We start from the raw sequence: 57,671 nt of genomic DNA on the forward strand, positions 1-57,671 counted from the left end.
GAATCACTGGTTATATTTTTTGATGCTACCTGCGAACATTGCCAGCGTGTAGTGGCGGCGCTTGACAAACGCGCTAAGGACCTTGAAAAAATTAATATCTATCTTGTTTCTCAGGATGAATACCGTTCAATTGATTATTTTACCGGCAACTTTGCTAAACAGCTAACCACCCAAAAGAATGTTAAGGTGCTTCAGGATCGTGACCATGTATTTATCATGGCCTTTCATCCTAAGGAATATCCCGGGATCTATTTATATTCTCCTGAAAAAATATTGAGGTTTTACTCCAGTAATGAAAAGCAAGTAGCTAAGCTCTTGAAAATGATTAACCCATAGTATACACATACAAAAATGGCCAATCTATTTAGACTGGCCATTTTTTATTGTTTGTGCTCCCGACGAGATTCGAACTCATATCGTTGGTACCGGAAACCAAAATTCTATCCATTGAACTACGGAAGCAAAAGTCTGCGAATATAGGAATTTTCGGGTTTAGTTCGTTAAATACAAAAATATTTAATCCATGCCCAAGACTGCCTGTTAATCAAATAGTCTGTTTTATGATCACATGCGTAAGCCTCCTTTTCAAATATGATGTTACGATAGGCCTGATGGTGACTTTTATGCTTAAATAAATTAATAAGATAATTGAGCAAATAGGCCAAATAAAAGGGAATGATAAGTAGTTCTAGTTGCTGCTTAATATGAATGGTTTCATGCCTAATTAAGGTTTCATCAGTACGTCTACTTTTGTCCTTGATGAAGATAAATGGAAAAATAGCCATTCCTTCGGCATTTAAAAAAGGAACAATTACAATGGGATAATTCATCTTAAGTACGTTTCAGATAAATGGCAAGACAATTTACGAAATTTTAAAGTAAAGTCCATAGTAAACCGAGCGTAAGTCAAAGGAAACTTGGGGGTAACCGGAAGGTTTCATCCACTTTTACTTGAAGTTTAAACGCTGTTTGTTCGTCTTACACCGAAGAGACAGCGATCAATTATCGTTCAGACAGCGATTATAGAACGAGGTAAACCTCCGGTTACCTTTCACTTACCTTCAAGTTTATCCCGGCTTATCCTTAGCTTCCTTACATAATCAGAGCCCTGACACATAAAAAAGGCCTGCTCATTTGAGCAGGCCTTCCGTTCACTTTTAAAAAGTGCAATTATTTTTTAGCTACCAGTTTTACGCTGATTTCAAAATTGTCATCAATAGCTTTGTCACCAATGCTGTCAAAGAATGATTTAGAACCATATTTAATGTCATATTTAGTTCTGTCTACAAGGATTTTGCCAGCCAAAGCGGTAGCAGTACCGTCAGCATTTACAGTTACTGTAGCAGGGAAGCTTACAGGTTTAGTAATACCTTTGATGGTTAAATTTCCTGTTACAACTGCACCAGCTACTTTAGTAATTACAAAAGTTGAAGTAGGGTATTTAGTTGAACCGAAAAAGTCATCTGCTTTTAAGTGACCTTCTAATTTCTCGCTGCCATCTGCATCTTTGATAGAAGTCATGTCAATTACAAATGAACCTCCTGTGATGCTTTTGCCATTCACATTTAAAGTTCCTGATTTTAAAGCAATAGTTCCGTTGTGAGAACCTGTAACTTTTTTACCTATCCAGGTAATGCTGGATTTTGCAGCGTCAACTGTATATGTAACAGGTTTAACGCCATTTTTGAAGGCCGATAATGCAATTAGTGCTACTAATGCAAAAACTGAAGTGATTTTTAATTTCATTGTTTAATTTATTAAGTTGATACAAAAGTAGCTGTAGATTTTGACAGTACCATTGATCTATGTTAATAATTTCAATAATATGATTTATTGACCACTAAAAACTATTGCACCATGGTTTTTTTAAAATAAAACAGCACTTTTGCTCCTGATAAACGAGGCATCCCATGTAAAAAGCATTTATGGAAGATTTGATTGTAGAAGAAGTAGTTGAGCTTATAGCAAGGGAAAACGACGAGGAATTAAAGGTTTACCTTGATGACCTGAATATTTCTGATGTAGAACACCTCATCGATGAACTTCCGCAACATGCCGTAAAGTTTATTGATACACTTGCCATCAAAAGGGCGGTTAATGTTTTCAGGATTCTGGATTTTCCTACTCAGGAAAGGATCATTAAAAAACTTTCTGGGGATAAACTGGCCGAACTCATCAATTTACTTCCTCCAGATGACCGGACTGCATTATTTGGCGAATTAAAAGGAGATGCGGTAGCCAAACTGATCATTCTGCTTCCTGCAAAAGAACGTGTGGCTGCACTTGCACTGCTTGGCTACAAAGAGGATAGTGTAGGTAGGTTAATGACACCAGATTACGTTGCCGTTAAAACAGACTGGACGGTGAGCCGCGTACTGGAACACATCAGGCGTTATGGAAAAAATTCAGAAACCATTGATGTGATTTATGTGATCGATAAGGAAGGTGTGCTGCTGGACGATATCCGGATCAGGGAAATACTTTTAGCGGATCCGGATTTAAAAATTGGGAGCCTTACCGATAACAGATCTATTGCATTGAACGTTAATGACCCACAAGAGGAAGCCATTAACGTTTTTAGGATGAACAATAGGGTAGCCCTACCCGTAGTTGATGATGCTGATGTATTGCTGGGAATTGTGACCGTGGATGATATTTTGTGGATTGCCAACGAGGAATATACCGAAGATATGCATAAGATAGGGGGTACCCAGGCACTGGATGAGCCTTACCTTGACATGCCGATCTTTGGACTCTTTAAAAAACGGATTGGCTGGCTGGTGGTTTTGTTTTTAGGAGAAATGCTTACGGCAACTGCTATGGCTCATTTTGAGGCGGATATTGCAAAGGCAGTGATTTTAGCGATGTTTGTGCCCCTAATCATTTCCAGTGGTGGTAACAGCGGCTCTCAGGCCTCTTCGCTAATTATACAAGCTATGGCACTGGGAGAAATAACCATTGGCGATTGGTGGAGAGTAATGCGAAGGGAACTCATCTCAGGATTGATGCTGGGGCTAGTTCTGGGAACTATTGGTTTTTTAAGGATTTTTACCTGGTCACTTTTTTCAGACATCTACGGTCCGCATTGGATGCTGATTGGCTTTACAGTAGGTGTAGCATTAGTTGGCGTAGTATTGTGGGGCTCACTGGCAGGTTCTATGTTGCCTTTATTGCTAAAGAAACTTGGTGCAGACCCGGCTACCTCTTCAGCGCCGTTTGTAGCTACACTGGTAGACGTAACAGGTTTAATTATTTACTTCTCTGTAGCTGTATTGTTCCTTACGGGGGTGCTGCTATAAAAAAAGAGGTTACACTATTCAGAAACTGGATCATTCCACCCTGAATAGTATAACCTCTTTGTCAGGTAGCATACCTGCAAGATGTACTCTGTTTTTATAAATCAGTTCCTACTATACTTACACGTTAAAACGGAAGTGCATGATGTCTCCGTCTTCAACTACATATGTTTTTCCTTCAACACCAAGCTTACCAGCCTCTTTACAAGCATTTTCAGAACCTAGGGTTACAAAGTCATTGTATTTAATCACCTCAGCACGGATAAATCCTTTTTCGAAGTCTGTATGGATTACTCCGGCTGCCTGAGGAGCGGTAAAGCCTTTTGTAATGGTCCATGCTCTTACTTCTTGCACACCTGCAGTAAAGTAAGTATATAAGTCCAGTAATCTGTATGCGGCTACAATCAGTTTATTTACACCAGATTCGGTTAAACCCAAATCAGCTAAAAATTCCTGACGTTCTTCATAACTTTCCAGTTCAGCAATTTCGGATTCAATTTTAGCAGAAATCACCAATACCTCTGCATTATCTTCTTTTACTGCATCTTTTACCAGGTCTACGTAAGCGTTACCGTTGATTACTGAATTTTCATCCACGTTACAAACGTACATTACTGGTTTCTGCGTAAGTAAGCCAAGATCCTGAATAAAATCAAAATCATCTGCTTCTAACGCTGCAGAACGTACCGATTTGCCACTTTCAAGATGTGTTTTTACCTGGCTCAAAATGTCAAAGGTTCTTTTGGCATCTTTATCGGTTTTAGCCATCTTTTCTACCTTTTGGATGCGTTTTAAAACGGTGTCCAAATCTTTAAGCTGCAATTCCGTATCAATGATTTCTTTGTCCCTGATTGGGTCTACAGAACCATCCACGTGAATTACGTTTCCATCATCAAAGCAACGTAAAACATGGATGATGGCATTGGTAGCCCTGATATTTCCAAGAAACTGGTTACCTAAACCTTCTCCTTTGGACGCACCTTTAACCAGTCCGGCAATGTCTACAATTTCAATGGTGTTGGGGACAATACGGTTGGGGTTAACCAACTCCGCTAATTTCGTAATTCTTTCATCAGGTACTGTAATTACACCGATGTTGGGTTCTATCGTGCAGAAAGGAAAGTTTGCTGCTTGCGCCTTTGCGTTAGATAAACAGTTAAATAAGGTAGATTTTCCAACGTTGGGAAGACCAACTATACCACATTGTAATGCCATGGATTGTTTTTTTCTTGATTCGGCCGCAAAGATATTAAATTTTTAATAATCGCTGACTGCGAACATTCTGATCCAGACTCTTATATTTACAGCCAAATTAAGCCTGCGTAAACCGGTACAGCACATATGGAAGAAGAAATAAAAGACTTTCAGGAAAATCCTGAAGAACAATCAGAAACGCTAATCATTACAGAAGACATCCGCAGTTATATCTATGATACTGCAAAATGGACGCGCTTTTTAGCGGTTATTGGATTTGTTTTTAGCGCCTTTACGGCAATGTTTGCGTTTAGTGCACCGGGAATTTTGTCTACACTTGCTACGGTTGAACCTACAAATCCTTTGCTGCAATTGGGGTCAGAAGCATTGATGTTGATCTTTCTGATTTTTGCATTGCTCTATTTTTATCCCAGTTTGCTCTTATTTAATTTTGCTTCAGCAGCCAAAAACGCTGTTTTATATGCAGATCAGGAAGGACTAAGTACAGCCATGAATAAGCTGAAATCTTTCTTCAAGTTTTGGGGCGTACTCATGATGGTCTTAATCCTTTTTTACCTGTTTGCAATTTTATTGAGCATTGTAGGAGGAGCGGCCTTAAAGTAATTGTTAATTTAACAGAGGACTAGGGTGTTCAATGGTGTGTTTAAAATTGATGATCTCTTTTTTGAGCAATTGTTCCAGCAATGGGTTGATGTATTTGGCCAATATTATCCCAACACCACCTATCGGCGGATGGTAAGAAAGCACAATTTTTAGTACTGTCCCTAGTCCATCAGTGGTAGGTTCAAATTCAACTTTTCCTACATGATGAAAAATGCTGCCGTTAGAGCCACGCCATCCAATTAAACGACCAGGTTCGTCTTTTACAATTTCGGCATTCCATTTTAAGGGTAAAATATGGCTCAATACAGCTGATTTCCAGCTTGACTGGTGTTCATCAATCATTTTAACTTCCATCAGGTGCTGAATGCCAAGCGGTAAATTGCTTAAATTTCGCCAGTAGGCATACACTTCGTTAGCCGGTTTATCAATGATAAACTCTCCCCGTACATTTACAGCATGGGGTTTTGTTGCATTGATGCCCAGACGCTCATAAACCAGGCAGTTTCCGGTAATTCCACGGTATGTTAAATAAGCCCCGTATAAGAATCTTTTTTTAAAAGGGTTGGTAATACTTCTGCTAAGGAGTGCTCCGCCAATGAACATAGATGCCAGCCTTTCATTTAGACCAATATTTTGCAAGTCTTGTCTTTCAATAGAAAAATTGCCTGATTTGAGTTTAAAGGGTGCGTGATTTAATTTCATAAGATCGGTGTTTTGATGTTTTAAATAAACACCGTTAAAGGCTTTGTGTTTTACTCATATTTTATTTGTGTTTCCGGATTGTAGTAAGTAATCCGTTTTCCCTTACCCAGGGGTTCCTTAACCCATCCTTTAATTTTATCATCACCGGGCTTGTGCTCATAAATTTTAAAGTTTTTTGTCAGTACCTTTGCTTTTTTCCATTTTAAAAAATCAAAGCTGTAGTTGCGGACTTCTTTAATCAGTTCCTTTAATTTTTCAACAGGAATAGCGCCCACCCTGCTTAATGGATGAATTTTAACACGATATAACACTTCATTTTTAATGATATTGCCTGCCCCGGTAAATATGTTTTGATCCAGGATCACATCTGCAGCCAGTGCTTTTGGTTTCGCTTGAATTTTTTTTAGTGCGGCTTTTGGATCCCATGCCTCAGCCATGATGTCACTTTTCCAATCGTAAACGTCATCAAGGTCCTCATCTATAATTTTTAATGAGGTGGTGTAGAAATTTAGCTCTGCATCCTCGAATTGCAGGCTCAACTGTAATTTTGTTTCTTTACGCTGGTTGATTGCATAAGTTCCGAACATCATCAGGTGCACCCTGAGGGTAAAGTATTCAAAACAGATCAAAAAGTTCTTGCCATAAGTTTTAATAGCAAGAACTTTTTGTCCAATAATCCGGTCATCATCTATGGTGTTTGTACCACTGATGCGCAGTACTTTTTTGCCTACCAGGTGCAGGGCATCTACCTCTTCTTTTAATATTACGATAATAGGTCCTTCGGGCATAACAATGTTTATGAAGTTATGCCAAAAAACCGGCCAGATTTTTATGTGAGTCCTGGAACAGGCAAAATTGCTCTTTGTAAATGTTCGGCCTTTTTCCTATAGGCCCAATAAAACACAATGGGATAAATAAACAGACAAAAGAGGGTATTGGTGATGAGCCCGCCTATCACCACAATGGCCAAGGGTTTAGATGCTTCAGCGCCAATGCCTGTAGATAATGCAGCAGGCATCAGGCCGATAGCAGCCATTAATGCGGTCATAATTACTGGCCTCATTCTACTGTAAACACCTTCTTTTACCGCATCCGCAAAGGTCCAGCCCGGCTTGTGTTTCAACTCAGCAATGTTGCTCTTAAACCTTGTGATTAAGATGACACCATTTTGAACGCAGATCCCAAAAAGTGCAATAAATCCAATTCCCGCAGAAATGTTAAAGTTAATTCCGGTAACCAAAATAGCCAGTACGCCGCCCACCATCGCAAAAGGTACATTGTTGAGCACCAGTAGGGAATCTTTGATATTGCCAAATAATACAAACAGGATAAAGAAGATCAGTAATAAACTAATGGGTACTGCAGTAGACAATTGGCTGGTTGCACGCTGCTGATTTTCGAAATCACCTGCCCATTCCAGCTTATATGCCTCTGGCAACTTAATTTCCTTTGCCACTTTAGCCTGGGCCTCCGCAATTACACTGCCCATATCACGCCCTCTAATGGAGAACTTAATAGCACCATAACGCTGGTGTTTGTCGCGGTAAATCATGCTGGGGCCTGTAATCTTTTTAATTGTCGCAATTTCACCCAGTGGTACTTTAGCGCCAGATAGGGTAGGGATCCTTAGTTTAGCAATAGAACTTTCATCCTTTCTAAAATCTTCCGGATAACGGATAATCAAATCAAATTTTCTTTCCCCTTCGTAGATTTCTGTCGCCGCCTTTCCGCCAATAGCCATCTCAATAATTGAGTTCGCATCTTCTGTGCGTACGCCGTACAATGCCATTTTGCTTTGACTAAGGTTAATTTGTAACTCAGGTTGCCCCAGGTTTCGCAAGATGCCAAGGTCTTCAATCCCTTCTACCGTTTTTAAAATCTGTTCAATTTTTTCTTCCTGTTCTTCAATAAACTCAAAGTCATCGCCAAACATTTTTACAACTATAGAGCCTTTTACCCCAGAAACCGCTTCTTCAACATTATCTGAAATGGGCTGAGAAAAATTTAGACTGATGCCTGGAAACCCTTTCAGTTTTTCCTGCATGCGTTCAATTAGCTGCTCTTTACTTTGTTTCCTTTTCCATTCTTTTCTTGGATAAATGTCTACATGAAATTCCATGTTGTAAAACCCTGTAGCATCTGTGCCATCATTTGGTCTCCCGGTTTGAGACATCACCTGCTTCACTTCGTCAAAACTCAGGAAGATTTTCCTCATTTCATTAGAAAGCTTTTTAGTTTCATCCAGAGAAATGCTAAGTGGGCCTGTGGCACGCACATAGATGGAACCTTCATCCAGTGTAGGTAAAAACTCTGTGCCCATAAACCGATAGCTAAACAGCCCAAGTATAAGGATGACCATGGAAATTCCAAAAGCAAGCTTTCTGAATTTAAAACAACGTTCATAGAAACGGAGTACGTATTTGCTTAAAAATTCAAGGAAGATGTTGTGTTTTTCCCTTACATCCTTTTTGAGCAAAACACTGGCCATTGCCGGAACAAGGGTAAAGGTGAGGATTAGTGCCCCTAATAGCGCAAAACTTAAGGTCCATGCCAGCGGAGAGAACATTTTTCCTTCTACCTTTTCAAAAGTAAATATCGGCAATAGCCCGGTAATGATGATCAGCTTAGCAAAAAAGATTCCCTTGCCGTTTTCCAGACAGGCTTTTTTAATCAGCCCTAGTTTGCTGAGCTTGTTAAATTGCTCCATTCCTACTTTTTTCGCTTTGTGGTCAAGCGCAACAAAAATGCCTTCTACCATCACAACGGCTCCGTCTATAATAATTCCAAAGTCAATGGCGCCCATTGACAAAAGGTTGGCTGACATGCCCTTTAATTTAAGGCAGATAAAAGCAAAAAGTAAAGCGAGTGGAATGATTAAAGAAACAATCAGCGTAGTACGCCAGTCGGCCATAAACAAAAATACTATAAGGGTTACAAATATAATCCCCTCCATCATATTACCCATTACAGTATGGGTGGCATAGTTTACCAGGTCTTCACGATCGTAAAAAGCATTGATTTTTACATCTCCGGGTAAAATACTGCTGTTAATGACTGCTATTTTTTCTTTTAGCCTGGCAATAACTTCGCTGGGGTTTTGACCTTTGCGCATCACTACTATGCCTTCAACAACATCAGGATCACGGTCGCGACCTACCTGGCCCAGTCTAGGTAAGGCCGCTTCCGTAACCTCTGCAATAGTTTTTACGTATACGGGTGTGCCGTTAACGTTATTAACTATAATGTTTTTAATTTCTTCTTTATTGTTCAGGATCCCAATTCCCCGCACTACATAGGCTTGTCCGCTTTGCACAATAACATCACCGCCAACATTGATGTTGCTCTTGGATACGGCCTCAAATAGTTCTGTAGCACTCACGCCATATTGTATGGCCTTTTGTGGATCAACTGTAATCTGATAGGTTTTAACCTCCCCACCAAAGCTCACCACATCAGCAATACCCGGTACAGCCAGCAGCTCGCGCTGTACCACCCAATCTTGCAGCGTTTTTAGTTCACGCACAGATTTCTGATCACTGCTTAGCGTGTACCTAAAAATCTCTCCGGTGGGGCCATATGGCGGTTGCACTTCAGGCCTCAGGCCTTCGGGCAAATCCGCATCTTCAATGTGGTTGTTCACCTGCACCCTGGCAAACTGGTAATCTACATCGTCCTCAAAAGTTACTTTTACAATCGATAAACCAAATAGGGAAGATGAACGAATACTAGTCCGCTTCTCGGTAGGGTTCATGGCAATCTCCAGCGGACGGCTTACAAATTTTTCCACTTCCTCGGCGCTTCTTCCCGGCCATTGGGTAATGATGGTGATGTTGGTATTGGTTACATCAGGAAAAGCCTCAATTGTAGTGTGTTTAAAACTTAAGTACCCTGCCAGGATCATGATAAATGTGGCAAAGAAAATGAAGTATTTGTTTTTTAGCGAGAAGCCAATAATTGTTTTAATAAAGCTGTTCATTATTTAATGCTTTCGTATAAAAATACTTGTTTAGAAGCCAAAATGCGGTCCCCGGCTTTTAATCCCTTGCTGATGTACGCTTTTTCACCGTTTTTACGACTGATTTCTATTTCCTGAATGCGCACTTTCTTTACAGGATCTAATACCACTACATAATTCCTGTTTTCATCAAAAATGATCCCCCTAGAATTTACGTAGGGCAAATCTGTGCCAGAACTAGCAGATACATTTACCATAGCCATCATTCCGGGTTTTAGCAAATGATCTGCATTGGCAATACGTACTCTTGCTTTCATAACCTTGCTGTCATCATCCAGTATATTGTAAATCTGATCTATTTTGCCCTTAAATGTTCTGTCAGGATAAGAGAGGATAGCGATGTTTACCGCATCGCCCTCCTTGATATTGGAAATGTCAGACTCGTAGATGTTGATTATGGCTGAAACGGAAGAAAGGTCTGCAATGGTAAAAAGGCTGTTATCATGATCAGGACGAAGCTGCATTCCTGTATTTATGCGCTTTTCTATAACAATGCCTGTTAAGGGTGATGTAATGGTATATACGCCATTTTTATTGCCCCCATTTAATTTTAAGGTGGCTTTGGCACGTTTATCTTCTGCTTGTTTAATCCTAAATTCGTTCTGCGCTTCTTTTAATTCCCTTGCAGAGGCAAGCCCGCTATTGAACAAATCTTGTGCTTGCTTTACATTTCTTTCTGCGGTATTTAACTCCGCGGCAGCACTAATTGCATCTTTGTCATATACGGCCATTTCAGCGCTGTTTACCACAGCAAGAACCTGTCCTTTGGTTATTTTATCACCTAATTTAACCGGGACACTAAATACGGTGCCACCTACCATCGGGAAGATTTCTGATTTTCGTTCCTCATCAGCGGCTATTTTTGCCGAAAAATTCAGCTCATTCTTTCCCTTGCCTTGTTGTACAGTGTCAACCAACAATTTGCTAATCAAGGAATCTGTGACCTCAAATTTTGTTTCTTTTGCGGTTTCTTTAGGATTACTGCAGCTCTGGCTGATCAGGGTTAACGCCCCCAAAAATAGTTTGCTGATGTTGTTCTTCAATTGCATGTCTTTATTTAAAAATGGCACTGCCAGTAACGTAATTAATTTCTTCTTTTGCATTCATCCTTTCGTATTTCAGGTTATTGAGCTGCAGCGTATGGGTTTTATAAGAGTCGTAGAAATCCAGAAATTCAATCAAACTGATGTTTCTGTTGCTAAAGTTTTTGCTCACTTCTGTCAGCATTTTGCTAAAGTCAGCATCAAAATTCAGGTCTATGCTTTGGTATAACTCTTCAGTTCTTAAAGCAGATCGATAACTGTTGTAGACTTCATTTTCCAACGCAGCTTCTTTTTGTTGCAGGTTATTGTTTCCGGCAGCTACTGCAATGCGGGCTTTTTTGATCTCTCCCTGATTTCTGTTGAACAACGGTATCGGAACTGATATGCCAAGGCCAGTGTACTTTTCAGGGTAATTGCCTTTTAAATCATAACTTAGCGAGAGTGCTACATCTGGCACTGCCAGGGCCCTTTGCAGCTTAAGTTGTTGCGTTGCAAAACCGAGTTCTGCCTTTGCCAGTTGCAAATCGGCACGGTTGGCTTTGGCCGCTTCCAGCAATTTAAAGTAAGACTGTTGCTTTAAATTAAACCCGCTTGTATCTGTAGTTTCAATTTTCAGCAAAAGCTTATTGCCTGGTTTTACGTTGGTCATTAATTTTAAAGTGGTTTCCAGGTCTTCAGCCTCATTACAAATGGTATTGTATTCAGCTTTAAGGTCATAAACCAATGATTTGATCCGGATAATGTCTTTTGTTGCCAGGTTACCTAGTTTCAATTGCTTTTCTGAAGCGTTTAGCAGTTGCGCTAACGCAGCAATCTGATTTTTATATACCGATGCAGACAATTGGGTATAATAACATTTGTAGAAATTGCTGCGGAGCTCATAACGCAGTGTTCTCATCACGTCAAAATAACCGTATTCAGCTACTTTAATTCCTGCATTGGCCAGTTGGATATTTTTGTTGCGTTTGCCGGCAAGCTTAATGACTTGTGATACCTGCGCATTAAACTGGCCCGTAGCCATAGAGGTTTCGAGGAATTTTCCAGTTTCATGATTGTAAAAAAGGTTCTCGTAACTCAGCTCAGGATTGTCAAATAGTTTCGCTGTAATCTTTTCTGCCTTTGCTTGTTCCGTTTGGTATTGTTGGGCTATGAGCTGGTAATTTCCTTCAAGAAACAACTGTTCAGCCTTGCGCAGGTTTAATCTCAGGGTATCTTGCGAATGTCCACTGCTACATAATGCAGTACTAAATAGTGTAATTAAGATCAGTTGAAGTTTCATCTCCAGCAAACCTATCAAGACGCAATTAAACTGAAATTAAAGGTGAATTAAAAGGAAATTAAAGTTTGCTGAATTGAATAGTAAAGGTAGTTCCTATGCCTTTTTCTGACTTTACACTGATGGTTCCATGGTATAAAGAGATGATTTTATGCGCCATGTACAGCCCCATTCCCGTTCCGGCATGTGCTTCTTTGGATGCGGAAGTATAAAATGGTCTGAAAATGTGTTGCAGTTGTTCCGCCGTCATACCAATTCCCCGATCGGTAATGTCAATATGGATACCAGCAGTTGTTACCTCTAATGTGCAACTCACAGCTTCCTGGTCTGAGAACTTCAAGGCATTAGAAATGATATTGTCTAAGGCTATTTGCAGCAACGTAGGATTACATTGAATGGTGAGGCTTTCTTCCTGCATAGGCAGGTCTTTCAGGTTTACAATGAACTTATTTTTTCCGGCTTTTAAGTTCCATTCCTGTTGAAGCTTCCAAATGAGTTCGTCAATGCGGAGGGCCTCTGTACGGTTTTCTCCATACTCAAGGTCTGCTTGCGCCAATACCAGCAGGCTACTGATGATGTTTTCCAGTTTGTCGGCATCTTCTAATACGCCCTGCAATGATTTCTGGTAATCTTCTTTACTTCTTTCCTGCGCCAAAGCGATTTCTGCGCCAATAATTAACCGGGTAACTGGTGTTCTGAGCTCATGAGAAGCATTGGCAACAAAAGTTTTTTGCAAAATAAATGCATGTTCTAAATGTGCAATCAGGTCATTGAAATTCTGCGCCAGCAGGTAAATTTCATCTTTATGGTTGCCTTCATCAACTCTAAAATCAAGGTTGTTGGATTTGATGCCTTTAACCTGGTCTATAAATACATTAAGCGGACTTAAAATCCTTTCGGCAATCCATCTTCCCGAAAGCAGAAGGCCAATAAAAATAATTAAGAAAACCACCATCATGATTTTCCATAATTTCTCAAGCCTGGTAATGGTGCCGTGGTCTATGGCAGAAGCCAGGATCACAAAGTTCCCTTGGTTATCTGAGTAGTAAATGCCTACAACTTGCCGGTTGCCTTCGGTATATTCAATTTTTTTTTGTTTCCTAACTTCGTTTACAGTTTGTGCGGTCCAGAATTGCTGATCGTCTCCAATAAAGGTAGCCGCATTTTTATCATTGTAAATCCGTGTAACTTCACCATTCAATTTTACAAGGTACTGTTGCCTTACACCGTCAAGCGCTTCAGCAGAGATTTCATCTGCCTCGAGGTATAACTTCGCTGTAACCATGGTGCGGTCAGTAAGTCGTTCAAAAAACTCACTTTGCATAAATTTAACAAAGGTAAAATAGACCATTGTTAATACACCAATGAGCACCAGCGTACTAATTAAGGTAAAATAAAGCGCCAGGCGGTCTTTTATTTTCATGCCTCTTTAAGGATGTAGCCCATGCCAATTTTGGTGTGAATTAAACGCTGATCGAAGTCTTTATCTATCTTTTTCCTTAAAAAATTGATATACACATCAATAACATTTGTTCCGGTATCAAAGCTGATGTCCCAGGCATGTTCTGCTATAAATTGCCGGGATAAAAGGCGGTTTGGGTTTCTGACAAAAAGTTCGAGTAAGGTGTATTCCTTTGCAGTAAGTTCGATGTCATTTCCTGCGCGCTGCACAGTTTTACTATAGGTATCTATGGTAATGTCGGCGAAGCTAAGGATGTTATTTTGTGTAACTTTTTTTCCACTCCTTCTTAGTAAAGCTTCAATCCTGGCCAGCAGTTCTTTAAAGTGAAATGGTTTTTGCAGGTAATCATCTGCACCAGAATTTAAACCAGTAACTTTATCTTCTACTGAACCTAAAGCGGTGAGCATTAAAATGGGGATTTCTTTATGGGTACTGCGGAGCTCCCTGCAGAGGGCTATTCCATTCATCCCGGGCATCATAATGTCCAGAATCACCAGGTCATACGGATCTTCCTGAAACCTGAACAAGGCTTCTTTACCATCAAGAAAGCCGTTAACCAGGTATCCATATTCTTCTAAACCGGTTTTGATTAGTCCGGCTATTTTAACATCATCTTCTGCTAATCCAATCTTGAACATGAGCAAATATAGTAGTATTTTGATCTTAGCAGTTCTTTAATCAATTAAAAGTGTACCTTTGCAAATTGTTGGGTAATTGCCAACATGCTGCTATTAAATATATTATGAAGAAGATTGCTGACTACAGGAAGTTATTGGGTGTACAAAAGGATGCCGAATTAAAAGATTTAAAAACCATATACAGGAATTTCATGAAGGAATTCCACCCTGATAAATTCCAGGAAGAGGAAGCAAGATTAGCTGCTGAAGCAAAAAGTAAGGAGATTATCGAAGCCTATCATTTTTTGGTGAGCATTGCGCCAGAAACTTTGGCGCTATCTCTTGAGGAATACACCAATACAACAGCAACTTGTGGTATTGCAGATTTTACCTGGGAGCGTCAAATTCTAAAGGTTCATTTTTTAGACGGTAGCGGCTATGAGTATTTTGAAGTTCCAAGAGCGGTATATGTGAAATTAGTTAATGCAGATTCTCCGGGTAGGTTTGCCCGCAGACATATTTTTAATGTGTTTCCATACCGCAACATTGTAAAGTTAGAAACAGCTTAAAAAAAATAATAAAGCTTATACAATAAAGTTCTGCTTTTTGCGTCTTTATATGGAGAGCGTTAATTTAGATGACGGGGATATTGCGAAAGTGGTATCCCCGTTTTTTTTATAGGTTTAAAAAATCAATTCTACTCAGAATGTTAGCATACAAGGCTTGTGAAGCTGGGAAAAGCGGAGTTTACATTTTGTAAATGAGCATTTTTAACAGCAAGCATAACGTAGTATGCTGATATTATCAGCAGAATTATAGCGGATATGCTGTATCGCTTTTAGTCTCTGAAAGAACAAAGAAACTTTGCACCGTACTGATGTTAGGCAAGGTTGCCAGTCTGTTTCTTAGAAATAAATGGTAAGTATCCATATCGCTAGTGGCAATGCGTAAAATAAAATCGAAGGCACCAGTCATCTGGTAGCATTCCATCACTTCAGAAAATTTAGCTACCTCACGCTCAAATTCAATCAGCGTTTCTGCAGTATGTTCTTTCAGTAATACCTGCGAAAAGGCAATCAGGCTTTTACCAATTTTTTTTCGGTCCAGTATGGCCACTATCTTTTTAATGTACCCCTGGTTTTTTAGCTTTCTGATTCTTTCATGGATGGTTGCAATAGATTTGTTGAGTTTAAAGGCCAGCTCCTTGTTGGTTAAGGTGGCGTCGTGTTGCATCAGTTTTAAAATTTCAATGTCTGTATAATCTAACTCTGGGTGCATATCGTACTTGTTACAAATGTGAAAAAATATGGTTAGGCTGTTTTTAAATGATTTAAGCCGGAAAAATGTGAAGCTTTGTTTGCAAAAATCTATAAAATTTCTGGAAATAAGGATAAGTGTTGACATTAAGATTTATAATTGCCAATTTTATCAAAAATATACAGTTTTTCCCCTTTCAATTTGCTGTTAAAAGTAAAAACGACTGGGTTAAATGTAGAAAAAGAACAATATCACCATAATTAAATAAACAAAATGAAGAAATTATTATTGTCTGCAATGGCTCTGGTTCCTGCCTTAGGTTTCGCCCAGAGTTCGGATTACACGTTAACAGCTAAAGTAAATGCATTAAAAGTGCCTGCAAAAGCTTATTTGAGCCGGACATTAGATGGTAAAAGAAAAATAGATTCTGCGGAAGTAGTGAATGGTGCTTTCACTTTTAAAGGTCAAATTGCTGAACCTACCCGGGCAGAGCTGATGCTTGACCATACCGGAGCAGGCCTGAAAGGCATGGGGCGTAATGCCGATATGAAAGTAGTGTACCTTGAAAAAGGCACTATTGTACTTAAAGGTAAAGATTCTGTTCAAAAAGCCATAGTAACAGGTTCTAAGTTTAATGCGGCGTACGATAAGTATACAGCAACCTACGCTGCTATAGATGATGCGATGGAAGCTTTGAATGCAGAATATGCTGCAGCGCCTGCAGAAAAGAAAAAAGACCAGGCTTTTATGGCTGGCTTAAGAGCTAGATACAGTGAGCTTGCTGCAAAAAAAGTAGCGGCGCAAACTGCCTATATCAAGCAAAACCCGGATTCTTATTTTAGCGCAACCGCACTAACAGAAATTGCGGGTTCCAGCATGGATGTGAGCAAAATTGAGCCACTTTACAAAGGGCTTTCTGCTGGTGTACGCGGAAACGCGGTTGGTATTGCGCTTGGAAAAGGGATAGAAAGTGCACGCGCAACTTCAATTGGCGCAATGGCTCCAGAATTTACGCAGAATGATGTAAACGATAAGCCAGTTAAGCTTTCGGATTTTAAAGGAAAATACGTGCTGATCGATTTTTGGGCTTCATGGTGCGGCCCATGTCGTGCTGAAAACCCAAGTGTAGTAAGAGCATATAATGAATATAAAGACAAAAATTTTACCGTACTTGGCGTTTCTTTAGATCAGCCAGGTAAAAAAGATGCCTGGTTGGCGGCTATTGAAAAAGATGGTTTAACCTGGACTCAGGTTTCTGATCTCCAGTTCTGGAACAATGCTGTAGCCAAACAATATGGCGTACGTAGTATTCCACAAAACTATTTGGTAGATCCTGCTGGTAAAATTGTGGCTAAGAACCTTCGTGGTGAAGCCCTGGATAAAAAATTAGCAGAATTGTTAGGCGCAAAAAGTAAATAAGCTTCGCGATTTTTGTTAAAGAATGTTAAATAATCCGAGATAGTACCCTCGTATTTCTCAATTCAATAGTTTTGCAAAAGGATTCTCCATTGGGGAATCCTTTATATTTTTGAACTAACTTATGATTAAAAGATTACAGTTATCAGTCGCTTTAGTGGCATTTGGCTTTTGTGGGGCCTTTGCACAGAATTTACCGCTGGATCCAAGTGTGAGAACAGGTAAGTTACCTAATGGGTTTACCTATTACATCAAGCACAACGAAGAACCGAAAGACAGGGTGGTATTATACCTTGCCAATAAAATTGGTTCTATATTGGAAACAGATGAACAACAAGGCTTAGCCCACTTTATGGAGCACATGAGCTTTAATGGTACTACACACTTTCCTAAAAACGCATTGATTGATTACCTGCAAAAAGCAGGTGTACGTTTTGGTGCGGATATTAATGCCTATACCAGTTTTGATGAAACGGTTTATCAATTGCCATTACCAACAGATAATCCTGAGGTGCTGAAAAACGGTATCCAGATTATGCGCGACTGGGCACAGGAAGCGGCTTTGGAAACCAGCGAAATTGACAAAGAGCGGGGTGTAATTTTAGAAGAAAAACGTTTGGGTAAAGGTGCTAAAGAACGCATGCAGACCCAATACTGGCCTGTAATATTAAATGGGTCCCGTTATGCCAATAGGCTGCCTATCGGTACAGATGAAGTTTTAATGAGCTTTAAACCCGAAACCATCCGTAGCTTTTATAAAGATTGGTACCGTCCGGATTTGCAGGCTTTAATTGTTGTTGGAGACATCAATGTAGACGAAATGGAGAAAACCATTAAGGCTAAGTTTTCTGACCTTAAAAATCCTGCTAATGAGAAAGCAAGAACAAAATATGATGTTGCGCTTACCGGCAAAAACCAATTTATCGCTGTAACAGATAAGGAAATGACTTCTACTGTTGCGCAGGTAATTATCAAGAGCCCTGAGGCTGAACTTAAAACAGCGGCAGACTACCGTAAAGCGATTGTAGAATCGTTATTTAACCAAATGTTGGGCGAACGCTACGGCGAGCTTGCGCAAAAGCCAAATCCGGCATATTTACAAGGTAGCGCAAATGCAGGCGAATTTATAGGTGGCCTCAATGCTTATACGGCAACTGTAGTTGCAAGACCAGGTAAAGGAGAACTTGAAAAAGGTTTTAAAGCTGTATGGCGTGAAACCGTACGGGCAAAGAAATTTGGCTTTACCGAAGCTGAGCTTAACCGCGCTAAAACAAGTTACCAAAACAGTATGGAGGCTGGCTACAAAGAACGGGATAAGGCACCTTCTGAAGGTTTTGTAAAAGAATATCTGCAATACTTTCTGAAGGGAAATGCTGCGCCTGGTATTGATGTAGAATATAAATTGGTACAAAAAGAACTTCCGGGAATTACGTTAGCTGATGTGAACGCAGTAGGTACGGCTTACATCAAAAATACAGACCGTGATATTCTGGTAATGGCCCCTGATAAGGATAAAGCAGATTTGCCAAATGAGGCAACACTATTGTCATGGATTGCCGCAGTAGAAGCAGAAGATTTGAAACCGCTTACAGAAGAAAGTAATGCGAAACCTTTATTGGCTAAAAAGCCGGTTAAAGGGAAAATAGTTGCAGAGAAAAAAGATGCGGAACTAAACATTACCACGCTTACGCTGAGTAATGGTATAAAAGTGGTGTTGAAGCCAACAGATTATAAAAATAATGAAGTTATTTTTAGTGGCTTTGCACCGGGTGGCACATCCCTTTATGCAGATAAAGATTACCAAAGTGCAGCAAATGCATCGGGGATTATTGCTTCTTTCGGGATTGGTAATTATTCGATTACAGAGTTGAGTAAGTTTTTAACCGGCAAACAGCTGAGCGTAAAAGCTTCAATTAGCGAACGTAATCAAAGCGTAGGCGGTGGTGCTACACCTAAAGATCTTCCCCTGGCGTTAGAGTTGATGTACGCCTATTTTACTGAGCCCCGTAAAGATCAGGCTCAATTTGAAAGCATCATTAGCCGTTCTAAAGCAGGATTGGCCAACCGGGGTAATGATCCTAATAGTGTGTTCCAGGATACTGCTGCTGCTGTGATGAGCAATTATAACATCCGCAGAACTGGACCAACTCTTGCAAAGCTTGATCAGATTAACCTGGATAGGGTATATGAGATTTATAAGGAGCGTTTTGCAGATGCAGGTGGTTTTACATTCACCTTTGTAGGTAGTTTTACCGTGGATAGCATTAAGCCTTTAATTGAACAGTACATCGCCAGCTTACCTTCTACCAAAAATGTGGTGAAGGCAAAAGACCTGGGGATTCAGATTCCGGCCGGAAAAATCTCTAAAACGGTTTATAAAGGTACTGAACCAAAAGCCACTGTACAGTTGATTTTTTCTGGTCCGTTTGAATACAATTTAGCTAATAATATTGAATTACAGTCGCTAAAAGAAGCATTGGAGATTAGATTACTGGAGCGTTTAAGAGAAGAAGAAGGTGGGGTATATACGCCGTCTGCACAAGCTGGAAGCTCTAAATTTCCTCAGCCACGTTATACAATGGGCATTTCTTTCGGCTGTTCTCCTGCAAATGTGGATAAGCTAATTGCTTCTGCGTTAGATGAGGTAAATACATTGAGAACTGTGGGTCCTCCGCAAGTAAACGTTGATAAACTTAAGGCTGAAGAACGCAGACAACGTGAGACTTCTGTGAAAACCAATGAATATTGGATCGGATATTTAAATGGATGTTTACAAAATGGAGATGACTTCAGTTTAAGAAAAAGCTATGACGGCTTGCTGGACAAAGTAAGCCCGGCCAGTTTAAAAGCATTTGCACAAAAATACCTGAGCGGTAAAAACCTGATCACACTGGTTTTATTGCCAGAGGCTGGTACTGCAAAATCTAAATAACCGGAGGCTTGGGCCTGAATCTTCGGATTGGGCCCATTGCCCGGTTTTTATAGCCGTGCAGCATCGTATTGATCAATACAACAGCAGCAACGACATATGCGGTATACGCAACAATGTCGTTGCTGTTTGTGTTTTTAACGCCAATGGCTACAATTCCCCAGACAGCGGCCGTAGCATATTCCCGCATATTGCGCTTCCAGATCATGGTAATTAAAATGGCCGTTGCCACAAGCAGCATCAACATTGCCCAAAAGGTAGGTGTAAGCGGACTTCCAGTCCAGCCCAATGAGGTAAGCCAGGCGGAAACATTTGCCATAAATGCGATGTTAACCCAGCCAAAATACAGGCTGATGGGCCACCAGATAAAGGCAATAGTTACAAATGGTGCATCCCATTTTTCCATGTTTAAGTTTAAAACGATCCTTAACAAGGAACCGAAAAGAACCATCATGATAAATACCGAAAGCGTAATGTAGTTGTGGAGGAAAGCCAGTACCCAACTTGCATTTGCCAGGTTTGCCACAATAAACCATCCGCCTATTTTTAAGACAAAATCATTGTTTACTTTCGGTGTAAAAATGTCCAGAAGCTGGTACAAAGCCAAAGCAAGTAGTCCGATGTAAATGAAGCCCCAGATGCTAAATGCATAACCTGCAGGCGTAAATAAATTCAAATACTGATCTGATATTGCTTTCATAGAAAGGCCTATTTGTGTATTTGCATAGTAATTTACCCAGATTGTAAATAATAACGTGGCCAGATTGGCAAATTGAAGAAGTCTTTTCAAAGTATATATATTAAGATCTGGGCTGTAATGCGCCAAAAACATGCCAGTTCTGTACGCCATTTTGCAAAAATTGTTATATTTACAAGAACTAACTGTAAACACATTTACAATTATCTGTTATGAAAAGATTGTTTAATACCAACTACAACCATCAGGCGCTTGATGTCGCATTACTTATTTTAAGGTTATCCATAGCTGCTTTAATGCTCAGCCATGGCTTGTTAAAATTAGATAGTTTGTTGGCTGGAAATATGAAATTTGCTGATCCTATTGGCGTTGGTGAACCTGCCTCTCTTATTTTGGCCGTATTTGCTGAAGTTGGTTGCTCTATACTTATTGCCCTGGGTTTAGCAACGAGGCTGGCTGTTCTACCTTTAATATTTACAATGGTTATCGCAGTATTTGTTATACATGCTACAGATGGCTTTGCCAAACAGGAGATGGGCTTACATTATTTGCTGGTCTACGTTTTTCTCTTGCTTTCGGGCGCAGGTAAGTTTAGTATAGATTACCTCATTAATCGCAGCAACAGCCGTTTAAGACGTAAGTACTAGAAAAGGCCTTAACTCGTTATAGCATCATGAAGAAAATCATTTTAGTTTGTCTAACGGCAATTATTATACAAAGCTGTGGAATTAATAAACAAGCGCAGCAGATCAAAGCATTGGAAAAATGTACCTACAAAATCATATCGGCAGATAACATATCGATAGCCGGTGCCGATATCACCAAATTGCTTGGTAGTAAAAACATCAGCATGAGTAGTTTACCCGGATTGGCATTGGGGATGTTAAGGAAAGACATTCCATTACGTGCCAACCTGAATATGGAAATTACGAATCCGGCTGGCAGCGATGCAGCAATCAATGAATTTGAATACAAAATTCTTATCAATAACGAGGAGCTTGCTACTGGATTTGTAAACCAGCAAGTAACAATTGATGCAGGACAGTCTACACGTGTTCCTGTGGCGGTAAATGCCAATGTATATTCACTCTTCTCCAATGGAAAGGTTATGGACGACGTGATGAAGTTTTTTCAGGCAAAAGACAGTGGACAGGAGCAAAAGGGCATGGTGACACTTAAGATCAGACCCAGCTTTATGGTTGGTGGCACACTGGTAAAATATCCAGGATTTATTACTATTGATAAGGAAATTAGCAGCAAAATTCTCCTCTAGTACAATTTCATGAAATTTAGATTATTAGTTCTTTTAACGCTCCCCGTTTTATCTTTCAACACATTTGCCCAAACTTCGCCACAGCTCAATGCTGCCGAAATAAAACAAGGTTTGGAAGAATTAGCGGTTACCGGTAGCCTGCTTTATATCGCCGCCCATCCAGATGATGAAAATACACGTTTGCTGGCCTGGATGGCACGCGAAAAGAAAGTGCGTACTGGTTACCTTGCTTTAACAAGGGGAGATGGGGGACAGAACCTAATTGGTACAGAACAAGCCGATTTATTGGGCTTAATCCGTACGCAGGAACTGTTGGCTGCCAGAAGAACAGATGGTGCAGAACAGTTTTTTACAAGAGCCAATGATTTTGGTTTTTCAAAAAATGCAGAAGAAAGCTTTAAAACCTGGGACAAGCAGAAAATACTCGGAGATGTAGTTTGGGTAATCCGTAAATTTCGTCCCGATGTAATTGTTACGCGTTTTCCCGAAGATGCACGTGCAGGTCATGGGCATCATTCCGCATCGGCGATATTGGCCAGAGAAGCATTTTTTGCAGCAGCAGATCCTAAAAAATTCCCTGAACAGTTATCCAAAGTAAAAGTTTGGCAGGCCAAACGGATCCTTTGGAATACCTTTAATTTTGGTGGTAACAATACCACCTCCGAAAGTCAGTTGAAACTTGATGTTGGTGCTTATAATCAATTGTTAGGTAAAGGGTATGGTGAAATTTCTGCAGACAGCAGGTCTAACCACAAAAGCCAGGGTTTTGGTTCAGCAAAACAAAGAGGACAGGCCATAGAGTATTTTAGTCCAACAGCCGGAACAGCGGCTCAAAAAGACTTGTTTGAAGGAATAGACTTAAGCTGGACCAGGGTAAAAGGCAGTACGGAAATCAGTAAACTGATACAGCAGCTTAATCAAGACTACCAGATTGCCCAGCCCTCCAAAAGCCTTCCTTTACTGGCTAAAATTTTAACCGCCCTGGAGCAGTTGAAAGGAGAGGAAGGAGAATACTGGAAAATCCAGAAGATCAAGCAAGTTAAAACCCTCATCATTGCTGCATCGGGTTTGTGGTTTGAAAGCTACGGACAGCAACCTGAGTACGCGGTTGGTGATGATATGCACATCAATTCCCAGGTATTAATCAGGGCAGGGAATTCAATCCGTCTTGAAGCTATTACAGGGATCAGTGCCATTCCCCAAACCCTGGTTTCAACGGATAATCAGGTGCAGAATTTTGAAAGTACCATGCCTGCTGTTGAGTTATCCCAGGCCTATTGGCTGGCCGAAAAGCATCCTATTGGTTCCTACACGGTGAACGATCCTTTATTAATTGGCTATCCCGAAAATCCGGGACCTCCTACCGTTACCTATACTTTTAACATAGAAGGGAAATCCATATCGTTTGATCGTCCCGTAGTTTACAAATATACAGATCCGGTTAAAGGCGAAATCTATCAGCCATTGGTTATTGCACCTCCTGTAACTGCAACCCTGTCAGAAAAAGCATACGTGTTTAACGGGCAGTCACCAAAAGTGCTTAAAGTACAGTTAAGGGGTTTTGCAGCTGCTGCATCCGGTTACCTTCAGCCAAAAATTCCTCAGGGCTGGAAAGTAAGTCCTGAAAAACTAGACATCAGTTTGGCGAAAGGCGCCATGCAAAGTGTAGAATTTGTAGTCACACCGGCAGGAAAAACCGAAAAAGGTGTGTTTGGCATTGATGTGGTCTTAAACCATAAAACCTATCATGAGGGTTATAAGATCGTTCGTTACGACCACATTCCACTACAGACCTTATTTCCGCTTGCTGAAGCTAATGTAGCGCAGATCGACCTTAAATTTTCGGGAGGAAAGCGGATTGCTTATCTTGCAGGAGCGGGCGATTTGGTGCCCGAGGCTTTAAAGGAAATTGGGTACGATGTAACGATGCTAAATGAAAGCCAGGTCATCAATTCAGATCCTGCAACACTTTCTTCATTTGATGCCATCATTACTGGTGTACGTTTTTATAACATCAATGAGCAGGCAAAAGTCTTGCAGCCAAAGTTGATGCAATATGTAGCCAATGGGGGAACATTTCTGGTGCAATACAATGTAAATACCCCGCTTAAAATTAATGATATTGGCCCTTATCCCTTTCGCTTAAGCAGAGATCGGGTTACGGAAGAAGATGCTGAGGTCAGTTTTTTGGCACCTGAACATCCAGCCTTGAACTATCCGAATAAAATTACCGCTAAAGATTTTGAAGGTTGGGTGCAAGAACGGGGAATCTATTTTGCTACGGACCTGGACCCTAAATATACCCCTATTTTAAGTATGCATGATACCAACGAAAAGGCAGGTGATGGTTCATTGATTATAGCTGGTTATGGTAAAGGCAAATTTGTTTATACCTCGCTGGTATTTTTTAGAGAATTACCTGCAGGTGTGCCGGGCGCTTACCGACTGTTTGTAAACTTAATCTCTAATCCTAAAAAATAAGTGATGGAGCAGCAGAAACCCGAAAATGATCTTCCTCCATTTGTTAAAAGCTGGAAACAATTTTACAGGTTGCTGGTAGGCTGGCTGCTATTGCTAATTTTACTGTTTTTTATTTTTACTGTTTGCTTTAGATGAGTAGTATAGACTGGGCTGTTTTAATAGTCACCTTAGTTGCCATAGTATCTTATGGTGTATACAAAAGTAGAGGCGCTCAGAATATTCAAGGATACCTGTTGGGAAACCAATCCTCACCCTGGTATGCAGTATGTCTTTCTGTAATGGCTACACAAGCCAGTGCCATTACTTTTCTATCTGCCCCCGGTCAGGCTTATTCTTCTGGAATGGGCTTTGTGCAATTCTACCTGGGCTTGCCATTGGCCATGATTGTACTCTGCATTACCTTTGTGCCTATTTTTCACCGTTTAAAAGTTTATACAGCCTATGAGTATCTGGAGCAACGCTTTGATCTAAAAACAAGGGCATTGACGGCTTTTCTGTTTTTGATCCAACGTGGACTATCTACAGGGATCACCATTTATGCACCCTCAATTATATTGTCTACCATCCTTAACATCAATACCACTTATACCACGCTATGTATCGGAAGTATTGTGGTGGCTTATACGGTTTACGGCGGTACAAAGGCCGTATCCTATACGCAAATGCTGCAAATGAGTATTATCTTTTTAGGGCTTTTCGCGGCGGGCATCATGGTAGTACATTTACTTCCCGGAGATGTTGGCTTTAGCAAGGCTATTGGTATTGCGGGCAAAATGGGGCGTACCAATGCAATAGATTTTACATTTGACCTGAACAACAGATATACCGTGTGGACTGGAATCATAGGAGGTTTCTTTCTACAGCTTTCTTATTTCGGGACAGATCAGAGCCAGGTAGGACGGTACCTAACAGGGGCATCTGTAGGGCAAAGCAGGTTAGGCTTATTGATGAACGGACTGGTTAAAATACCGATGCAATTTCTTATTTTACTTATTGGTGTACTGGTTTTTACGTTTTATCAATACAACAGACCACCCATATTCTTCAATAGTTTTGAGCTTCATAAACTCGAAAACAGCAGTTATAACCCGCAGTTAAATGTGCTGAAGAAAGAATATGAAGAAGCTTTTAAAAGTAAACAGACTGAGGTAAATAAGCTGAGTAAGGCCATCTCCTCATCTAATCAGCAGGTAATTGATCAGCAGCGCGTTGCTTTGCAGGCTGCAGACGAGCAAACAAAAGCGATTAAAACTAAGGTAACCACGCTGATGCTGCAGAACGATAAGGGTGCCAATGTTGACGATAACAATTACATCTTCTTAAGCTTTGTAACCAAATATCTCCCAAAAGGACTGATCGGATTACTTATCGCAATAATCTTTTTGGCGTCTATGGGCTCCACAGCCAGCGCATTAAATTCATTGGCTTCTACCAGTGTAATTGATATTTATAAGCGCCTGATCAATAAAGAAGCAGATGATGCGCAATATTTAAAGGCTTCCCGCTGGTCAACCCTCATTTGGGGTGCAGTTTGTATTGTGATGGCCATATTTGCAGGTAAAATTGGCAACCTGCTGGAGGCTGTAAATATCCTGGGTTCTTACATCTACGGCACTATTTTGGGCGTGTTCCTTGTTGCCTTCTATGTAAAACATGTAGGTGGCAGAGCCGTGTTTTGTGCCGCTTTGCTTGCGGAGCTCATGGTCTGTATTTTAGGATTTAATGATGTTGTGGCCTATTTATGGCTCAACGTTATTGGTTGCCTATTGGTGGTCATCCTTTCAATGCTCCTGCAGCCGTTTTTTAAAAAGAAAACCGCTGCTGTTTCCAGCAACGGTTCTTGATAAGTATAAAGATTGCTGGTTAAAGCTATTTTTTTGTTAAAGCAAGCAGCTCAGTATTTAGACGGATATATTCCTGATTTTTCATTTCTGTAGCGGCTTTAATCCCTGCTTCAGCAGTAGCAGCAGCACCTTTTTTATCTCCGCTTTTCAGTTGCATACGGCCTTTCCATAATTTTACCCATGGCGCTTTTTGATCAGCAGCTTCAGCGGCATTCATCCATTCCAACGCTTTATTTAAGTCTTTGCCGTTTTCAAAATAGTAGATGGCAGATTGCATGTATGGTTTTTTCTCGCCTTTCATGGCTTCGTCAATACCAGCCATTACTTTAGCATCAATCTCTGTTGCAAGGCTTAAGGTAACGCTGGTATGCTCCCATGACAGTTGCAGTTGAGCCTTAGTAGGGAATACATTGATGAAGTTGATGGCAAAAGTTTCCGTATTTTCTTTAACCATTACAGGTTTTACTTTAACACGTAAAAAATCGTTAGCCGCTGCGTATTCATAGGCACCCCATTGTTTTGAAGTTTTATTTAAAATTATTGTCCACTCATCTTTTCCTGGAATGCTGAACAAGGCATACTCACCAGCCGGAACTTGTTTGCCTTCAAGTGTTACCTCTTCAGTAAATGTGATGATGGTTGCGCTATTTGCCCCTGTGCGCCAAACTGTACCATATGGCTCCAATGCCCCAAATATTTTGCGTCCTTTGGTATTAGGGCGTGAATATTTAACTGTGATTTGTCCAAGTCCAAAATCCTGAATAATTGTTTGGCCGGAACTAGGCTGAGGCATTTTAAAGCCCTGTGCTTTTAATTCTGCGCCAATTCCTAAGGTTAGGAGCAATAACAGTGTAATTTTTAAAGTTGTTTTCATGTTAATGAGTTTTGTTTGTTGCGAAAATAAGCTTAAAACACAGCGCCTGCAACTGCTAAGCGAAATCGTTAAATCTGTATTACATTTATATTATGAAAGCCTGTTACTTTCATACTAAACTTATCTAGTGATGCGAACTTAAGGAAATGGTAGCCAACAACTGTTGTGCTTCTGCCAGCTGTTGCCCAATGTCATTAATTGTAGTGTTACCTGGTAGTTTTAAACTTGTGAGCAGTGTTTTGTAGTACGCTATACCTTGTTGCAGTTGTTCGGCAAACTTAACGAAGTATTTGCTCTTCTTTTCTGTAAAGGTATTTAGCTGCGCAGCAATATCTTTTTTTAAATATTCGATGTATAGCTGCAACTCGTTGATAAAAAGGTTTGGGCGACTCACTTCGTCTAATAAATTGACTCTTCCATAAATATGCCCTACCATTTCTTTTAAGGTATAGATGCCAGAGAAATAAGCCAGGTTAGGTCCCGGACAAATACTTACCGCTTTACTCTCCCTCGGCTTTAGTACGCCATTTTTTAGGTAAGCAGCAGCACAAAGGCCTTCACATAAACAAATTTTTTCTGTAATGGCCGCATATTGCTCCTGGTGTTGCGCTGGCTCAAGTGCAAGGCTGTTTAATTGTTTGATTTTTAAGTTTTGGTACTCCCTTGATGCCGTGCAGATTGGCTTTTCTGTAAATTCGGTATTGGTAGACAAAAACTTTTTGGTACAAGGGCTTCCCGGTCTGCCTTTTTCGATACGTTCCATCCTCAGCTGCTCCATGGTACTTTTTCTAAAGTTGTTAAACAATACGCCCAGTGGAGAAGAATTGCTAACGTAATAATCGTCTGCAGTAGCATCTGTTAAAGCTTCCATCGTTTGCTCGTCTACATTCGTTGTTTCTGGTACCAGTAAAAACGGACTTCCCCAACCAGCAGCATCAAGCTGATAATGGCTGATTAAAAATTGGTGCTCTTCTGCAGTACCTATTCCGCCCTGGGCAGTGATCTTAATTACAGGGGCAGCAACTGGTTTAAATTCCTTGGCCAATAGGGCAGCCTGGTATATGGTCAGCAGCTCATTCCTTAGCTCAGAACGCTTTTCTTTAAATTCCTCCAATATGGGCCCCATCAGCATGCCCTCCGTTGCAAAAGCATGGCCGCCGCAGTTTAAACCAGATTCTATTCTGAATTCAGATACCCAAAGCCCTTTTTTAGCCAGCATTTTAGCCTGGATCAGCGCAGAGCGGAAATCGCTTACCTTCAGGATAATGTGTTTGTAAATTATTCCTTTTTTATCGGGGTAAAAATCCCGGCATTGTTCCATGTAAGTATACAGCCTTGGATTTAAACCGGCAGAGATAACCACCGAGGATTGCAGCGAGCTTTTAGCAAAACCACGCATTGCTGCCAGTGCATCTGTAAAATCGTTGCCCATAGCTTCGTGGTTAGCGGCGTAGTTTATTTTATCTACCTTAGACATGATATTTACATCAATGGAACCCATCTTCATTTGCCGGCGAAGCTCGTCCTGTAAACATGTCTTTTCTTCTCCATCTTCCATCTTCATCATGTGCAGGTAAATGGATTTCAGTCTTGAAGTATCAGGAAGCAATTCAAAGTAGGTATGGATTTCTTCACCTGGATGAAATTGCTGCAATCTCAATACTTCAAACTGTTTTCGAACCAGGGCAGACAGTAAGTTTAGGTAGGCTGTAATTCTCTTGGCCCGCCCATCATCTTCTTTTCCGATAAATATATATTCCAGCTTATTTGCCTCGCAATGAAATTTTCTCATCCTTTCGGTAAGCTCGTCATCTACAATTGAAACTACAGAAGATATGCCATATCTGGCTACTTTTAGTGGTGTGTCAATGGAATAGCCCAGACCTAAAACAGGAATGTGGAATGTATGCTGCATGCTGTATAATTTAAATATCTGTTCCACAAAAGAGCAGAGATTTAAGGGCTTAAAATATGATACAGGTCACTTTTTTGAGTGATGAGGATTTGTGTGCTTTGTGATAACGATCATGGCTGGCTGCTATAATGCTGCAGATATTTGAGCTAACAAATAACAAACATCATGGCAACATTAACTATCACAACCGCAACAAATTCAGTAACTGCAACACCAGAGTCTTTATGGACTAAATATTTGAACTTTGCCGATGCTCAAAAACCAAATCACCTGGTATGGTTCCTTTTTTCTATTGTACTCCATGCCGGTGCACTGGTACCCCTAACTTTTATCATTGTATATGTACTTGGTGGTGCAGTACTGCCTTCTCTGGCTGTCAGTATGCTCATCTTCTTCGCCAACATTGTAGCCAACATGAGCAGTGCCAGTACCAGGGTAACCATTTTCCTTTTTGGGTTTAGCTTGATGGCACATGCTACCATTATTCTTCTGGCGCTTGCAGGTGTCTAGCCGCCAATACTGCTTAGTATGATTGTAAGCCAGACCTAATAGCTATATTTGTAAAAAAAGCTATGGAGAACGCAAAGTTATTAAGGGCCATCATAGAAACTGCAATTGATGGGATCATTACCCTGAGTGAGCGTGGGATCATTGAGAGCCTTAATCCTGCTGCGCTGAAGCTTTTTGGCTACGAATTGGAGGAGGTAATTGGACAAAATATTTCTCTCCTGATGCCAGAACCTGATAAAAGTTCGCATGACAGGTATCTTGAACACTATAAGCAAACTGGCGAAAGACATATTATGGGTACAGGGAGAGAAGTCCGGGGCCTTCGCAAAGATGGCTCCACTTTTCCCTTCAGGTTAGCTGTAAATGAGGTGCAATATGAAGACCGGAAGATTTTTACTGGTTTTGTACACGATTTAAGTAAGGAGAAAGAAGCGGAGGAGCGTTTGCGCGATTATGCCAATGAACTTGAAGATCTGGTGGAAGAAAGGACTAAATCCCTTAAGAAAACAGTGATTGCCCTTAGGGATGCTAAGGAAGAGGTTAGCTTATCGTTAGAGAAGGAAAAGGAACTGAACCAGATGAAAAGTCGTTTTGTTTCTATGGCTTCACATGAGTTTAGGACGCCCTTAAGCTCCGTGCAGCTTTCTTCTTCCCTGATCGGAAAATATGCCGAACCTTTCCAAAATAAGAACATTGATAAACATGTTCATAAAATAAAAAATGCTGTAGGTAACCTCACTACCATTTTAAATGATTTTCTCTCGCTGGAAAGATTGGAGGCTGGTAAAGTTGAGCCTGCATTTCACACTTTTGATCTCGTAAAACTTGCAGAAGAAATTACGGAAGAGATGCAGCTGATTGCCAAACAAGATCAAAATATCATTTATCAGCATACAGGATTAGGTAGTGTTGTTTCTCTTGATCAGAACCTGCTTAAAAATTGCATGATTAATTTGATCAATAACGCTATAAAATACTCCGGTGAAAATACCTTCATAGAGTTTAATACGGAAATTACAGGAGACAGGTGTATTGTAACCATTAAAGACAATGGTATTGGCATTCCTGAAGTTGACCAAAAACAACTATTTCAGCCTTTTTTTAGGGCGCATAATACAGGTAATATCCCCGGCACTGGATTAGGATTGAACATTGTATTGCGTTATGCAGGATTAATGAACGGTGCAGTAAACTTTGAAAGCAAGGTTAACGAGGGTACAACTTTTACATTATCCTTCAGAAAATAAAATTAGCACAGCATCATCAAATACAGATAAATTTACACGGATGACAACAGCATTGAACATATTATTAATTGAGGACAATGAAGATATTAGGGAAAGTACTGCCGAAATTCTTCAACTTGCAGGTTATAACGTAATCGATGCGGATAATGGCAAAACGGGCTTGGAACTTGCGCAGGTAAAATTGCCGGATTTGATTTTGTGTGACATCATGATGCCAGAACTGGATGGCTACGGTGTACTGTACATGTTGGGTAAAAATTCGGAAACGGCAAACATTCCCTTCATTTTTTTAACGGCCAAGGCAGAACGCATGGATATGCGTAAAGGGATGGAGATGGGTGCAGATGACTATTTGGTAAAACCTTTTGACGATGTGGAATTGCTGAACGCGGTTGAGAGCCGGCTGAGCAAAAAACAAAAGCAGGAACAGTTTTACAGCAAATCCATTGAGGAACTGAGTACGCTGGTTTCTGGTACGGCTGGACTTAAAGAATTACAGAAATTGATTCAGGAGCGTAAAATACGCCCGGTAAAGAAAAAACAGATCATTTATTACGAAGGAGATATGGTCTCCGGCATTTACCTGGTGCTAAGTGGCAAGGTTAAAACATTTAAAATGAGTGCCGATGGACGGGAGCTGCTGACTGGCATGCATGGTGCGGAAGAATATTTTGGCGTACCTGCTTTACTGTTAAATGAGCCTTATGCGGAAACAGCAGAGGCATTGGAGGATGCTACCATTTGTCAGCTACCAAAAGAAATGATTGACGAATTGTTGAGCCGCTATCCTGATGTGGCCAGGCAGTTTATCCGAATCCTTTCCAATAAGTTATTAGATAAGGAAGAACAGCTTCTGCAGCTGGCTTATCATTCTGTGCGCAAACGTATGGCTGATGTACTGCTTCGGCTAATTAAGACAGAAGCAGAAGGTGAACAAGTTGTTTTGCGTGTTTCCAGAGATAACCTTGCGGCAATGGCGGGCATGGCTACAGAGACCGTAAGCCGGATTTTGAGTGACTTTAAGGAAGAAGGTTTGATTGAAAGAAAAGGCGGACAGATCATCATTTTATCGCAGTTGAAACTGCAGCAGATGAAAAACTGACGAACATCATATTTCCTGGTGATATCACTCATTCCTTAGCGCTGTGCTTGCAGCTATTTTTGTGTAAATCAATTAGCATGAGAGTAGTAGCCTACAGTATAAAGTCCTTCGAAAAGGAACCTTTGGCTTTAGCCAATCATAAAAAACATGATATTACCTTAATTTCCAACCAACTGGGTGCAGAAACTGTAAATTATGCGGAGGGAAAGGAAGCAGTAATTGTATTTACCGATGATGTAGTTTCTGCTGCGGTCATCCATCAGCTTGCTGATATGGGCGTAAAATACATCGCTACACGTTCAACATCAACCATTCACATTGATCAGGAAGCTGCAGCTGCCAGAAACATCAAAATAGCCAATGTACCTGCTGTGGCCATGATGGCCGTTGCTGCAGATGAAATGCCGATGGCCCTGGCCAGGGAAACCATTTTAAATCTGGATAAATGGCAACAAAACAGATGCCTTGGTAATGCATGCGTATGCTCCAGATCTTGTGATCAGGTTCATTCCAAAATTTAAGCCAGCAGCTATGGATCCTAAACTGATAGAAAAATATCATGTAGCCGCGCCACGGTACACCAGTTATCCAACAGTTCCTTACTGGGATATTGAAGGTTTTGAAGAAGAAAAATGGCTGCATGCAGTACGTGGTACATTTAACCACAGCAATAGCAGGGACGGCATTAGTCTGTATATCCATTTGCCTTTTTGTGAAAGTCTTTGTACCTACTGTGGCTGTAACACCCGGATTACGCGCAACCATAAAGTAGAAGAACCTTATCTCAAAGCAGTATTAAAAGAGTGGTCGATGTACCTTAAAATATTCGGCCGGCAACCCATCATCCGTGAACTTCATCTTGGTGGTGGAACACCTACTTTTTTTAGTGCAGAAAATCTGGAATTCCTGATTAAAGGTTTGCTTAAAGATGCCATTTTACATGCCGAAGCTGAGTTCGGTTTTGAGGCACATCCAGCCAATACTACTGATGAACATTTAGAAAGCTTATATAATTTAGGCTTCAAAAGGTTAAGCCTTGGCGTGCAGGATTTTGATCCTCTGGTGCAATTGGTCATCAACAGGATTCAAAGCGTAGATGATGTGGCCAGGGTTACAGAAAGCGCAAGGAGTAAAGGTTACAATTCCATTAATTATGATTTGATTTATGGCTTGCCACATCAAACCATAGCGGGCCTTGCGGCAACCATTACCGCTACGTTGGAGTTAAAACCAGATCGTATTGCATTTTATAGTTATGCGCATGTGCCCTGGGTAAAACCTGGTCAGCGCAGGTACACAGAAAAAGATCTGCCTTCTGCCGAAGTAAAGCAACAGCTGTATGAATTGGGGCGCGAAATGTTAAAAGCCGGCGGATACGTTGAAGTGGGTATGGATCATTTTACCTTAGTAACGGATAGTTTATACAAAGCTGCTCTGGAAGGTCTTTTACACCGCAATTTTATGGGCTACACACAACAATACAGCAAATTGATGGTTGGATTGGGTGTTTCCTCTATAAGTGACAGCTGGAGTGCCTTTGCACAAAATGTTAAAAAGGTGGAGGAATACCTGGAAATTGTAAACAGCGGAAGGCTTCCGGTCTTTAAGGGACATATCTTAAACGCAGAAGATTTAATCATCAGGATGCACATCTTAAACCTGATGTGTAAAGGCAAAACTTCCTGGACTTTGGCTGAGGCACAAACTAAGGCATTAGCAGCAGGATTGGAAAGGATGAAGTTGATTGAAGCAGATGGTTTGGTTATTTTGGAAGATACTGGAATGATGGTAACCGAAACAGGGAAAAGGTTTTTAAGAAATATATGTATGGCTTTAGACAGCAGGCTCTGGGCCAATCAGCCACAAACGCAATTGTTTAGTATGGCAGGTTAGTTACCTACATTCTGTAATGGTCCCGCTTTTAGCGGGACTTAAATAGGGGATGTCTAATTGTAGTCCCCTAAAAATAAACCAAATTCCAAGGCAGATCATTAACCAGGGCAGCATCTTGTTGATCTTTCTCCTGAAAGCCAAGCCTGTAAAACCTGCGCTGATCCCGGCAATTAACATCAATGGTACCGTACCCGTGCCAAACCAAAACATGTATTCAACTGCCTCAGTTATACTACCGGTGTTTACCGCACCTGCCAATGCAAGGTAAACGAATCCGCATGGCAGCAAACCGTTTAACATTCCTATAATCAGATGATTGGCCTTGTGCTTAAGCGCATAGTTAAAAAGTTTATAGAAAGGTTTTAGCAGCACTGAATTGTTAGTCCGAATACTAAAATTAAACAGCCGCGATGCTGCCGCTAGTAAGATCAGCAATCCACTCATAATGCTCACACCATTTTGCAGGCCAGCCAGCCAGATCTGCTTTCCGAGAATACCGATTACAACGCCTAATATGCAATAGCTGATAATGCGCCCTGCTTGGTAGGATAACTTATCCCATAGCAGGTATCTCCATCCTGGTTTTAACACCGGTACAGCAAAGGCTAGCGGGCCACACATTCCTATACAATGAATGCTGCCCAGTAAGCCGATCATAAAAGCCAGGTGGGTATTTGTCATTACAGGTTTATTTCTTTTTCATATAAATAAGATTTGCCCTCACTTTGCCACTCCAGTTCTATCTTCCAGCGCCCTTTACTAAAATGTTGCAGCGGAATTTCTAACTGTTGCTGCGCATTCGTTTTAAACGGTTCTGTGCGGTCCAGTCGTTTGTCTGCAGGCCTCATCATCCTTACCGTACCTGTGGCCGGCCTTTTAAAGGTTAGTGCAACAATGGTATTGCTGATGGCAAGTCCAGGCTCTGCATGGTCTGTTTTTACCTGCTCTTTTTTCTGATAGTCTTCATCATAATGGATACCCCGTTCATAATAGTTGCTGTCTACCAATGCATCGCTTTTACTGCGAATCATCAGTGTGCCCAGTGCGATAATGAAAGCCATAAAAAGCCCCATTCCAATCATTAATTTTGTTCCCCAGTTCATATTTTTAGTCTTTAGGTGGTGCAATAAATGTGGTTTCAAACCGATCAATGACCTTTCCCCCGGAAACGAGTTTGAAACTTAAACCTGTTTTATATTTTTCAATTGATTTTAGGGGTAAAATCACGAAAAAGGTCATCTTAACACTGCCTCCGTAAGCAATGCTGTCTTCCTTCTCTATATATTGTATTTTGGCTTTAGGGTCATCAGGAATAATCTCAAACTTGAGGTTATGGCTGGTTTTGTTTACCAGCTCCGCATTATACAGGTTACTTACTGTCTGCGTTTCATCTCGTAACTGGTAAAGTGTTCCGCTTGCCCTTAATATGGTCGCCTTAACCTCACTGCGGTTGATGAGCAAAAAGCTTAAGGTGCCGATGAGCACCAGCAGCACCGCACTATAGCCATAGATCCGTTTGCTGAGTTTAAAGCCCTGTTTATTTTTAATTTCGTCTTCAGATTTAAAACCAATCAAGCGGAGCGGCCTGTTAATTTTTTCCATCACCATATCGCAGGCATCTATGCAAGCCGTACAATTGATACATTCCATTTGTGTGCCGTTCCGGATGTCGATGCCGGTAGGGCATACCTGAACACACAATTTACAATCAATACAATCGCCTTTTGGGTTCTCTTCCCGCTTTCTTTTACCCCGGGGTTCTCCCCGGATATAATCATAGGCAACCAATATGGTCTGGTTGTCCAGCAGTACCCCCTGTAATCTTCCGTACGGACAGGCTACGGTACAAACCAATTCCCGCATTCTGGAAAATACCAGATAAAATACGGTGGTGAATACAGAGATAGACAAAAAGCCACTGATGTGCTGTGTCAGCGGTTCAGTGATGATCGTTAACAATTGCGCAGAACCAATCAGGTAGGCCAGGAACACATTGGCAATTAAAAATGAAATGCCTATAAAAAGTACGTGTTTGAAAGTTTTCTTCAGGATTTTTTCTGTGTTCATGGGGCCCTCATCCAGCTTTTTTTGCTGAATGCTGTCTCCCTCAATCCAGTATTCAATTTTGCGGAACACCATCTCCATAAAGATGGTTTGAGGGCATGCCCAACCGCAAAAGACACGGCCAAATACAACCGTAAAAAGTACAATAAAAACAATAAAACTTAGCAGGGCCAGTACAAACAGGTAAAAATCCTGGGGCCAGAATACAATGCCAAAGAAAACGAATTTTCTTTCCAGCACATTGAGCAAAACCAACTGCTCCCCGTTTAACCTTAAAAATGGTGCTGCAAAAAGCAGCACCAGAAAAAAGTAACTTAGCAGGGAGCGATATTTGTACAATTGCCCTTTAATCACCTTCGCATAAATCCATTTTCGTTTTTTTCCGTCATCTGTAACGGTTGAAATCTGATTTCTGAAATTTTGCGGATCTTGTGACATGCTGATTGATCTTGTACCTTATAATTTATCTCCCTGCGGGGCTTTTGCACCTGCAGGATTACTGCCCTGTAATGACAAAACATAGTTTGTAATGTCTGCGATCTGCTGGGCGCTCAATGATTTTTCCCAGGCGATCATACCTTTCTCAGGAACACCATATTTTATGGTTTTGAATACCTCTTTAACCGTGCCGCCATGCAGCCAGTATTCATCGGTAAGGTTTGGCCCTACAATTCCCTGGGCATGATCACCATGACATGGGGTACAACGGTTGGCGAATAAACTTGCGCCGCTTTTAATCACGGCATCCTCTTTACTCAGTTCGATGTTGTTTTCGTTTACCGCACTTGCTGCATTCACCGGGTTGGCCAGAAATGCCAGTTTGGCTTCCTCTGCTTGTTCCAGCTCTACCACATACTCTTCATCCTGTAGTTTACCGGTACCAAAAACGTGGTAGTTTAACAGGTAGCCAATTGCAAAGATGATGGTGGCATAAAAAAGAACCATAAACCAGGCTGGGGTAGGATTGTTAAGCTCTGCAATGCCATCAAACTTATGCTCCATAACCAGGTCTTTTTCCTCCTCCAGTGGTTTAAGCTGCATCAGCTTGCTCCATATAGATGGTTTTTTCGGAATTAAGGCCAATGCTGCCTCTTCCTCCTGTTTTAACCTGGCTTTTTCTTCCGGTGTAGCAAAACGCGTTGGGTTGGTTGATTCCTTGATGTAAAATTTAATTACTTTGAGCATCAGTATAGACACACAAAGAATGATAATTGCGGTAACCAGCATCAGGCCGATTACAATATCTACCGAAGTACTGCCGGTTGACCAGCCGCTGTTAACTGCCTCGTTCATCGTTATTTTGATTTGGTGAAGGTTCGCTGTTTAATGGTAGTTCGCTCATGTATTTAATTTCATCTTTTTTCATGGTGAGCAACAATAGGCCAACCACTACAAAAAAGACAACGAAGATGCCCATAGAACTTAAAAGATAAATTTCTTTGCCATCTATAAGATTTGAAAATTGCTTAAACATAGTCTTGTGTTTTATTTTGCTTTAATATCTGTTCCCAAACGTTGCAGGTAGGCAATGATGGCTATGATCTCCTTATCGCTCTTTACTTTAATGTTGTTTTGCTTTAAGTCTGCGGCAATGGCTTTCGCCTGTTCATCAAGTCTGGCATTGGCTTCATATTCAAAACCTTCCGGGTAGGGCACACCAAGTGTACGCATGGCATTTATTTTAGCTACTGTAGTGGTAGTATCCAAAGTTTGGTCAATTAACCATTCGTACGGAGGCATAATACTTCCCGGCGACATCGTCTGCGGATCATAAAGGTGGTTGTAATGCCATGCATTGCCATATTTTCCACCCTCGCGCTGTAAGTCTGGTCCTGTACGTTTGGAGCCCCATAAAAATGGATGATCGTATACGAATTCTCCTGCCTTACTGTATTCTCCATAACGCTCCGTTTCAGAACGGAATGGCCTGATCATTTGCGAGTGACAGTTTACACAACCTTCACGGATGTATACATCCCTACCATGCAATTCTAAAGGCGTATATGGTTTTACACTGCTTATGGTAGGTACGTTAGATTTTATGGTAAATGTTGGCATCATTTCAATCATCCCGCCAATCAGGATCACAACAAGAGAGAGCACCATAAATACCATTGGTTTACGCTCCAGTACGCGGTGCCATTTTTTCTCCGCGCCTTGTGCTACATAATCTGCTGTTAGTGCCTGCGCTTCTGCGGGTTCATTGGCAACCAGTTTACCCAATACCATGGTTTTGTAAAGGTTGTAAGTCATTACAATTACACCAATCAGGTATAATGCACCACCTAGTGCCCTCAGCATATACATCGGGATAATTTGAATCACAGTTTCCAGAAAGTTTGGATACTTCAATACACCTTCAGCAGTAAATTCTTTCCACATTAAACCTTGTGTAAAACCGGCAAAGTAAAGTGGTACGGCATAGAATATGATACCCAAAGTGCCTATCCAGAAATGGAATGATGCCAGCTTTTTAGAATACAAATTAGTATTGAAAATTCTTGGAATTAGCCAGTAAAGAATCCCGAAAGTTAAAAATCCGTTCCAGCCCAATGCACCCACATGTACGTGAGCTACTATCCAATCGGTATAGTGCGCTATAGCATTGATCTGTTTTAAAGCCAGCATGGGGCCTTCAAATGTGGCCATACCATAGGCGGTAATACCCACCACCATAAATTTGAGCTTAGGATCTTCCCTTACTTTATCCCAGGCACCACGAAGGGTTAACAAGCCATTGATCATGCCTCCCCAGCTTGGTGCAATCAGCATAATAGAAAAAGCTACGCCTAAAGATTGTGCCCAACCTGGTAAGGAAGTATATAACAAATGGTGCGGACCGGCCCAAATGTAGATGAAAATCAGCGACCAAAAGTGCAGGATACTCAGTTTGTAAGAATATACTGGTCTGCCGGCCATCTTAGGCAAGTAGTAATACATCATCCCCAGGTAAGGTGTAGTCAGGAAAAATGCCACCGCATTGTGTCCGTACCACCATTGTACCAGCGCATCTTGTACACCTGCATACAAATAGTAACTTTTGAAAGCAGAAATAGGGAGCTGAATGGAATTGGTAATGTGCAGTACTGCTACTGTCACAAATGTAGCTATGTAAAACCAGATGGCTACATACATGTGTTTTTCCCTTCTTTTAATGATGGTTCCAAACATGTTGATCCCAAATACTACCCAAATTAGCGTGATGGCGATATCAATAGGCCATTCCATTTCGGCATACTCATGTGCTGTAGTAAGCCCCAGTGGAAGCGTAATAGCAGTAGCTACAATAATTAATTGCCAGCCCCAAAAGTGGATAGAACTAAGTGCATCGCTGAACATGCGGGCTTTAAGTAACCGCTGAAGTGAATAATAAACGCCCATAAAAATGGCATTGCCTACAAAAGCAAAAATTACTGCATTGGTATGCAATGGACGGATGCGGCCAAAAGTGGTGTATTGCGAGCCCATGTTGAGTGCAGGTTTAAAAAGCTGCATGGCAACCAGCAGGCCCACCGTCATACCTACTATGCCCCAAACAATGGTGGCGATAGCAAAGTTCCTGACGATCTTGTTGTCGTAATAAAATTTCTCAGTCATGCTAAAAATTCAAAAGTTAACGGATGGTTTGTTGTGGTAATATAGAATCAGCGTCCGGCTCAGCGGGCTTTTGTGTATCCTCAAATAAGATGCGGATTGCCGGCGTACAGGTATCATCGTTCTGCCCCGTTCGGCTGGCCCAGAAAAAGGCCAGTAAAAACATCAGGGCCAGGAAAATACTCAGGCCTATCAATAAAAAGATCATGTTCATAACAAGTGGTTTTTATGGGCATACCAACGTGTGGCAATGCTGGTGAAAAGAATAATGGTAGCAGTGCTCAAAGGCATCAGGATGGCCGCAATTAAGGGTGATAAAATGCCCTGTACCGCAAAGGAGAACCCCACAATATTGTAAAGTACAGAGATGCCGAAACTCATATGGATTACCTTAACGGCGTCTTTGGCCTGTTGCAGAAACTGAGGCAATTTTGCGAAACCTTCCGCATCCAGGATGGCATCACAACCCGGTGAAAAATTGTTTACATTGTCGGTTACCGCCACACCGAGATCACTTTGTTTTAATGCGCCGGCATCATTTAACCCATCACCGCACATCAATACTTTCTTTCCTGTATGTTGAAGTTTTAAAATGTAATCCAGCTTGTTTTGTGGAGATTGCTTAAAATGCATCTGTTGCAGACTTGGAAAAAATGGAATCAGGCTTTCTTTGTCATGGTCCTGATCGCCGGAGAGCAAATGCAGGTCTGCCTTTTTTGCCAGTTTAAAAATCAATTCTTTGAAACCCTTGCGCCATTGCTGTTTAAATAGAAAATAACCAATATATTCATCGTTGATCATCACATGTATAGTACTTCCTTTTGGAGAGTTGATCAGTGGCAGGCCAATAAAAGTGGAACTTCCCAATTTCACGATATTGTTATTCACCCGGCCACTGATGCCCCTTCCAATTTTTTCCCTGAAAGCATCTGTGGGATATTTTTTTGACAGATCAAGCAGCCTCAGCAATTCCCGGCTTAAGGGATGTCCTGAATTTCTTGCTAAGTCAGCGATCATTTGCTGTTGAGATAAAGGCAATTCTGTTTGCTGCTGATCTCCTTTGATAAAGATGAGTTTTTCTGCATCCGGATTGGTTATTGTACCGGTTTTATCAAATACAAAGGTGTTTATCCTGGCCAGTTCCTCTACTACAGCGGTGCTTTTAAGGTAAAATTTATTTTTATCAAAAATGCTAAGTACCGCTGCAAGTGTGAAAGGGGAACTGAGCGCAAGCGCACAAGGACAGGCAATAATCAGCACGGCTGTAAAAGCCGCTACTGCTTTATTTAAATCATGGTTAAAAAGCCAGTAAGCTGCAGCACCAAAGGCAATAAGTAGTAAAACATAGCTAAAGTATTTGCTCACCGTATCACTAAATGTCTTGATTTCTCTTTGTTTAGATCCAAAAGTTTCGTTGTTCCACAGCTTTGTCAGGTAGCTTTGTGAAACTGGTTTTACAACTTCAAGTTCAATGGCCCCGGCCAATTGTCTGCCGCCGGCATATACAACTTCACCCAAAACTTTCTCTACCGGTAAGGATTCTCCGGTAACAAAGCTGAAATCTATTTTAGATTCACCTTTTAGCAGAATGGCATCGGCGGGAATAATCTCTCCGCTGCGCACCAGCATCCGGTCGCCAATCCTTAATTCACTTAAAGGAGCAGGTTTTTCTATTCCGTTTTTAATCCGGGTAACGGCCACAGGGAAATAGGACCTGTAGTCCCTTTCAAATGAAAGATAGTGATAGGTGTGCTGTTGCATCCATTTGCCAATGAGCAGAAAAAATACAAGGGCACATAAGGTATCCACAAAGCCCGCACCCGTATGCGTAATGATTTCTATGGCAGAACGGATAAACATGACGGCGATACCCAATGCCAGCGGGAAATCCAGGTTTAAATTTTTTACTTTAAGATTTTTCCATGCTGAAATAAAATAGTCACGACTGCTGTAGAGTAACACGGGAACGGAAAATGCCAGGTTAAGCCAACCAAAAAAGTCTTTAAACTGTTGCTCAAAGCTTGCTAGTCCAAAATACTCGGGAAAACTAAGCAGCATGACATTGCCAAAGCAAAAACCCGCCACGGCAATTTTTGTGATCAGTCCCCGGTCTGCATTTCCTGACTTTTGTTCTTTAATCACATCCTGTAAGCTGATTAAAGGCTCATATCCAATTGCGGCCAGCGTTTCTACTACACCCCGCAAGGAAACCTCTGTATTTCTATAGGTGATGGTTACTTGTTTCTTTAGAAAGTCAATCCGTGATTGTACAATAGAAGGATTAATTTTATAAAGGTTCTCAAGCAGCCAAATGCAGGAGCTGCAATGTATAGCCGGAATGTACAGCGTAATTACCGTTGTTTTTTCATCTTTATAGTCAACTAATCCGGCGGCTATGCTTTCCTCATCCAGGTATTCAAAATGTTTTTCCTGATGCTTTTGCGTTTGTCCCGGTACATCATTATAGGCATAATAGCTGCAAAGATCATTTTTGCTCAATATCTGGTAAACACCCTGACAGCCAACGCAGCAGAATTGCTTGCTTTCCAGTACAAATGGATTTGCCGGAAGGTCATCTCCACAGTGGTAACATTGAGTTTGGGCGGACGTGGTTGCTGGCTTTAACATATAAATCTTTATTGCCTCAAAAGTGCCGCTTAGGGGTTGTTTTAAAAATGATGGAAGCCGTCCTAAAGCGTGACCTTAATCACTTTTTTAATTATATTTGAAGAATTTAGATCGAATCAAGGATGGACTTTTTGCATACAATTTTAGGTGATGATATTCAGGCTGGGCTTTTAATTATCCTTAACCTTATCGTCATTGAAAGCTTACTTTCAGTAGATAATGCCGCAGTATTGGCTACTATGGTGATGGATTTACCGAAAGATCAGCGTGAAAAAGCTTTAAAATATGGCATCATCGGGGCCTACGTTTTTCGTGGGATCTGTCTGTTCCTTGCAGCATGGCTGGTTACCATCTGGTGGTTAAAGCCGCTTGGTGGTTTTTATTTGCTGTACCTGGCTATAGATTTTTTACTTAAAAAGAGAAATAAAGCGAAGATAAAAGAAGAGGAAGAGCCTGTAGTGGATAAGGCGAAAAGCTGGATTTACCGCTCTACTGTTGGCCTGGTAGGAAATTTTTGGGCTACAGTGGCTTTGGTAGAAGTTATGGACCTTGCTTTTTCTATAGACAATGTATTTGCCGCGGTTGCTTTTACAGACCATATCTGGCTGATCTACATCGGCGTATTTATCGGGATCCTGGCGATGAGGTTTGTTGCCCAGGCTTTTGTAAAACTGATGGAGAAATTTACTTTTTTGGAAACAGCGGCCTTTATTGTGATCGGTGTGTTAGGACTTAAACTCAGTTCTTCACTTGTGACTCATTTTTATCCGGAATCCCCAATCTCACATATCCTTGAAAGTGAAAAAACAGATTTGTTTGTTTCTATTTTTACCGTATGCGTATTTGCCGTTCCTGTAATCAGCTCGCTTTTATTTAACTTTCCAAAACGCCATATTACGAACACAGAGGAATAAGGCCTCAAGAATAATCACGTAATCAACACTAACCAAATATCTTATGAACTTTAAAAATTACATCTTAAATGGCCTTCTGTGTGCAGCAACGGTTTTTATGCCTTTTGTCAGCTTTGCCCAGCAACGTAAAAGCAATACTGCAGCAGAAGTTAAATTTATCAATACGGAACTTTCTGATGCTGTGAAACAGTACAAATACCTGACTGCAAATACTAAAGCAGACAGATTTCCTAAAGCGTACTTTCCTAAAAATGATTCCCTTGCTACAAGCGCATCAGAATGGTGGTGCAGTGGCTTTTACCCAGGTACGTTATGGTACCTTTACGAAGGTACAAAAGACCCTGCTACCTTAAAGGCAGCAATAGGCAAGCTTGCGGACCTAAAGAAAGAGGAATTTAATAAAGACACGCACGATCTGGGTTTTATGATGTATTGCAGCTTTGGCAACGCATATAGAATTGCGCATACTGCGGCCTATAAAGAGGTGCTCATCAACAGCGCGAGGTCATTGGCGAGCCGCTTTGACCCAAAAGTGGGCTTAATTAAGTCATGGAATTCCAAAGACCCCTCAGAATATCTTGTAATCATAGACAACATGATGAACCTTGAACTTTTATTTTGGGCCACTCAAGCAACAGGTGATTCCAGCTACTATAAAATTGCGGTTACCCATGCTGACCATACTTTGAAAAATCATTTCAGAAAAGATTACTCTTCTTACCATGTGGTAAATTATGATGGTACTACAGGAGCGGTTAAACAGCAAAAAACCCATCAGGGCTATGCGGATGCTTCTGCATGGGCAAGGGGACAGGCATGGGGATTATATGGCTATACGCTGATGTACAGAGCAACTAAAAACAAGAAATACCTGGAACAGGCTAAAAATATTTCGTCTTTTATTCTTAACCATCCCCGCTTACCAAAAGATAAAATTCCTTACTGGGATTTTGATGCACCGAACATTCCAAATGCACCCCGTGATGCCTCTGCAGCAGCGGTGATGGCTTCTGCCTGGATTGAACTGGCCGGCTACACAACTGGACAAGCATCGGCCAGGTATTTAAATACAGCAAAAGAAATTGTCCATACGCTGGCTTCTCCGGCTTACAAAGCAAAACCAGGTACCTACGGTGGCTTTTTGCTGATGCATAGTGTAGGGCACTTGCCTGCCAAATCGGAGGTAGATGTAGCATTGTCTTATGCTGATTATTATTATGTAGAGTGCCTAATAAGGCTCAAAAAGCAGTTTACAAAGTAACAAGTTTGTGTGTTCTTTGAATTGCATAATTTTTCATTTGATGTAAATATCCAGAGTATTCCAACAAGCAGATACATTTGCGCAGTAAAACAAAAATTATGCTGCGTAAATATCTCTGTTTATCTGTTTTTTGTCTCTGCTTTATCTCTTTCTCTCCACTAAAAGCACAAACTTTAAGTTTAAAAGATGCAATTGACACGGCTTTGGTCAACTATGGTGCGGTAAAAGCCAAAATTAATTATGTATCGGCTTCAAAAGAGGGTGTAAAACAAGCAAAAAGAGAATACCTTCCTAATTTCTCCCTCGCTGCACAACAAGATTATGGAACCATCAATGGACAAAATGGTCCAATGGCTCCATTAGGTCCTGGTTTAAGCACAGCATCTTCGGGACCCGCACTGGCAAATCAAAATTGGAATGCTGCTTTTGGTGCATTGTATTTAAGTAATGTAAATTGGGATTTCTTTACTTTCGGCCGTACCAAAGAAAGAATTAATATTGCTAAAGAAATTCTGAAAAGAGACCTGAACGACCTGAACCAGGAGCTGTTTCAACACCGGATCAGGGTTTCTGCAGCCTACCTTAATTTACTTGCTGCACAAAGACTAACCCGGTCTCAGGAGAAAAATCTGGAGCGGGCCATGATCTTTAAAAATAATGCCACCATAAGAGCTGCGAACGGATTAATTGCCGGCGTAGATTCTGCGCTTGCAAACGCCGAAGTTTCGAATGCCAAAATTGCGTTAACCAAAGCACGTGATCTGGAACAAGAACAAGCCAATAGGCTTGGGATCTTAATGGGCATAACGGCTACCACATTCAAGGTAGATACTGCCGCCATAAACCACATTCCGAAATCTATTTTAGCAGATCAGCCTGGTCTGGAGTTTACGGCGCATCCTGTATTGCAATACTACAAAAGTAAAATTGACCTGAGCAATCAGCAGGTACATTATTATAAAAAGCTGGCTTACCCCACCTTTTCTTTGATTGGCATTTTTCAGGGCAGGGCTTCTGGTTTCGGCGCTGATTACGGAACCAACCAGAATTCATGGACCAGAAATTACAGCGATGGCATCAATCCAACCCGTGGAAATTACCTGGCTGGAATTGGGGTGACCTGGAACCTGACCAGTATTTTGCGGAGCAGTCCACAAATAAAGGCGCAAAAATATACCAGCTTAGGCTTGCAGGATGAATATGATCAGGTAAACCAACAACTTCATGCACAATATGCACTGGCAGAAAATAAAATTAAAAACGCCATGGCCAATTATAATGAAGCGCCCATACAGGTTAGTGCAGCCTCTGCGGCATACCTGCAAAGAAGCGTACTGTATAAAAACGGACTCACTACGCTTACAGATCTAACCCAGGCGCTTTTTGCCCTTAACCGTGCGGAGACAGACCGGGATATTGCCTATACCAATGTATGGCAGGCCTTATTGCTTAAAGCTGCGGCTGCGGGCGACTACAACTTGTTTATCAATGAATTTTAAGTACTAAACCACATATGAATTTAATCCGTTTTGCACTTCGTAAACCCATATCCATACTTGTTTTGGTGGCAGGGCTGTTCTTTTTTGGGATTGGTGCTATTAAAGACATTAAAGTAGATATTTTGCCAAAAATGAACCTTCCGGTAATTTATCTTGCGCATCCTTTTGGTGGGTATACGCCAGATCAGATGGAATCTTATTTTGCTAAAAACTATGTAAACATCATGCTTTTTGCAAATGGGGTAAAATCAATTGAAACCAAAAATGTGCAGGGCCTTACGCTAATGAAAATCTCTTATTATGAGGATACGAATATGGCGCAGGCAGCAGCAGAAATTGGTGCGCTTTCAAACAGGATTCAGGCTGGTTTCCCCCCGGGTTCCCAACCGCCCTTTATCATCAGGTTTGATGCTTCTTCATTACCGGTAGGACAGTTGGTATTGAGTTCTAAAACAAAATCCAATAACGAACTTCAGGATTTGGCCAATGTTTACGTGCGTGCTTCATTTACATCCATCCCGGGTTTATTGTCGCCACCTCCATTTGGCGGGAGCCCCAGAACGATTGAAATTAATGTAAATCCTGATTTATTGCGTTCGCACAATTTGACACCAGATCAGATTGTAGAAGCCATAAAGCTCAATAACCAGACCGCGCCTTCAGGAAACGTACGGATAGGGGATAAAAACTACCTTACCCCAACCAACAATACCATTAAAGAAGTAAAGGATTTCGAGAAGATTCCTTTGTTTAAAGGGGGGGTGCAAAACCTAACCATAGGCGATGTGGCCACGGTAAAAGATGGTGCGGATATTACAGCGGGATATGCCCTGGTGAATGGTAAACGTTCTGTTTACATCAGTATTGCTAAAGCTGGAGATGCTTCTACCTGGGATGTGGTACAGAATTTAAAAAAGAACCTTTCAAAAATTCAGAGCACCCTGCCCGAGGATGTTTCCCTGAGTTATGAATTTGATCAATCTGTGTATGTCATCAACTCTGTAAAGAGTCTCATTACCGAGGGGATCATCGGTGCCGTACTAACTGGCTTAATGGTTTTGTTGTTCTTGGGTGATAAAAGGGCTGCATTTATTGTGATCCTCACTATTCCTATTTCCATTATATCGGGGGTATTGTTTCTGAAATTATTTGGCCAAACCATCAATTTAATGTCGCTCAGTGGTCTTGCACTGGCCATCGGGATCCTCGTAGATGAAAGTACGGTAACCATAGAAAATATCCACCAGCACCTGGATATGGGCAAACCCAAGGCATTGGCCATTTGGGATGCCTGTAAAGAAATTGCCTTGCCTAAATTGCTCATCTTATTGTGTATCCTGGCTGTTTTTGCACCAGCTTTTACCATGGTTGGTATTCCGGGAGCCTTGTTTTTACCGCTCGCACTCGCTATCGGTTTTTCTATGATTCTTTCTTTCCTGCTGTCGCAAACTTTTGTGCCCATCATGGCAAACTGGTTGATGAAAGCACATCCCAAACATGCCCATGCCAGCGGGATCACAGATGATGAGGCTGAGTTTAATGATTCAGGAATCACAGCGGAATCTGAAAAGGATACGCTGAACCAGAAGAAAATGCTGGTTCAGCGGGAAGACTTTAACAATGACAGTAAGCTTTCTTTATTTGAAAAATTCAGGCTGCGGTTTATGCACTTGCTGGATGGACTTTTCCGTTTCAAAAAGGTAGTTAGCCTGGTTTACCTGATCGGGATCACCCTGATTGCAGTTATCCTGATCGGTGTTATTGGTAAGGATGTATTTCCAAAGGTAAATTCCAGCCAGTTTCAGCTGCGGATGCGGGCTCCTGATGGTACCCGTTTAGAACGGACGGAGGAAAAAGCGAAACTGATTTTGCGGGAACTGGAGAAAAAAGTGGGCAAAGAACATATTGGGATTTCTTCGATTTATATTGGTCAGCACCCTGCATTGTTTTCAGTTTCACCCATCTATCTTTTTATGGCTGGTTCTCATGAAGCTGTTTTTCAGATTAGCTTAAAAGACTATCATGCAGATATGGATGAATTTAAAGATGAATTCAGACATCAGGTACATAAAATCCTTCCAGATGTGAAATTATCCTTTGAACCCATTGAACTAACAGATAAAGTTTTGAGCCAGGGTTCGCCAACACCAATTGAAATCAGGATAGCAGGGAAAAATAAAAAAGTAAATGAGCAATATGCCAATAAAATTATTGCGAAAATGAACCAGGTCCCTTACTTCCGGGATGTACAGATTGGGCAATCGCTCCACTATCCGGCACTAGACATTACGATAGATCGTACCGCCGCTGCACAGGTTGGTGTGGATATGAACGACATTTCGCGTTCGCTGATAGCTTCCACTTCCTCCTCCCGTTATACAGAAAAAAATACCTGGATAGATGAGAAAGCGGGGTTGTCTTACAATGTGCAGGTACAGGTGCCGCTAAACCAGATGAAAAGCAAAAATGACATTGAGGAAATCCCTTTGCTTAAAAATTCTCAGCGTCCGGTGTTGAGTGATGTGGCCACGCTTACACCTTCAACCACACCCGGTGAAAATGACAACCTGGGGGCTATGCCTTACATCACTGTTACTGCAAATATCCATCAGGTAGATTTGGGTATAGCGGCAGAGGATACTAAAAAGATCATTGCTGAGTTGGGCGAGTTGCCCCGTGGTACATTCATCAATCCAATTGGATTGAGTGTGGTTCTGGAAGAAACATTGGGAAGTCTGCAAACGGGCCTGATGATTGCAATTGTGGTGATCTTCCTGATGTTGTCTGCAAATTTCCAGTCCTTCAAAGTATCTATGGTTATTTTAACTACAGTTCCGGCGGTGGTGCTGGGTTCATTACTGATGTTGCTGGCTACTGGATCAACACTCAATCTGCAATCTTATATGGGGATCATCATGTCGGTAGGTGTATCCATTGCGAATGCCGTTTTGCTGATCACCAATGCAGAACAATTACGAAAGCACAATGGTAATGCCCTTCAATCTGCAAGGGAAGCCGCAGGTTTAAGGTTAAGGCCAATTATCATGACCAGTATAGCCATGATTGCCGGAATGCTGCCCATGGCCATTGGTCATGGGGAAGGCGGCGATCAGATTTCACCATTGGGCCGTGCGGTAATCGGGGGATTGATTTTTTCTACCTTTACCGTGTTGTTAATCTTGCCACTGATTTTTTCATGGGCACAAGCCAAAACCAGTACAGCATCCGTTTCCCTGGATCCGGAAGACGCCGAAAGTATCCATTACATATCTTCTTTAATTCCTGAAAAATGAAACCATTAAAAAAAAGCATTGTATATTCCTTATTCCTCCTATCCGCTGCCACAGCGCTATCCAGTTGCAGTTCTGAACCAAAAAAAGAAGCACCGGTAGCTGACGAACCTAAAGTAGAAACTTTTTCGCTTCAAAAACAGAAACTAAGTACCCAGCTAAGAATGCCTGCAGAGCTCATTAGTTTTCAGCAGGTAGATATCTACGCTAAAGTGAGCAGTTTTGTGAAGGATTTGAAGGTAGATATTGGTACTCAGGTAACAAAGGGACAATTATTAATGGTACTTGAAGCTCCGGAAATCAGCTCACAGCTGTCTGCGGCAGAATCCAGGCTGAAAGCCATGCAAGCCATTTATGAAGCCAGCAAAAGCAACTACACGCGTATTTACGAAACCAGTAAAACACCCGGTACCATCTCGAAAAATGACCTTGACCAGGCCACTGCCCGGAAGAATTCTGATTATGCACAATATCAGGCTGCAGTAGCTACTTCCAAAGAAGTGGGGATCATGAGGGGCTACCTTGAAATCCGCGCGCCTTTTAGTGGGGTCATTTCTGCAAGGAACATCAACTTAGGGGCATATGTAGGCCCTGCAGGTAAAGGTTCCGATTTACCATTATTAACTATACAGGAACAAGGTAAACTCCGTTTGTCTGTAGCAGTGCCTGAAATTTATACCAGTTACCTTAATAAAGGAGATGAAATGAATTTTACTGTAAAATCTTTGCCCGATACATTTTCGGCTAAAATACAAAGACTGGCAGGCGCACTGGATTTGAGGTTACGTTCTGAGCGTGTAGAAATGGATGTAGACAATAAAGGGAAAAGACTCTTGCCAGGAATGGTTGCTGAAGTGATCCTGCCTTTAAATCCTAAAGACAGCAGTTTTGTGATCCCTAAAACTGCACTGGTCAATTCTGCCGAAGGAATTTTTGTGATTGGCGTAGTGGATGGTAAAGCAAAACACATCAATGTAACCACGGGCAGGGAACTTGATGGACAGATAGAAATCTTCGGAAATCTTACGCAAGGCATCAGCCTGATCAAAAAAGCGAATGAGGAAATTCACAATGGTGATGTAATCAAGCTGTAATATTACAATCCGGCTATGGAAAAGACGTTTAAAAATCTTGAAATTTACAAAGTGAAAAAAGCAGAGTCTGTTCAGGAGTTTTACGAAAATCTTAGTTTAAACCGACCGGGCTTAACCATACCGAGCCTGGATACACTTTATGATGTAGGGCACTTTAATGTCTTTACGAGGGGGAACTGTGGCTCTACAGGTCCGGTATCTTATAACCGCAAAGACTACTACAAAATCTCGTTGGTTATAGGCGAGGGAATCCTCTTTTATCCGGACCAGCAAATTGTGGTTGACGGTCCGGCGTTATTGCTCACGAATCCTGACGTGCCTTACCATTGGCAGGCGGGTTCTGAAGCGCAGTCGGGCTATTTTTGTTTATTCACGGAGAATTTTATCCGGAACAGAAACGAAACCTTGCGGGAAACTTTATTTTCGAGAATCAAAGATCATCCGGTCATCCACCTCAGCGATGCACAGGCTACTGTTTTTTCTGAGATCTTTAAAAAAATGATGGCGGAAATGGATGGGGAATACATTCATAAATTTGACCTTTTGCGTAACTATATTCACTTGCTTACACATGAGGCCGTAAAAATTTGTCCTGTTAACGAGGCTTCCAAGCCCACCAATGCCTCCGCTCGTTTGGCATCACAGTTTATAGATTTATTGGAACGACAGTTTCCAATTGACTCTACAGACAGGGTAGTGGAACTTAAAACCGCGCATGATTTCGCGGCTAAACTTTCTGTGCATGTCAACCACCTTAACCATGCCGTAAAGGAAGTAACGGGTAAAACTACGTCAGATCACATTTCCAGAAGGATTGCGAATGAGGCTATTGCATTATTGCGGTACACGGAATGGAACATTTCTGAAATAGGCTATTGTTTAGGATTTGAATACCCTGCAAACTTTAATATCTTCTTTAAAAAACAAACCCAAAGTACGCCGAAGGCGTTCAGGAAGGTATAGTAGTTTTACTGCTTTTCGTATATAACGAGTGGTTCGTTTAAATTGAGGGAATTATCGAATGTTATCAGAAATTCACCAGGAGATAAGATCAAAATACCTCTGAAGGGATTAAGTACACGAAGATCATGGTCACCTGTGATAATACATGAGACATTACCAAAAAGGGCAAGCGCTAGATATTTGTCATCAGCTTCATCACGACAGATTTTGACTTTTTTATCAACGGTAATTATTTTTACTCTATTTTTAAAATTCCTGATATCTAATACTCTTCGCTTAGCAGGTATGTACTTCTCAAATTTTGGTCGCAAGTAGGCTACTGAAAATTCATTTAAGATTTCTTCTGTGCATAGAATAGTGCCCTTTTGGAAAGCTTTTTCAAACGCTTTTGAACTTACAGAATTAGGTAGAATGTGTGCGCTTATTATTGTGTTACAATCTAACACATAGTTGCTAATCATCTTCTGTTAGAATTTGTTTAAGAATTTCTTCATTCATACCATTTTTAGCAGCTTCTTTAGCCCCTTCTCTTACAACGTTTAGGTATTCAGGCAAGCTCTCTCGTACTTTGTTGTAATGTGTTAGCATTTCTTTATAGGGAGGCAAGGCAGAACCAAGAACAATATCCATTGGATTAGCATATTCTTTCTCATCTATTATGTTGCTAAGCGCATTAATTGCCTTTCTCTGTTTTGTTTTAGTGGAAGACTCCCAGTTCCTGGCAACTTCATCGCTAACTTCAATCATTATTGTTTTCATCTGTATAATCTTTGCATTAAATGTATAATATGATTGTTAATTATAGTTGCGCAATGATGGAAATAACTCGCTTAAATTCAATTTAAAACCGGGCAGCAAAGCTGAGGTAAGCTCGCCATCTCCTGTAAATTGTGTGTTTTTTTCATATTTTCCTGAAGCATCCAATTCATATTTCATCACGCTCTTTTTAACAGGATGAACTACCCAGTATTCTTTTATGCCGAATTCTTCATACAAGTGGAATTTGAGGTTGAGTTCTTTTTTATTATTACTGGGCGAAAGTATCTCAACCATGATATCTGGTGCACCTATGCAACCACGGGAATCCAGTTTGTTTACATCACAAACTACACAAATATCTGGCTGCACTACAGTGGTTACCGCTGCATCATCTGTAGAATTATGGGCTAAGCGTACGTCAAAAGGGGCAGAAAAGACTTCACAGCTTTTATTTTTTAAATAAATATAAAGCTCGCCAAAGAGGGTTCTTGATACTCTTTGATGTGCCAGTGAAGGCCCGGCCATACGATAAATGTGGCCCCTAATCAATTCTAAACGTTCATCAATTTCCCAGCGGAGGTACTGCGCATACGAGTAAAAACCTGTAAGATCAATGTCTGATAACTTAGCAATAGGCTTGTCTTCTCCATTAGGATAGGGTTTGGGCGTTGCTTGTTTTTTATCCTTAGTCATACCACAAATTTAACTAACGATCATCAAACTAGTCGTGGATTTTCAGGAACTTACGTAAGTTATAAATTACTACGGTTATGGTGTCTTAAGGTATAAAAAAAAACTTATCCTACTCTTTAATTATGAAACAGTTCGCTTAAATTCAATTTAAAACCGGGCAGCAAAGCTGAGGTAAGCTCGCCATCTCCTGTAAATTGTGTGTTTTTTTCATATTTTCCTGAAGCATCCAATTCATATTTCATCACGCTCTTTTTAACAGGATGAACTACCCAGTATTCTTTTATGCCGAATTCTTCATACAAGTGGAATTTGAGGTTGAGTTCTTTTTTATTGTTACTGGGAGAAAGGACTTCAACCATAATATCCGGGGCGCCAATACAACCGCGGGCATCTACTTTGGTCAAATCACAGATCACACAAATATCCGGCTGCACTACGGTTGTTACCGCTTCATCATCTTTAGCATCATGGGTTAAGCGCACATCAAAAGGTGCTGCAAAAACTTTGCAACTTTTATTTTTTAAATAGAAGTAAAGTTCGCCGGAAAGATTCATTGCTATTTCCTGGTGTACTGAGGAAGGCGCAGCCATTTGATAAATACGTCCCCTGATCAATTCTAAGCGTTCGTCAATTTCCCAGCGCAGGTAATTGGCATATGAATAAAAGCCAGTAAGGTCTATGTCAGATAATTGCTGAGCAGGTTCATCCGTTCTATCTGGATATGGTTTGTGAGGTAGTTCTTTATCCTTCGTCATGATACAAAGATAAATAACCCTAATGCTATTAGTCGTATGGTTTCAGGAACTTACGTAAGTTATAAATTACTACGGTTATGATGTCTTAAGGTGTTAAAAAAAACTTATCCTGCTCCTTAATTATGAAACAGTTCGCTTAAATTCAATTTAAAACCGGGCAGCAGAGCTGAGGTAAGCTCTTCATCTCCGGTAAATTGTGTGTTTTTTTCATATTTTCCTGAAGCATCTAATTCATATTTCATCACGCTCTTTTTAACAGGATGAACTACCCAGTATTCTTTTATGGCGAATTCTTCATACAAGTGGAATTTGAGGTTGAGTTCTTTCTTATTGTTACTGGGAGAAAGGACTTCAACCATAATATCCGGGGCGCCAATACAGCCGCGGGCATCTACTTTGGTCAAATCGCAGATCACACAAATATCCGGCTGTACCACAGTTGTTACCGCTGTATCATCGGTAGAGTCATGGGTTAAGCGCACATCAAAAGGTGCAATAAATACTTGACAGCTTTTCTTTTTCAGGTAAAAGTAAAGCTCTGCAAATAGGGTTCCCGCTATTACCTGGTGTGTTGAGGAAGGCGCAGTCATTTGATAAATACGTCCCCTGATCAATTCTAAGCGCTCGTCAATTTCCCAGCGCAGGTAATTGGAATAAGAATAAAAGCCAGTAAGGTCTATGTCAGATAATTGATGAACAGGTTCATCCGCTCTATCCGGATATGGTTTGTGATGTAGTTCTTTATCCTTCGTCATGATACGAAGATAAATAAGCCTAATGCTATTAGTCGTATGGTTTCAGGAACTTACGTAAGTTATAAATTATTACGGTTATGGTTTTAAGGATTTGAAAGGTTTTTTTTCGATGAAATAATATAGCTGTAGCAGCTTATACCAAGGCAAAACATAGATAGCTCTTGTATATTCATAATAAGTTATTTACTATTTATTTAAAAATAAGATATATACTTAATAAGTATCTTTTAAAGATGTTTAACAGGTCATTTACATATCAAAATGACCTTTATATAATATTTAAAAGTTATATTATATATATTTTATTAATCTTTAAATAATGTATAAGAATTTGGTTTATTAACAGTTTGTTTCTATTTTAGGCCATTGTTAATTAAAATCAGAAAAAATGGGTATAGCACTTCAGGGTATCAATGGAGCCTTCTCCGGAAAAGTAGGGACTGTAGTAGGTTATGTTTTAAAGGGGCAAAATGTGATGCGTTCGCTTCCTAAGAAAAGAACAGGTAAAGTCTCTAAAGCTGAACTGGGGAACCGTGATAAAATGAAGTTGCTCAGTGAGCTATCTAAACCGTTGAAGCCATTTTTGAACATGACCTTAACACCCGGGGCACGCGGCACTACCTATAATTGGTATAACCTTTACATTGCATATAACAATCCTAATGCTGTTAAAGGCGAATACCCGAAGCTGGAAATCGATTATCAGAATGTGGTGCTGAGTCGTGGTGATTTAAAACAACCTGTTAATGTAGCGCTGGAACGTGTGGTTAATGACATTAAAATTAGCTGGGAAGTGTTGGATGAGGATAAAAACAACAATGACCAGACGATGATTGCGGTCTATTTTCCAAGAATTGGTGCCGCTAAGACGATACTGGGGGGTAATAAAAGAAAAGAAGGATTTGAACTTGTGGAGCTTAATGATAAACTAGCAAAAGAAGAAATGGAAATCTATATTTCTTTTGTGAGTAATGACAGGCAAAAGTTCTCTGATAGTTTATATGCCGGCAGATTTGAAGGTAAGAAGACGGCAAAGAAAAAGGTAGTGGCTAAAGTTAATGTTCCAGCTGGTGAAGCGACAGATGAAGTACCCGCAGCAGATTTAAGAGAAGCAACTCAAATAAAAGCGCTTGAAATCGCAAAAAACCTTAAGACCATGGGCATGTCGCCTATTGCGATCTCAACTGCAACTGGGCTAACGATAGATGTTGTTGTGGGGTTATAGTGCTAAACCTACTCGTCTTTTATGAAGCTATGACCTGTTTGCGCCATAAAAAATGTGGCTTGCAGCATATACTGCGGCGCTTTAAATTTGTTTTGACAATAAAGTGATACTGCCTTTAAAAAAGAGTTCTACATTTGTCTAACACTGTTAGATTATTTATGGTTTTAACAGAATGTTTGCTGGCTATTTAATTAAGTTATGCCGGCAAAATTTCTGTTAGAGAATTAAAGTAGAACATGGGTAGCAAAGAAAGAATTCAAAGAGGCAAAGAAGAAACTAAGGCGAACATCCTGGATGCGGCTTTGGAGATCGTTAAAGAAGACGGTTGGCAGGCTTTGAGTATGCGCAAAATTGCGGATAAGATTGAGTACACTGCGCCCATTATCTATGAGTACTTTGCCAATAAAGAAGGTATTTTGCTGGAGTTGACACGTGTGGGTAATGGCTTATTGCTGAAACAATTTAAAGTTGCGCAGGCTACCCACCATACTCCGGAAGAGCAGCTGAGCGCAATGTGGATGGCCTATTGGGATTTTGCATTTGAGCATAAGGAACTTTATAAGCTGATGTTTGGTGTGGATGTGATGTGTTGTGAGCTTAAAAGTAGCTTGCCCGAAGCGGAAGCCGCAGAAGAGTTACTTTGGGACGCCATCATTATGGTGATGAACGATAAAAACGCATCTGAAGAGATTGTATGCAGGAAATACTATACTTTTTGGTCTATTATACATGGATTGATTTCAATCAATTTAGTTCGTAAAGGAAGAAATGATGAAATGAACCAGCATATCCTGAAAGACGCCATTAATGGCATTATAAGAACAATAAACGATTAATCTCTTTTTTTTATGGAATACTTAACACTGTTAGATTATTTATACGTGATTACCGCCCCGGAAAGGAAGCGCGTACAAGCAAAAGCGAAGCAGCTAGCCTTAAATACCAGCGCTAAACTAACAAGTGAAACTGCGTTTTTTTTGCGCGGTAACTTAACACTGTTAAATAGATTACGCTCGTTAAAACATCACCATCCAGCACATTAGAAACACAAACAAATATATTTTTTACCCCATCACTTAACACTGTTAGATTATAAAAAACAAACATTATGAAAACTCCAATATTACTTTTACTATCCGTTATACTTTTAGCCGCAGGATGTGCAGGCGATAAAGTTCAGGTTGCAGAACCTGTAGTTCAATCCTTACCGGTAGCTGCCCTGGAAAGCAACATGGAAACTACCTATGTTGATTATCCTGCTTCCATTCAGGGTACGGTAGATTTAGAGATCCGTCCGCAAGTTTCTGGTACACTGGATCAAATTTATGTCAATGAAGGTGCCCAGGTACAAAAAGGTCAGCCCCTTTTTAAAATCAATGAATTGCCTTACAGGGAAGCCTTAAACAATGCGAAGGCATTATTGCATGCAGCCCAGGCTGCAGTTTTAAATGCTCAGCTTGAGGTACAGAAATTAACTCCGCTTGTGCAAAATAAGGTGGTGTCTGACTTCCAGTTAAAGAGTGCAAAAGCTTCTTTTGAAGTGGCGCAAGCCAATGTAGAGCAGGCCAGGGCTGGTGTAGCTGCTGCCCAGATTAATTTAGGTTATACGCTGATTAAAGCGCCTGTAAATGGTTATATAGGCAGGTTGCCTAAAAAACAGGGTAGTTTGGTAAGTCCGGCAGATCCTGCTGCACTGACTTCACTTTCTGATGCGCATGAGGTACATGTTTATTTCTCTTTAGGAGAAGATGACTTTATTGGCTTTAATGCCAAATACCCGGGCAAAACTGTTGCGGAAAGAATAAAAAATGTACCGGGTGTATCATTAGTATTGGCTGATGAACAGGTATATGGTCAGAAAGGAAAGATTGACATGGTGGATGGCCAGTTTGATAAGCAAACCGGTTCCATTACACTTAGGGCAACGTTTGCAAATGCACAGGGCTTGCTGAGATCAGGCAATACAGGGAAGATCCGCCTTGGTTTAGACCATAAAGATGCTGTATTGGTTCCACAATCGGCTACTTTGGAAATGCAGGATAAGATTTTTGTCTTTGCGATGGCAGACAGCAATAAGGTTAAAAAAACACCAATTACAGTGATGGGTAAAGTTGGCAACAGTTACCTGATTAAAGATGGTTTGAAATCTGGCGATCAGATTGTACTGAGCGGACTAGACCGCCTGCAAGAAGGCCAGGTGATCCATCCTGAAAAACAAGTTGCTAAAACAGCAGAAAAGGTAGCTAAGCTGTAAGTTTTGCATTCCTTTAATTTAATAACAACTCATACAAATTACAATGTTTAAGATATTTATACAAAGACCCGTATTGGCTACCGTAATCTCCATTTTGTTGGTGATACTGGGTGTGCTGGGTTTAACTAAACTGCCTTTACAGCAGTTTCCGGACATTGCGCCGCCGGCAGTATTGGTCGCAGCCGTTTACCCGGGTGCCAACGCCGAAACTGTATTGCGTTCTGTAGCACCATCTTTAGAGGAGTCTATTAACGGG

52 protein-coding genes and 1 tRNA gene (2 of these 53 running past the window's edge) are annotated in these 57,671 nt (G+C 40.9%); 25 read left to right on the forward strand and 28 right to left on the reverse strand.

All coding sequences use genetic code 11. The features are described 5' to 3' along the window. A protein-coding gene (locus tag LPB86_RS13320; protein WP_230644712.1) for a redoxin domain-containing protein crosses the window boundary here: on the forward strand, positions 1-336 show its 3' portion. The gene continues 144 nt to the left of window position 1, outside the view; the window shows 336 of its 480 coding nt (coding positions 145-480); the start codon falls outside the window, past its left edge; the stop codon is at positions 334-336. A 54-nt stretch (positions 337-390) separates the two neighbouring features. On the opposite strand, the gene LPB86_RS13325 is transcribed toward LPB86_RS13320, so the two are convergent. The 3 genes from LPB86_RS13325 to LPB86_RS13335 all read right to left on the reverse strand — a co-directional run bounded on the left by LPB86_RS13325 (position 391) and on the right by LPB86_RS13335 (position 1,746). Beyond that, positions 391-462: transfer RNA gene (locus tag LPB86_RS13325), tRNA-Arg, on the reverse strand. Between the two features lie 38 nt (positions 463-500). Continuing rightward, positions 501-830: a hypothetical protein gene (locus LPB86_RS13330; protein WP_230644713.1), complete on the reverse strand. Its 330-nt coding sequence runs from the start codon at positions 828-830 to the stop codon at positions 501-503. A gap of 340 nt (positions 831-1,170) precedes the next feature. Next, positions 1,171-1,746 (reverse strand): YceI family protein, encoded by a 576-nt coding sequence (locus LPB86_RS13335; RefSeq protein WP_230644715.1) that lies wholly within the window; start codon positions 1,744-1,746, stop codon positions 1,171-1,173. 179 nt (positions 1,747-1,925) lie between these two features. On the opposite strand from LPB86_RS13335, the gene mgtE reads away from it, so the two are divergent. Then, a complete protein-coding gene (gene mgtE, locus LPB86_RS13340) occupies positions 1,926-3,299 on the forward strand; it encodes a magnesium transporter (protein WP_230644717.1) in 1,374 nt (457 codons plus the stop codon). Positions 3,300-3,416: 117 nt separating this feature from the next. On the opposite strand, the gene ychF is transcribed toward mgtE, so the two are convergent. Next, positions 3,417-4,511, reverse strand: a complete 1,095-nt coding sequence (ychF, locus tag LPB86_RS13345; protein WP_230644719.1) for a redox-regulated ATPase YchF — start codon at positions 4,509-4,511, stop codon at positions 3,417-3,419. Positions 4,512-4,637: 126 nt separating this feature from the next. Here ychF and LPB86_RS13350 point away from each other — a divergent pair, with 126 nt between their 5' ends. Beyond that, positions 4,638-5,114: a DUF5362 family protein gene (locus LPB86_RS13350; protein WP_230644721.1), complete on the forward strand. Its 477-nt coding sequence runs from the start codon at positions 4,638-4,640 to the stop codon at positions 5,112-5,114. Positions 5,115-5,117: 3 nt separating this feature from the next. Here the strand turns inward: LPB86_RS13350 and LPB86_RS13355 are convergent, their stop codons facing one another. The 7 genes from LPB86_RS13355 to LPB86_RS13385 are packed head-to-tail and all read right to left on the reverse strand — an operon-like array spanning position 5,118 to position 14,250. After that, the gene (locus tag LPB86_RS13355; protein WP_230644723.1) at positions 5,118-5,816 is read right to left on the reverse strand and encodes an SRPBCC family protein; all 699 of its coding nucleotides are present in this window, start codon (positions 5,814-5,816) and stop codon (positions 5,118-5,120) included. A 50-nt stretch (positions 5,817-5,866) separates the two neighbouring features. Beyond that, positions 5,867-6,604 (reverse strand): DNA-formamidopyrimidine glycosylase family protein, encoded by a 738-nt coding sequence (locus tag LPB86_RS13360; RefSeq protein ID WP_230644725.1) that lies wholly within the window; start codon positions 6,602-6,604, stop codon positions 5,867-5,869. Positions 6,605-6,645: 41 nt separating this feature from the next. Then, positions 6,646-9,792, reverse strand: a complete 3,147-nt coding sequence (locus tag LPB86_RS13365; protein WP_230644727.1) for an efflux RND transporter permease subunit — start codon at positions 9,790-9,792, stop codon at positions 6,646-6,648. Continuing rightward, positions 9,792-10,934 (reverse strand): efflux RND transporter periplasmic adaptor subunit, encoded by a 1,143-nt coding sequence (locus tag LPB86_RS13370; RefSeq protein WP_230644729.1) that lies wholly within the window; start codon positions 10,932-10,934, stop codon positions 9,792-9,794. The genes LPB86_RS13365 and LPB86_RS13370 overlap by 1 nt, the downstream gene beginning before the upstream one ends. Next, entirely contained in the window at positions 10,885-12,153 is a 1,269-nt protein-coding gene (locus LPB86_RS13375) for a TolC family protein (protein ID WP_230644731.1), read from the reverse strand. The genes LPB86_RS13370 and LPB86_RS13375 overlap by 50 nt, the downstream gene beginning before the upstream one ends. Before the next feature lie 58 nt (positions 12,154-12,211). Then, a complete protein-coding gene (locus LPB86_RS13380; RefSeq protein WP_230644733.1) occupies positions 12,212-13,573 on the reverse strand; it encodes an ATP-binding protein in 1,362 nt (453 codons plus the stop codon). Then, positions 13,570-14,250, reverse strand: a complete 681-nt coding sequence (locus tag LPB86_RS13385; RefSeq protein ID WP_230644735.1) for a response regulator transcription factor — start codon at positions 14,248-14,250, stop codon at positions 13,570-13,572. The genes LPB86_RS13380 and LPB86_RS13385 overlap by 4 nt, the downstream gene beginning before the upstream one ends. Before the next feature lie 104 nt (positions 14,251-14,354). Between LPB86_RS13385 and LPB86_RS13390 the strand changes: the two genes are divergently transcribed. Beyond that, on the forward strand, positions 14,355-14,798 hold the full coding sequence (locus LPB86_RS13390; protein WP_230644737.1) for a KTSC domain-containing protein: 444 nt from the start codon (positions 14,355-14,357) through the stop codon (positions 14,796-14,798). Positions 14,799-15,042: 244 nt separating this feature from the next. Here LPB86_RS13390 and LPB86_RS13395 read toward each other — a convergent pair whose 3' ends face one another. Beyond that, positions 15,043-15,507 (reverse strand): Lrp/AsnC family transcriptional regulator, encoded by a 465-nt coding sequence (locus LPB86_RS13395; RefSeq protein ID WP_230644739.1) that lies wholly within the window; start codon positions 15,505-15,507, stop codon positions 15,043-15,045. A gap of 252 nt (positions 15,508-15,759) precedes the next feature. Here LPB86_RS13395 and LPB86_RS13400 point away from each other — a divergent pair, with 252 nt between their 5' ends. Then, on the forward strand, positions 15,760-16,905 hold the full coding sequence (locus tag LPB86_RS13400; protein ID WP_230644741.1) for a TlpA disulfide reductase family protein: 1,146 nt from the start codon (positions 15,760-15,762) through the stop codon (positions 16,903-16,905). 121 nt (positions 16,906-17,026) lie between these two features. After that, positions 17,027-19,834 (forward strand): pitrilysin family protein, encoded by a 2,808-nt coding sequence (locus LPB86_RS13405; protein ID WP_230644743.1) that lies wholly within the window; start codon positions 17,027-17,029, stop codon positions 19,832-19,834. Here LPB86_RS13405 and LPB86_RS13410 read toward each other — a convergent pair. Continuing rightward, on the reverse strand, positions 19,827-20,531 hold the full coding sequence (locus LPB86_RS13410; RefSeq protein WP_230644745.1) for a hypothetical protein: 705 nt from the start codon (positions 20,529-20,531) through the stop codon (positions 19,827-19,829). The two genes, LPB86_RS13405 and LPB86_RS13410, sit on opposite strands and share 8 nt — an antisense overlap. 209 nt (positions 20,532-20,740) lie before the next feature. On the opposite strand from LPB86_RS13410, the gene LPB86_RS13415 reads away from it, so the two are divergent. From LPB86_RS13415 to LPB86_RS13430, 4 genes are all read left to right on the forward strand, one after another. Further along, entirely contained in the window at positions 20,741-21,175 is a 435-nt protein-coding gene (locus LPB86_RS13415; RefSeq protein ID WP_230644747.1) for a DoxX family protein, read from the forward strand. Positions 21,176-21,201: 26 nt separating this feature from the next. Next, the gene (locus LPB86_RS13420; protein WP_230644749.1) at positions 21,202-21,801 is read left to right on the forward strand and encodes an LEA type 2 family protein; all 600 of its coding nucleotides are present in this window, start codon (positions 21,202-21,204) and stop codon (positions 21,799-21,801) included. Between the two features lie 9 nt (positions 21,802-21,810). Further along, positions 21,811-24,282 carry a PIG-L family deacetylase gene (locus tag LPB86_RS13425; protein WP_230644751.1) on the forward strand — a complete coding sequence of 824 codons (2,472 nt, stop codon included), beginning with the start codon at positions 21,811-21,813 and terminating at the stop codon, positions 24,280-24,282. A gap of 131 nt (positions 24,283-24,413) precedes the next feature. After that, positions 24,414-26,126: a sodium:solute symporter gene (locus tag LPB86_RS13430; protein ID WP_230644753.1), complete on the forward strand. Its 1,713-nt coding sequence runs from the start codon at positions 24,414-24,416 to the stop codon at positions 26,124-26,126. 25 nt (positions 26,127-26,151) lie between these two features. On the opposite strand, the gene LPB86_RS13435 is transcribed toward LPB86_RS13430, so the two are convergent. Continuing rightward, on the reverse strand, positions 26,152-27,000 hold the full coding sequence (locus LPB86_RS13435) for a DUF2911 domain-containing protein (protein ID WP_230644755.1): 849 nt from the start codon (positions 26,998-27,000) through the stop codon (positions 26,152-26,154). 124 nt (positions 27,001-27,124) lie between these two features. Further along, entirely contained in the window at positions 27,125-28,915 is a 1,791-nt protein-coding gene (locus LPB86_RS13440) for a hypothetical protein (RefSeq protein ID WP_230644757.1), read from the reverse strand. A gap of 165 nt (positions 28,916-29,080) precedes the next feature. Here LPB86_RS13440 and LPB86_RS13445 point away from each other — a divergent pair, with 165 nt between their 5' ends. The 5 genes from LPB86_RS13445 to hemN all read left to right on the forward strand — a co-directional run bounded on the left by LPB86_RS13445 (position 29,081) and on the right by hemN (position 33,667). Continuing rightward, positions 29,081-29,425, forward strand: a complete 345-nt coding sequence (locus tag LPB86_RS13445; RefSeq protein ID WP_230644758.1) for a hypothetical protein — start codon at positions 29,081-29,083, stop codon at positions 29,423-29,425. 62 nt (positions 29,426-29,487) lie between these two features. Continuing rightward, positions 29,488-30,672 carry a PAS domain-containing sensor histidine kinase gene (locus LPB86_RS13450; RefSeq protein ID WP_230644760.1) on the forward strand — a complete coding sequence of 395 codons (1,185 nt, stop codon included), beginning with the start codon at positions 29,488-29,490 and terminating at the stop codon, positions 30,670-30,672. 40 nt (positions 30,673-30,712) lie between these two features. Then, complete coding sequence (locus LPB86_RS13455; protein ID WP_230644762.1) at positions 30,713-31,774, forward strand: response regulator; 1,062 nt, start codon at positions 30,713-30,715, stop codon at positions 31,772-31,774. A gap of 77 nt (positions 31,775-31,851) precedes the next feature. Next, positions 31,852-32,295, forward strand: coding sequence for a lactate dehydrogenase (locus tag LPB86_RS13460; RefSeq protein ID WP_230644764.1), 444 nt, complete (start codon positions 31,852-31,854; stop codon positions 32,293-32,295). Between the two features lie 10 nt (positions 32,296-32,305). Next, positions 32,306-33,667, forward strand: a complete 1,362-nt coding sequence (gene hemN / locus LPB86_RS13465) for an oxygen-independent coproporphyrinogen III oxidase (RefSeq protein WP_230644766.1) — start codon at positions 32,306-32,308, stop codon at positions 33,665-33,667. Here the strand turns inward: hemN and LPB86_RS13470 are convergent, their stop codons facing one another. Genes LPB86_RS13470 through LPB86_RS13505 form a run of 8 tightly spaced genes read right to left on the reverse strand, consistent with a single transcriptional unit; the run spans position 33,668 to position 41,953 of the window. Next, positions 33,668-34,348: a sulfite exporter TauE/SafE family protein gene (locus tag LPB86_RS13470; RefSeq protein ID WP_230644768.1), complete on the reverse strand. Its 681-nt coding sequence runs from the start codon at positions 34,346-34,348 to the stop codon at positions 33,668-33,670. It lies immediately after the preceding gene. Beyond that, positions 34,348-34,770, reverse strand: coding sequence for a FixH family protein (locus tag LPB86_RS13475; RefSeq protein WP_230644770.1), 423 nt, complete (start codon positions 34,768-34,770; stop codon positions 34,348-34,350). The genes LPB86_RS13470 and LPB86_RS13475 overlap by 1 nt, the downstream gene beginning before the upstream one ends. 4 nt (positions 34,771-34,774) lie before the next feature. After that, complete coding sequence (gene ccoG / locus LPB86_RS13480; protein WP_230644772.1) at positions 34,775-36,169, reverse strand: cytochrome c oxidase accessory protein CcoG; 1,395 nt, start codon at positions 36,167-36,169, stop codon at positions 34,775-34,777. 18 nt (positions 36,170-36,187) lie between these two features. Next, complete coding sequence (locus tag LPB86_RS13485) at positions 36,188-37,024, reverse strand: cbb3-type cytochrome c oxidase N-terminal domain-containing protein (RefSeq protein WP_230644774.1); 837 nt, start codon at positions 37,022-37,024, stop codon at positions 36,188-36,190. Next, positions 37,008-37,205 (reverse strand): hypothetical protein, encoded by a 198-nt coding sequence (locus LPB86_RS13490; RefSeq protein ID WP_230644776.1) that lies wholly within the window; start codon positions 37,203-37,205, stop codon positions 37,008-37,010. Before LPB86_RS13490 ends, LPB86_RS13485 begins: the two co-directional genes overlap by 17 nt. A gap of 11 nt (positions 37,206-37,216) precedes the next feature. Continuing rightward, complete coding sequence (gene ccoN, locus LPB86_RS13495; protein ID WP_230644778.1) at positions 37,217-39,328, reverse strand: cytochrome-c oxidase, cbb3-type subunit I; 2,112 nt, start codon at positions 39,326-39,328, stop codon at positions 37,217-37,219. Between the two features lie 16 nt (positions 39,329-39,344). Beyond that, complete coding sequence (gene ccoS, locus LPB86_RS13500; protein WP_230644780.1) at positions 39,345-39,539, reverse strand: cbb3-type cytochrome oxidase assembly protein CcoS; 195 nt, start codon at positions 39,537-39,539, stop codon at positions 39,345-39,347. After that, the gene (locus LPB86_RS13505) at positions 39,536-41,953 is read right to left on the reverse strand and encodes a heavy metal translocating P-type ATPase metal-binding domain-containing protein (protein WP_230644783.1); all 2,418 of its coding nucleotides are present in this window, start codon (positions 41,951-41,953) and stop codon (positions 39,536-39,538) included. Before LPB86_RS13505 ends, ccoS begins: the two co-directional genes overlap by 4 nt. Positions 41,954-42,075: 122 nt before the next feature. Between LPB86_RS13505 and LPB86_RS13510 the strand changes: the two genes are divergently transcribed. From LPB86_RS13510 to LPB86_RS13535, 6 genes are all read left to right on the forward strand, one after another. After that, positions 42,076-42,867: a TerC family protein gene (locus LPB86_RS13510; RefSeq protein WP_230644785.1), complete on the forward strand. Its 792-nt coding sequence runs from the start codon at positions 42,076-42,078 to the stop codon at positions 42,865-42,867. A gap of 43 nt (positions 42,868-42,910) precedes the next feature. Beyond that, complete coding sequence (locus tag LPB86_RS13515; protein ID WP_230644787.1) at positions 42,911-44,128, forward strand: glycoside hydrolase family 88 protein; 1,218 nt, start codon at positions 42,911-42,913, stop codon at positions 44,126-44,128. Between the two features lie 98 nt (positions 44,129-44,226). Further along, positions 44,227-45,627, forward strand: coding sequence for a TolC family protein (locus LPB86_RS13520; RefSeq protein ID WP_230644789.1), 1,401 nt, complete (start codon positions 44,227-44,229; stop codon positions 45,625-45,627). 14 nt (positions 45,628-45,641) lie between these two features. Continuing rightward, on the forward strand, positions 45,642-48,920 hold the full coding sequence (locus LPB86_RS13525; protein ID WP_230644791.1) for an efflux RND transporter permease subunit: 3,279 nt from the start codon (positions 45,642-45,644) through the stop codon (positions 48,918-48,920). Beyond that, a complete protein-coding gene (locus LPB86_RS13530; protein WP_230644793.1) occupies positions 48,917-50,011 on the forward strand; it encodes an efflux RND transporter periplasmic adaptor subunit in 1,095 nt (364 codons plus the stop codon). The genes LPB86_RS13525 and LPB86_RS13530 overlap by 4 nt, the downstream gene beginning before the upstream one ends. 15 nt (positions 50,012-50,026) lie before the next feature. Further along, on the forward strand, positions 50,027-50,974 hold the full coding sequence (locus LPB86_RS13535; protein WP_230644794.1) for an AraC family transcriptional regulator: 948 nt from the start codon (positions 50,027-50,029) through the stop codon (positions 50,972-50,974). Between the two features lie 5 nt (positions 50,975-50,979). Here LPB86_RS13535 and LPB86_RS13540 read toward each other — a convergent pair whose 3' ends face one another. The 5 genes from LPB86_RS13540 to LPB86_RS13560 form a co-directional block, all read right to left on the reverse strand. After that, complete coding sequence (locus tag LPB86_RS13540) at positions 50,980-51,435, reverse strand: putative toxin-antitoxin system toxin component, PIN family (RefSeq protein WP_230644796.1); 456 nt, start codon at positions 51,433-51,435, stop codon at positions 50,980-50,982. Further along, entirely contained in the window at positions 51,428-51,721 is a 294-nt protein-coding gene (locus LPB86_RS13545; protein ID WP_230644798.1) for a hypothetical protein, read from the reverse strand. The genes LPB86_RS13540 and LPB86_RS13545 overlap by 8 nt, the downstream gene beginning before the upstream one ends. 48 nt (positions 51,722-51,769) lie before the next feature. Further along, positions 51,770-52,426: a Uma2 family endonuclease gene (locus tag LPB86_RS13550; protein WP_230644800.1), complete on the reverse strand. Its 657-nt coding sequence runs from the start codon at positions 52,424-52,426 to the stop codon at positions 51,770-51,772. A 116-nt stretch (positions 52,427-52,542) separates the two neighbouring features. Continuing rightward, positions 52,543-53,181: a Uma2 family endonuclease gene (locus tag LPB86_RS13555; RefSeq protein ID WP_230644802.1), complete on the reverse strand. Its 639-nt coding sequence runs from the start codon at positions 53,179-53,181 to the stop codon at positions 52,543-52,545. A 116-nt stretch (positions 53,182-53,297) separates the two neighbouring features. After that, entirely contained in the window at positions 53,298-53,936 is a 639-nt protein-coding gene (locus tag LPB86_RS13560; RefSeq protein WP_230644804.1) for a Uma2 family endonuclease, read from the reverse strand. A gap of 388 nt (positions 53,937-54,324) precedes the next feature. Here LPB86_RS13560 and LPB86_RS13565 point away from each other — a divergent pair, with 388 nt between their 5' ends. From LPB86_RS13565 to LPB86_RS13580, 4 genes are all read left to right on the forward strand, one after another. After that, positions 54,325-55,161, forward strand: a complete 837-nt coding sequence (locus tag LPB86_RS13565) for a DUF6266 family protein (protein WP_230644806.1) — start codon at positions 54,325-54,327, stop codon at positions 55,159-55,161. Between the two features lie 236 nt (positions 55,162-55,397). Beyond that, positions 55,398-55,997 (forward strand): TetR/AcrR family transcriptional regulator, encoded by a 600-nt coding sequence (locus LPB86_RS13570; RefSeq protein ID WP_230644808.1) that lies wholly within the window; start codon positions 55,398-55,400, stop codon positions 55,995-55,997. A gap of 272 nt (positions 55,998-56,269) precedes the next feature. Continuing rightward, complete coding sequence (locus tag LPB86_RS13575; RefSeq protein WP_230644810.1) at positions 56,270-57,415, forward strand: efflux RND transporter periplasmic adaptor subunit; 1,146 nt, start codon at positions 56,270-56,272, stop codon at positions 57,413-57,415. A gap of 43 nt (positions 57,416-57,458) precedes the next feature. Then, positions 57,459-57,671: the beginning of an efflux RND transporter permease subunit gene (locus LPB86_RS13580; protein ID WP_230644812.1), read on the forward strand. The gene runs 2,982 nt beyond the window's last position; only the first 213 of its 3,195 coding nucleotides appear in the window; its start codon is at positions 57,459-57,461; its stop codon lies beyond the right edge, outside the window.

It is taken from the genome of Pedobacter sp. MC2016-14 (assembly GCF_020991475.1).
Taxonomy (GTDB): Bacteria; Bacteroidota; Bacteroidia; order Sphingobacteriales; family Sphingobacteriaceae; genus Pedobacter.

Bases quoted from the DNA above. Each gene is read 5' to 3' on its own strand.
- LPB86_RS13330 (WP_230644713.1), bottom strand. From the start codon at position 830: ATGAATTATCCCATTGTAATTGTTCCTTTTTTAAATGCCGAAGGAATG.
- LPB86_RS13335 (WP_230644715.1), bottom strand. From the start codon at position 1,746: ATGAAATTAAAAATCACTTCAGTTTTTGCATTAGTAGCACTAATTGCA.
- mgtE (WP_230644717.1), top strand. From the start codon at position 1,926: ATGGAAGATTTGATTGTAGAAGAAGTAGTTGAGCTTATAGCAAGGGAA.
- ychF (WP_230644719.1), bottom strand. From the start codon at position 4,511: ATGGCATTACAATGTGGTATAGTTGGTCTTCCCAACGTTGGAAAATCT.
- LPB86_RS13350 (WP_230644721.1), top strand. From the start codon at position 4,638: ATGGAAGAAGAAATAAAAGACTTTCAGGAAAATCCTGAAGAACAATCA.
- LPB86_RS13355 (WP_230644723.1), bottom strand. From the start codon at position 5,816: ATGAAATTAAATCACGCACCCTTTAAACTCAAATCAGGCAATTTTTCT.
- LPB86_RS13360 (WP_230644725.1), bottom strand. From the start codon at position 6,604: ATGCCCGAAGGACCTATTATCGTAATATTAAAAGAAGAGGTAGATGCC.
- LPB86_RS13365 (WP_230644727.1), bottom strand. From the start codon at position 9,792: ATGAACAGCTTTATTAAAACAATTATTGGCTTCTCGCTAAAAAACAAA.
- LPB86_RS13370 (WP_230644729.1), bottom strand. From the start codon at position 10,934: ATGCAAAAGAAGAAATTAATTACGTTACTGGCAGTGCCATTTTTAAAT.
- LPB86_RS13375 (WP_230644731.1), bottom strand. From the start codon at position 12,153: ATGAAACTTCAACTGATCTTAATTACACTATTTAGTACTGCATTATGT.
- LPB86_RS13380 (WP_230644733.1), bottom strand. From the start codon at position 13,573: ATGAAAATAAAAGACCGCCTGGCGCTTTATTTTACCTTAATTAGTACG.
- LPB86_RS13385 (WP_230644735.1), bottom strand. From the start codon at position 14,250: ATGTTCAAGATTGGATTAGCAGAAGATGATGTTAAAATAGCCGGACTA.
- LPB86_RS13390 (WP_230644737.1), top strand. From the start codon at position 14,355: ATGAAGAAGATTGCTGACTACAGGAAGTTATTGGGTGTACAAAAGGAT.
- LPB86_RS13395 (WP_230644739.1), bottom strand. From the start codon at position 15,507: ATGCACCCAGAGTTAGATTATACAGACATTGAAATTTTAAAACTGATG.
- LPB86_RS13400 (WP_230644741.1), top strand. From the start codon at position 15,760: ATGAAGAAATTATTATTGTCTGCAATGGCTCTGGTTCCTGCCTTAGGT.
- LPB86_RS13405 (WP_230644743.1), top strand. From the start codon at position 17,027: ATGATTAAAAGATTACAGTTATCAGTCGCTTTAGTGGCATTTGGCTTT.
- LPB86_RS13410 (WP_230644745.1), bottom strand. From the start codon at position 20,531: ATGAAAGCAATATCAGATCAGTATTTGAATTTATTTACGCCTGCAGGT.
- LPB86_RS13415 (WP_230644747.1), top strand. From the start codon at position 20,741: ATGAAAAGATTGTTTAATACCAACTACAACCATCAGGCGCTTGATGTC.
- LPB86_RS13420 (WP_230644749.1), top strand. From the start codon at position 21,202: ATGAAGAAAATCATTTTAGTTTGTCTAACGGCAATTATTATACAAAGC.
- LPB86_RS13425 (WP_230644751.1), top strand. From the start codon at position 21,811: ATGAAATTTAGATTATTAGTTCTTTTAACGCTCCCCGTTTTATCTTTC.
- LPB86_RS13430 (WP_230644753.1), top strand. From the start codon at position 24,414: ATGAGTAGTATAGACTGGGCTGTTTTAATAGTCACCTTAGTTGCCATA.
- LPB86_RS13435 (WP_230644755.1), bottom strand. From the start codon at position 27,000: ATGAAAACAACTTTAAAAATTACACTGTTATTGCTCCTAACCTTAGGA.
- LPB86_RS13440 (WP_230644757.1), bottom strand. From the start codon at position 28,915: ATGCAGCATACATTCCACATTCCTGTTTTAGGTCTGGGCTATTCCATT.
- LPB86_RS13445 (WP_230644758.1), top strand. From the start codon at position 29,081: ATGGCAACATTAACTATCACAACCGCAACAAATTCAGTAACTGCAACA.
- LPB86_RS13450 (WP_230644760.1), top strand. From the start codon at position 29,488: ATGGAGAACGCAAAGTTATTAAGGGCCATCATAGAAACTGCAATTGAT.
- LPB86_RS13455 (WP_230644762.1), top strand. From the start codon at position 30,713: ATGACAACAGCATTGAACATATTATTAATTGAGGACAATGAAGATATT.
- LPB86_RS13460 (WP_230644764.1), top strand. From the start codon at position 31,852: ATGAGAGTAGTAGCCTACAGTATAAAGTCCTTCGAAAAGGAACCTTTG.
- hemN (WP_230644766.1), top strand. From the start codon at position 32,306: ATGGATCCTAAACTGATAGAAAAATATCATGTAGCCGCGCCACGGTAC.
- LPB86_RS13470 (WP_230644768.1), bottom strand. From the start codon at position 34,348: ATGACAAATACCCACCTGGCTTTTATGATCGGCTTACTGGGCAGCATT.
- LPB86_RS13475 (WP_230644770.1), bottom strand. From the start codon at position 34,770: ATGAACTGGGGAACAAAATTAATGATTGGAATGGGGCTTTTTATGGCT.
- ccoG (WP_230644772.1), bottom strand. From the start codon at position 36,169: ATGTCACAAGATCCGCAAAATTTCAGAAATCAGATTTCAACCGTTACA.
- LPB86_RS13485 (WP_230644774.1), bottom strand. From the start codon at position 37,024: ATGAACGAGGCAGTTAACAGCGGCTGGTCAACCGGCAGTACTTCGGTA.
- LPB86_RS13490 (WP_230644776.1), bottom strand. From the start codon at position 37,205: ATGTTTAAGCAATTTTCAAATCTTATAGATGGCAAAGAAATTTATCTT.
- ccoN (WP_230644778.1), bottom strand. From the start codon at position 39,328: ATGACTGAGAAATTTTATTACGACAACAAGATCGTCAGGAACTTTGCT.
- ccoS (WP_230644780.1), bottom strand. From the start codon at position 39,539: ATGAACATGATCTTTTTATTGATAGGCCTGAGTATTTTCCTGGCCCTG.
- LPB86_RS13505 (WP_230644783.1), bottom strand. From the start codon at position 41,953: ATGTTAAAGCCAGCAACCACGTCCGCCCAAACTCAATGTTACCACTGT.
- LPB86_RS13510 (WP_230644785.1), top strand. From the start codon at position 42,076: ATGGACTTTTTGCATACAATTTTAGGTGATGATATTCAGGCTGGGCTT.
- LPB86_RS13515 (WP_230644787.1), top strand. From the start codon at position 42,911: ATGAACTTTAAAAATTACATCTTAAATGGCCTTCTGTGTGCAGCAACG.
- LPB86_RS13520 (WP_230644789.1), top strand. From the start codon at position 44,227: ATGCTGCGTAAATATCTCTGTTTATCTGTTTTTTGTCTCTGCTTTATC.
- LPB86_RS13525 (WP_230644791.1), top strand. From the start codon at position 45,642: ATGAATTTAATCCGTTTTGCACTTCGTAAACCCATATCCATACTTGTT.
- LPB86_RS13530 (WP_230644793.1), top strand. From the start codon at position 48,917: ATGAAACCATTAAAAAAAAGCATTGTATATTCCTTATTCCTCCTATCC.
- LPB86_RS13535 (WP_230644794.1), top strand. From the start codon at position 50,027: ATGGAAAAGACGTTTAAAAATCTTGAAATTTACAAAGTGAAAAAAGCA.
- LPB86_RS13540 (WP_230644796.1), bottom strand. From the start codon at position 51,435: ATGATTAGCAACTATGTGTTAGATTGTAACACAATAATAAGCGCACAC.
- LPB86_RS13545 (WP_230644798.1), bottom strand. From the start codon at position 51,721: ATGATTGAAGTTAGCGATGAAGTTGCCAGGAACTGGGAGTCTTCCACT.
- LPB86_RS13550 (WP_230644800.1), bottom strand. From the start codon at position 52,426: ATGACTAAGGATAAAAAACAAGCAACGCCCAAACCCTATCCTAATGGA.
- LPB86_RS13555 (WP_230644802.1), bottom strand. From the start codon at position 53,181: ATGACGAAGGATAAAGAACTACCTCACAAACCATATCCAGATAGAACG.
- LPB86_RS13560 (WP_230644804.1), bottom strand. From the start codon at position 53,936: ATGACGAAGGATAAAGAACTACATCACAAACCATATCCGGATAGAGCG.
- LPB86_RS13565 (WP_230644806.1), top strand. From the start codon at position 54,325: ATGGGTATAGCACTTCAGGGTATCAATGGAGCCTTCTCCGGAAAAGTA.
- LPB86_RS13570 (WP_230644808.1), top strand. From the start codon at position 55,398: ATGGGTAGCAAAGAAAGAATTCAAAGAGGCAAAGAAGAAACTAAGGCG.
- LPB86_RS13575 (WP_230644810.1), top strand. From the start codon at position 56,270: ATGAAAACTCCAATATTACTTTTACTATCCGTTATACTTTTAGCCGCA.